Below are 57165 nucleotides of genomic sequence, written 5' to 3' on the forward strand. Positions count from 1 at the left end.
CCTGGGAGTCCAGGCCAAGTCCCGCGAGGTGCGCGGCGTCCACCGGGTCGTCATCCGCGACGGCGAGAGCATCAGCGCGATGCTCACCCTGATGGGCGCGACCGCGACCGTCGCGAGCTGGGAGGAGCTGCGCCAGCGCCGCGAGGTGCGGGCGACCGCGAACCGCCTCGTCAACTTCGACGACGCGAACCTCCGCCGCTCCGCCCAGGCCGCCGTCGCGGCGTGCGCCCGCGTCGAGCGCGCGATGGAGATCCTGGGCGACGACATCCCCGAGCACCTCCGCTACGCCGGGCGCCTGCGCCTCGCGCACCGCGACGCGAGCCTCGACGAGCTCGGCCACCACGCCGATCCGCCGATGACGAAGGACGCCGTCGCCGGCCGCATCCGCCGCCTCCTCGCGATGGCCGACAAGCGCGCGTCCGACCTCGACATCCCGGGCACCGACGCGAACCTCCCGGCAGAGCTGCAGGACCTCTAGGCCCGGCCGCACGGCGCGCCTCGCCCGGCGAACGCTGAGTGTCTCCTGGTCGAACAACGCAAGCCCTCCGAACGCGGAGGGGCCCCCTCGCTAGACTGATCGGGTCGCTCAGGACACTCCCGGCCCTCCTCCTCCGCCTTGCGGAGGACGCCGAGACGCCGGCGGGTCGCACGGGAGCGACGACCACGAACAGGAGATCGCACATGGCTGACTACACGCTCGCCGAACTGCCCTACGACTACTCGGCCCTCGAGCCGAACATCAGTGGGCGGATCATGGAGCTCCACCACGACAAGCACCACGCGACGTACGTGGCCGGGGCGAACACCGCCCTCGCCTCGCTGCAGGAGGCTCGCGACAGCGAGAACCTCGCGAACGTGAACAAGCTCCAGAAGGACCTCGCCTTCAACCTCGCCGGTCACGTGAACCACACCGTGTTCTGGAACAACCTCTCGCCGGACGGCGGCGACAAGCCCGTCGGCGAGCTCGCCGCGGCCATCGACGACAACTTCGGGTCGTTCGACAAGTTCCGCGCCCACTTCACCGCCTCGGCCCTCGGCATCCAGGGCTCCGGCTGGTCGATCCTCGCCTGGGACTCGCTCGGCGAGAAGCTCATCATCGAGCAGCTCTACGACCACCAGGGCAACCTCGCCGCGGCGACCGTCCCGGTCCTCCTCCTCGACATGTGGGAGCACGCCTTCTACCTCGACTACGTCAACGTGAAGGCCGACTACGTCAAGGCGTTCTGGAACATCGTGAACTGGGCCGACGTGTCCGCGCGCTTCGAGAAGGCCCGCGAGAAGACTTCGGGCCTGCTGCTACTGTCGTAGCGATCTCGGCGTCCCGGGCCCCGCGTCCGGGACGCCCTGTCGTCGGCTTCCACCCCTCCACTGCACCGTCGAGGTGCCTTTCCTCACCAGGAGATATCTGTGTCCGTCAAGATCGGCATCAACGGCTTCGGCCGTATCGGCCGTAACTTCTTCCGTGCAGCCCTCGCCAAGGGCAGCGACCTCGAGATCGTCGCGGTCAACGACCTCACCGACAACAAGGCCCTCGCGCACCTCCTGAAGTACGACTCCATCACGGGCCGCCTCGACGCGACCGTCGAGCTCGACGGCGACCGCATCGTCGTCAACGGCAAGCCGATCATCGTCCTCGAGGAGCGCGACCCCGCGAACCTCCCCTGGGGCGAGCTGGGAGTCGACGTCGTCATCGAGTCGACCGGCCGCTTCACCAAGTCGGAGGACGCGCGCAAGCACATCACCGCGGGTGCCAAGAAGGTCATCGTCTCCGCTCCCGCCACCGGCAGCGACGTCGCGACCCTGGTCCTCGGCGTGAACGAGAACACCTACGACCCCGCGACGCACGACATCATCTCGAACGCGTCCTGCACCACGAACTGCCTCGCGCCGCTCGCCAAGGTGCTGCTCGACAACTTCGGCATCGAGCGCGGCCTGATGACCACGGTCCACGCGTACACCGCCGACCAGAACCTCCAGGACGGCCCGCACAGCGACCTGCGTCGCGCCCGCGCCGCCGCCGTCAACATCATCCCGACCTCGACCGGTGCCGCCAAGGCGCTCGGCCTGGTCATCCCGGAGCTCGTCGGCAAGCTCGACGGCTACGCCCTCCGCGTCCCGGTCCCGACCGGCTCGATCACCGACCTCACCGTCGAGCTGACCAAGCCCGCCACCGTCGAGGAGATCAACGCGGCGTACAAGGCCGCCTCCGAGGGAGACCTCAAGGGCATCCTCAAGTACACCGAGGACCCGATCGTCTCGAGCGACATCGTGACCGACCCGCACTCGTCGATCTTCGACGCGGGCCTCACGAAGGTCATCGGCAGCCAGGTCAAGGTCGCCTCCTGGTACGACAACGAGTGGGGCTACTCCAACCGCCTCGTCGACGTCACCGAGTTCGTCGCCGGCAAGCTCTAAGGGCTGCGCGCAGTGACGCTCCGCACTCTGGACTCACTGGGCTCCCTCGCAGGCAAGCGCGTCGTCGTCCGCTGCGATCTGAACGTCCCCCTGAAGGACGGAACGATCTCGGACGACGGCCGCGTGCGCGCGTCGGTGCCCACGCTCCAGCGTCTGGTCTCCGAGGGCGCCCGAGTCGTGGTCGTGAGCCACCTCGGGCGCCCCGAGGGGAAGCCCGAGGCGAAGTACAGCCTCGCTCCCGTCGCCGCCCGCCTCGGCGAGCTGCTCGACGCTCCGGTGGCCTTCGCTGAGGACACCGTCGGGGAGGCGGCCTCGGCCGCCGTCGACGCCCTCGAGGACGGCCACGTCGTCGTCCTCGAGAACCTCCGGTTCAACGCCGGCGAGACGAGCAAGGACGAGGTCGAGCGCCGCGCCTTCGCCGAGAAGCTGGCCGCGTACGGGGACGCCTTCGTCTCCGACGGGTTCGGCGTCGTGCACCGCAAACAGGCGAGCGTCTACGAGCTCGCCGAGCTTCTCCCCAGCGCCGCCGGCACGCTGATCGCGGCCGAGCTCGAGGTGCTGGAGCGGCTCACCGAGAAGCCCGAGCGCCCCTACGCGGTCGTCCTCGGCGGCTCGAAGGTCTCGGACAAGCTCGGCGTGATCGAGCACCTGCTGCCGAAGGTCGACTCGATCCTCATCGGTGGCGGAATGCTCTTCACCTTCCTCAAGGCCCAGGGCCACGAGGTCGGCGCCAGCCTGCTGGAGGCGGACCAGGTCGACACCGTGCTCGGCTACCTCGCGAAGGCGAAGGAGCTGGGCGTGGAGATCGTCCTGCCGACGGACGTCGTCGTGGCGTCGGAGTTCGGCCCCGACGCCGAGCACCAGGTCGCCTCGGCCGACGCGATCGAGGGCACGCCCTTCGGTGAGAAGGGCCTCGGCCTGGACATCGGACCGGACACCGCCGCGCACTTCGCCGAGATCATCGCGGCGTCCGAGACGGTGTTCTGGAACGGCCCCATGGGCGTCTTCGAGCTCGAGCCGTTCGCGGCGGGCACCAAGACCGTCGCGCAGGCGCTCACCGAGGTCGACGGTCTCAGCGTCGTCGGCGGAGGCGACTCCGCCGCGGCCGTCCGCGCCCTCGGGTTCCGCGACGACCAGTTCGGCCACATCTCGACGGGAGGCGGAGCGAGCCTCGAATTCCTCGAGGGCAAGCGCCTCCCCGGACTGGAGGTCCTCGGATGGTAGACACCGCCGCCCGCACCCCGCTCATCGCCGGCAACTGGAAGATGAACCTGGATCACCTCCAGGCCATCGCCTTCGTGCAGAAGCTGGCATGGAGCCTCAAGGACGCCGATCACGACTTCGACGGTGTCGAGGTCGCGGTGTTCCCGCCCTTCACGGACCTCCGGCCCGTTCAGATCCTCGTCGACTCGGACAAGCTGCCGCTCAAGTACGGCGCGCAGGACGTCTCGAAGTTCGACAGCGGCGCCTACACCGGCGAGATCTCGGGCCAGTTCCTGAAGCAGCTCGACTGCGACTACGTGATCGTCGGCCACTCGGAGCGTCGCACGCTCCACGGCGAGACGGACGCGGACATCGCCGCCAAGTCGGCTGCGGCCGTCAATCACGGCGTCGCTCCGATCATCTGCGTCGGCGAGACCGCGGAGGACCTCGAGAAGCACGGCCCGTCGGCCGTGCCGGTCGCCCAGCTGAAGGAGGCCCTCACCGGCCTCCCCGCGGACGCCGACCTCGTCGTCGCCTACGAGCCGGTCTGGGCCATCGGCTCCGGACAGGCCGCGACGCCCGAGCAGGCCCAGCAGGTCTGCAAGGCGCTCCGTGGAGTCGTCGCCGACGTCCTCGGCGCCGACACCGCCGCGAAGACCCGGATCCTCTACGGCGGCTCCGTGAAGTCCGGCAACATCGCCGGCTTCATGCGCGAGCCCGACGTCGACGGAGCACTCGTCGGAGGCGCCAGCCTCCAGGTCGACGAGTTCGCGGCGATCGCGCGATTCCGGAACCACGTCGGGGTCTGAGTTGCTGCGACGAGAGGGCGGGCCCATCGGGCCCGCCCTCTCGTCGTCCACGCCGCTCCCCGCGCGGCGTGGCGCGGTCGGCTCCGCGACGGGGCGCGGTTCCGGGAGCGGGATGCGTTCGGCTACGTCGATCCGCTGGGACGCGGATCGCCGGTTCGCCTCGCTGTCGTCCACGCCGCTCCCTGCGCGGCGTGGCGCGGTCGGCTTCGCGACGGGGCGCGGTTCCGAGAGCGGGATGCGTCCGCCTACGTCGATCCGCTGGGACGCGGATCGCCGGTTCGCCTCGCTGTCGTCCACGCCGCTCCCTGCGCGGCGTGGCGCGGTCGGCTTCGCGACGGGGCGCGGTTCCGGGAGCGGGATGCGTCCGGCTACGTCGATCCGCTGGAACGCGGATCACCGGTTCGCCTCGGAGGATCCCACACCGGCTTCGCGCGTTGGCCGGTCCGGTGCCGTCGGCTCCTCGCGGGGTGCCCTCCGAGAGCGTGTCGCGTTCGGCTCGATCGATCCGAAAGTACGTGGATCACAGGCTCGCGGTCAAGCGACTGGAGAGGTTGTCGAGGGCACCGCGACGAGGCCACCCGCTCCGCCCATCGACGGACACTCGTATACATCGCCCCGAACACGGGACGACGCATTCCTCGCGGATTCGCAGGCGCCGTTATACTCGTCGGGGCGCGCAACGCGCCAGAACTTCGAAAGGTACCGCGTGGACATCCTCCAGGTCGTGCTCCAGGTCATCCTGGGCATCACGAGCCTCCTGCTCACCATGCTGATCCTGCTCCACAAGGGGCGCGGCGGCGGACTGTCCGACATGTTCGGGGGCGGAGTCACCTCCAACCTCGGCGCGTCGGGCGTCGCCGAGCGCAACCTGAACCGCATCACCGTGATCCTGGGCGTCGTCTGGCTGGCCTGCATCGTGGTGCTCGGACTCATCACCAAGTTCACCACCGGAGCATAGGGGTACTCGCAATGGCATCAGGCGGCAGTGCAATCCGCGGTTCGCGCGTCGGCGCAGGACCCATGGGCGAGCAGGACCGGGGCTTCCACGCGGAGCGCGTCGCGGTCTCCTACTGGGACGCTCTCGGCAACGAGACGGTGCGCCACTTCTCGGCGGCCCTCCCCGAGGACGAGATCCCCGAGGTGATCGACTCCCCGCAGTCCGGTCTCCCCGCGGGCCGCGACCGGGCGAACCCGCCCCAGGTCGCGAAGACCGAGCCCTACAAGACGCACCTCGCCTACGTGAAGGAGCGCCGCACCGAGGCCGAGGCGGCTCAGCTCCTCGAGGAGGCGCTGCAGCAGCTGCGCGCCCGACGAGGCACCGCGACCCCGTCCTGATCCTCACCGCACGACGAACGACGGAAGGCCCGCCCCCTCGGGGGACGGGCCTTCCGTCGTTTCCGGACCGGGCTCAGTAGCTCGGAGCGATGAGCGACTCGGGGACCTCGGCCGCCGCCTCCTGGTCGACGAAGAACACCGTGCGCTTGCGACCGAACGCGCCCGACGCGGGCACCTCGTTCGTGCTGGCACCCGCGAGCGCGAGGCCCAGGGCCGAGGCCTTGTCAGCGCCGGCGAGCACCATCCAGATGCGGTCCGACTGGTTGATCAGCGGCAGCGTGAGGGTGAGGCGCTCCGGCGGCGGCTTCGGCGAGTTGCGGACGGCGAGGACGCCGGGAGTCGTGGAGCGGATCGCGGAGCGCTCGGGGAACAGCGACGCGATGTGCCCGTCCGGCCCGACACCGAGGAAGGTGATGTCGAAGCGCGGGTAGTCGCGCCCCTCGGAGGCGTGCTCGCGCAGCTCCGCGTCGTAGGCAGCGGCGGCACCGTCGAGGTCCAGACCCTCGTCCGAGGCGGGGTAGGAGTGCACGTTCGCCGCCGGCACGTCGAGGACGCTGAAGAGGTCCCCCGCCTGGACGTCGTTGCGGTCCTCGTGGCCGCGGGGCACCCAGCGCTCGTCACCCCACCAGAAGTGCACGCGCGACCAGTCCACGTTGCCGGCGGCGGAGGAGGAGCCGATCTCCTTGAGTGTGGCGGCTCCCATCGTTCCTCCGGTGAGCACGACGTTCGCCGAACCCAGGTCGTCGAGGACGTCGATCGTCTTGGTGAGGAACCGGGCGGCGACCGAGCCGGCGAGGGTCTGCTTGTCGCGGTGGACCAGCACGCGGCGTTCGGTGGTCATCTCAGGGGACTCCTTCGGGTTCGGGTGCCGATCGGCGGGGTTCGGCTCCGTGTCGGGAAGCTCTGAGGCGTGGGCGCCCTGGACGGGCGCCCACGCCTCAGGAGGCGCTGCGGGCCTCGGCCTTCTCAGTGAGCATGTCGACCCCGCGCGAGATCACTTCACCGTACAGGTCATCCGGGTCGAGCCGGCGCAGCTCCTCCGCCAGGCAGTCCCGGAGGCTGCGGCGGGGGAGCGAGATGTCGTGGACCGGCTGATCGGGCTGCGTGAGCGTCGCGACGTTGGGCACCGAGCGCTCGAGCTCGATCACTCCGGAGTCGCGGATGAGCCGCACGCCGTGGATCCCGCTGGACCCGGTGGCGCTGATCGTGAGCTCGTGGTCGACGGGGATGTCGAGCTCGAGCTGCAGCCAGGCGGCGAGCAGGATCGTCGAGGGGGAGTCGGGCGCGCCCGAGACCTCGACGGCCGTGATCGGCTCGTAGGGCGGCTGGTCGAGCACTGCTGCGAGCTGCGCGCGCCAGAGGGTGAGGCGGGTCCAGGCGAAGTCGGTGTCGCCGGGGGCGTAGGTGGAGGCGAGGTGGTGCAGCGCCTCCGCCGGGTTCGACTGGGCCGACGCGTCGGTGATCCGCCGGGTGGCGATCCGGCCGATCGGGGACGCCGAGGCGTTGTCCGGAGCGCTGTTCGGCCACCAGGCCACGACGGGGGCGTCGGGGAGGAGCAGGCCCGTGACCAGGCTCTCCTCGTCCTCGGCCGCGTCCCCGTAGGGACGGAGCACGACGACCTCGCTCGCGCCGGCGTCGCCTCCGACCCGGATCTGCGCGTCGACGCGCGCCGTCGCGTCGACCGGGACCGTGGTGGTGCCGTCGTCCTTCGAGACCACGATGACGCGCATCGGGTGCTCGCGGGACGCGTCGTTCGCGGCTTCGATGGCCTCCTCCTCGTGACCCCGGGAGGTCGCGATGATGAGGGTGAGGACGCGGCCGAGGGCGACGGCGCCGCCCTCCTCGCGGATCTTGACGAGGGTCTTCGAGACCTCGCTCGTCGTGGTGTCGGGCAGATCGACGATCATGGACGCCTCCAGGTGCGGCCGTCGCGGGCGAGGAGCTCGTCGGCGGAATCGGGGCCCCAGGTTCCGGGGCGGTACTGCTCGGGCTGGCCCTGCGTGGCCCAGAACTCCTCGATCGGGTCGAGGATCTTCCAGGACAGCTCGACCTCCTCGTGCCGAGGGAAGAGCGGCGGCTCGCCCAGGAGGACGTCGAGGATGAGGCGCTCGTAGGCCTCGGGGCTCGCCTCGGTGAACGCGTGGCCGTAGCCGAAGTCCATCGTCACGTCGCGCACCTGCATGCCGGCGCCGGGCACCTTCGAGCCGAATCGCATGGTGACGCCCTCGTCGGGCTGGACGCGGATGACGAGCGCGTTCTGGCCGAGCGACGTGGTCTGGCTCTCGGCGAAGAGCTGCTTCGGTGCCCGCTTGAACACGACCGCGATCTCGGTGACGCGGCGGCCGAGGCGCTTGCCGGCCCGCAGGTAGAACGGCACGCCGGCCCAGCGTCGGGTGCCGATGTCCAGGCGCATGGCGGCGTAGGTCTCGGTGGTCGAGGTGGGGCTCATGCCGTCCTCCTCGAGGAAGCCGAGCACCTTCTCGCCGCCCTGCCAGCCGCCGGCGTACTGCCCGCGGGCGGTCGCGGTGGAGAGGTCGGCGGGGAGGCGGACGGCCGCGAGGACCTTCTCCTTCTCCGCACGGAGGTCGGCCGCGTCGAACGAGATCGGCTCCTCCATGGCGGTCAGGGCGAGCAGCTGCAGCAGGTGGTTCTGGATGACGTCGCGCGCCGCTCCGATGCCGTCGTAGTAGCCCGCGCGCCCGCCCACGCCGATGTCCTCGGCCATGGTGATCTGCACGTGGTCGACGTAGTTCGAGTTCCAGAGCGGCTCGTACATCATGTTGGCGAAGCGGAGGGCCAGGATGTTCTGGACCGTCTCCTTGCCGAGGTAGTGGTCGATCCGGAAGACGGAGTCGGGCGGGAAGACCGACTCGACGACGTCGTTCAGCTCGCGAGCCGTCTTCAGGTCGCTGCCGAACGGCTTCTCGATGACGACGCGGCGCCACTGGCCGTCCTTCTGCTCGGCGAGGCCGGAGCTGCGCAGCTGCTCGGTGACCTGCGGGAAGGACTTCGGGGGGATCGAGAGGTAGAAGGCGAAGTTGCCGTTCGTGCCGCGCTCGCGGTCGAGGTCGTCGACGGTCGTCTTCAGGCGGGCGAACGCCTCGGGGTCGTCGAACTCGCCCTGCACGAACCGGATGCCCTGCGCGAGCTGCGCCCAGACCTCCTCGTGGAACTCGGTGCGGGCGTGCTTCTTCACGGAGTCGTGGACGACCTGCTCGAAGTCCTGGTCGTCCCAGTCGCGCCGGGCGAATCCGACGAGGGCGAAGCCGGGAGGCAGGAGGCCGCGGTTGGCGAGATCGTAGACCGCGGGCATGAGCTTCTTGCGGGAGAGGTCGCCGGTCACGCCGAAGATGACGAGGCCGCTGGGCCCGGCGATCCGGTTCAACCGGCGGTCGAAGCTCAACCTCAACGGGTTGAACTCGGGGGTGATGTCCACAGACATGTGCAGTGTCCTTCTGTGTGCCGGTGGGACCGGCGCACTGCTATCGGTGAGGGAGGGGGAGGAGCGGGCGGACCCGGCTGCTGCCCCGGGAAGTGGTCGCGGGACGACCGCGGGCACGCCGCCACGCGCTCGAGAGCGCAGCGGCGGCGTGCCCGTCGGATCAGGTGTTGAGGGCCTCGAAGAGCGCCTCGAGGTCGGCCTCGGGGTCGGTCAGCGTGAGGGTCAGCACCGGCCGGCCGTGCTCGGCGAGCACGCTCGCGTCACCGGCGGCCTGGGCCAGGATGAGCTGGCCGAAGGTGAACGGGCTGTCCGGGATCTCGAGGTCCACGTCGGAGCGCTCGGTGATCTGGAGGAACACGCCGGTCGGCGCCCCGCCCTTGTGGTACTGCCCGGTCGAGTGCAGGAAGCGCGGGCCCCACCCGAAGGTGACGGGGCGCTGGGCCTGCGCGGCGAGGAGGTCGCGCACGCCCTCGAGCTGCGGGAGCGCGAGGCGGTCGACGTACGCCTGGATCGAGACGTAGCCGCCGTCGCCCAGCTGGGCGAGGAGGCGGTCGACAGCGGCGGCGACGGTCGAGACGCCCTCGGTGACACTGCTGCTGCCGGTGACCTCGATGCCCGCGTCGGTGAACGCGGGCGCCTCGGGCTCGGGGCGCTTCTCGAGCAGGGCCCGGGTCGCGACCTTCGCCGACTCGACGTCGGGCTGGTCGAACGGGTTGATGCCCAGGAGGCGACCCGCGACGGCGACGGCGTACTCCCACGTCAGCATCTGAGCGCCGAGCGAGCCGGAGAGGAGGATCTCGCCCTCGTGACGGTCGCGCGGGAACAGGTGCAGCGCCGTGGCGTCCTCGACCAGGCGGACGACCTGCACGTCGGGCAGGTCCTCCGAGAGCTCGGGGGCCAGCGTGCCGAGGACGACGGGGAGGATGCCCGTGCCGTCCTTGCCGGTGGACTCGGCGATGAGCTGCTCCGCCCAGTCGGCGAAGCCGACGATGTCGGTCCCGTCGGCGACGATCGCGAGCTTGTCGCGGCGCGGGCTGGTCGCGGCGATCGCCGCTCCGAGGATCAGGCCCGGGTTCTCGGGGGAGTCCACGGCGAGCCCGAGGGAGGCCTCGGCCGCCTCGTCGAGGAGTGCCTCGATGTCGGCGCCGGCGAGCCCGGACGGCACGAGGCCGAACGCGGAGAGCGCCGAGAAGCGCCCGCCGATGTTCGGGTCGGCGTTGAACACGCGGTAGCCGGCCTCGCGGGAGGAGGTGTCGAGGGGCGAGCCCGGGTCGGTCACGATGACGATGCGGTCGAGCGGATCGATGCCCGCCTCCGTGAACGCCTTCTCGTAGGCCTTCTTCTGGCTCGCGGTCTCGACGGTCGAGCCGGACTTCGAGGAGATGACGACCGCGGTCGACGCGAGCCGGTCGTTCAGGGCGGCGAGCACCTGGCCGGGCGCCGTCGAGTCGAGCACGGTGAGCTCGACGCCGGCGGTGCGGGTGATGACCTCGGGCGCGAGGGAGGAGCCGCCCATGCCGCCGAGGACGATGTGGTCGACGCCCTTGGCCTGGAACTCCTCGCGCAGGGCGAGGATCTGGGGGATCAGGGGGCGGGAGACGGTGGTCGACTCGGTCCACCCGAGGCGCTTGGCCGCCTCCTCCTCCGCCGCGGCACCCCACAGGGTGGGGACCTGGGCGGTGATGCCGGACGCGACCTCGTCGGCGACGAGCTCCGGGACGACGCGGTCGACGGCCTTCTCGGCGTCTCCGCTGACGTGGATCTGGATGGCCATGATCAGGCCTGCGCCTTCGCGCCCTCGAGCGCCGCGGTGACGGTGTCGAGCAGCTCGTTCCAGGAGACGATGAACTTCTCCACGCCCTCCTTCTCGAGCAGCTCGGTGACGTCGGCGTACGAGACGCCCTGCGCCGCGACGGCGTCGAGGACGGCGTTCGCGTCGGCGTACGAGCCGGTGACGGTGTCGCCGGTGATGACACCGTGGTCGAAGGTCGCCTCGAGGGTCTTCTCGGGCATCGTGTTGACCACGCCGGCCGCGACGAGCTCGGTCACGTAGAGGGTGTCGGGGAGGTCGGTCGACTTGACGCCGGTCGAGGCCCAGAGGGGGCGCTGGCGGTTGGCGCCGGACTCCTGGAGCAGCAGCGCGCGCTCGGTGGCGAACGCCTCGACGAAGACCTCGTAGGCCAGCTGCGCGTTGGCGACGCCGGACTTGCTCTTGAGGGCGCGGGCCTCGTCGGTGCCGACGGCCTCGAGGCGCTTGTCGATCTCGGTGTCGACGCGCGAGACGAAGAACGAGGCGACGGAGTGGATGGTCGACAGGTCGATGCCGGCGTCCTTGGCCTTCTCGAGGCCGGCCAGGTACGCGTTGATGACGGCGCGGTAGCGGGCGAGCGAGAAGATCAGGGTGACGTTCACCGAGATGCCGGAGCCGATGACCTCCGTGATGGCCTCGAGGCCCTCGACGGTCGCGGGGATCTTGATCATCGCGTTGGGGCGGTCGACCTTGGCCCAGAGGGCCTTGGCCTGCTCGATGGTGCCCTGGGCGTCGTGCGCCAGGCCGGGCTCGACCTCGATCGACACGCGGCCGTCGTAGCCGTTGGTCGCGTCGTAGATCGGGCGGAAGATGTCGGACGCCGCGGCGACGTCGTCGGTGGTGATCTCGAAGACGGCGTCGGTCACCGAGGTGCCGGCGGAGGCGAGCTCGCGCACCTGGGCGTCGTAGGACTCGCCGTTGGTCAGGGCCGCGGCGAAGATCGTGGGGTTCGTGGTGACTCCGACGACGTTCTTCTCCTCGATGAGCTTCTGCAGCCCTCCGGTGGAGATGCGCGAGCGGGAGAGGTCGTCGAGCCAGATGCTGACGCCGGCGGCGGAGAGCTCTGCGGTGGGGGTGTTCTCGGTCATGTCTCTTCTTCTTCTGCGTAGGTGGTGCGTGGTGTGAGGGGGAGCCGCTGCTCCGACGGCGAAGGCCGCGTCCGTGGTGGACGCGGCCTTCGGGTCAGGAGGCTGCGAGCGACTCCTTGGCGGCGGACAGTGCCGCCTCGGTGGTGATCCCGAACTCGCGGAACAGGGTCTTGTAGTCGGCCGAGGCGCCGAAGTGCTCGATCGAGACGGAGCGGCCGGCGTCGCCGACGTACTTCTGCCAGCCCAGGCTCAGGCCGGCCTCGATCGAGACGCGCGCCTTCACCGAGGAGGGCAGGACCTTCTCGCGGTACTCGGCGTCCTGCTCCTCGAACCACTCGAGGGACGGAGCCGAGACGACGCGGGCGTTGACGCCCTCGCTCCTCAGGGCCTCGCGCGCCTCGACGGCGATCTGGACCTCGGAGCCGGTCGCGATGAAGATCACGTCCGGGGTGCCGCCCGGCGCCTCGGCCAGGATGTAGGCACCACGGGCGACGTTCGCGGCGGAGGCGAAGGTCTCGCCCTCCGCGTCGCCCTCGCCGCGCTCGAACACCGGGATGTTCTGACGGGTGAGCGCGAGGCCGGCGGGGCCCTCGCGGCGCTCGAGGATGGTCTTCCAGGCGTAGGCGACCTCGTTCGCGTCGCCGGGGCGGACGACGTCCAGGCCCGGGATCGCGCGGAGGGTCGACAGCTGCTCGACCGGCTGGTGCGTCGGGCCGTCCTCGCCGAGCGCCACGGAGTCGTGGGTCCAGACGTAGATGGCCGGCGCCTTCATGAGCGCGGCGAGACGGACCGCCGGGCGCATGTAGTCGGAGAAGATCAGGAAGGTGCCGCCGAAGGGGCGGGTGTTGCCGTGCAGGACGATCCCGTTGAGGATCGCGCCCATGGCGTGCTCGCGGATGCCGAAGTGCAGCACGCGGCCGCCCTTCTTCCCGGTCCACTCGTGGGTCGAGAACTCCGTCGGGACGAAGGAGCCGGCTCCCTCGATCGTCGTGTTGTTCGACTCGGCGAGGTCGGCGGAGCCGCCCCACAGCTCGGGGATCACGCCGGCGAGGGCGTTGATGACCTTGCCGGACGCGGCGCGGGTCGAGACCTCCTTGCCGGGCTCGAAGACGGGGAGCGCCTCCTGGACGCCCTCGGGCAGCTCGCCCGAGAGGACCCGGTCGAGCAGCTCCTTCTTCTCGGGGTTCGCGGACGCCCAGGCGGCGAGCTGCTCGTCCCACTCGGCGTGCTGGGCCTGACCGCGCTCGACGGCCTTGCGGGTGTGCTCGATGACCTCGTCGGCGACGTCGAAGGTCTTCTCTGGGTCGAAGCCGAGCACCTCCTTGAGTCCGCGGAGCTCGTCGGCGCCCAGGGCGGAGCCGTGGATCTTGCCGGTGTTCTGCTTCTTCGGCGACGGCCAGCCGATGATGGTGCGCAGGATGATGAGCGACGGCTTGTCGGTCTCGCCCTTCGCGGCCTCGATCGCGGCGTGCAGCTCGGCGACGTCCTCGTGGTACTCGCCGGTCTTCTTCCAGTCGACGACCTGGACCTGCCAGTCGTAGGCCTCGTAGCGCGCCTTGACGTCCTCGGTGAAGGCGATGTTGGTGTCGTCCTCGATCGAGATCTGGTTGGAGTCGTAGATGACGACCAGGTTGCCGAGCTTCTGGTGGCCGGCCAGCGAGGAGGCCTCGCTGGTGACGCCCTCCTGCAGGTCGCCGTCGCCGGCGATCACATAGACGAAGTGGTCGAACGGGGAGGTGCCCGCGGCGGCCTCCGGGTCGAACAGGTCGCGCTCGAAGCGCGAGGCGTAGGCGAAGCCCACGGCGGAGGCGAGGCCCTGGCCGAGCGGTCCGGTGGTGATCTCGACGCCGTCGGTGTGGCCGTACTCCGGGTGGCCCGGGGTCTTCGAGCCCCAGGTGCGCAGCGCCTTGAGGTCGTCGAGCTCGAGTCCGTAGCCGCCCAGGTAGAACTGGACGTACTGCGTCAGCGAGGAGTGGCCGACCGACAGGATGAACCGGTCGCGGCCGATCCAGGTCGCGTCGGACGGATCGCGGCGCATGACCTTCTGGAACAGGAGGTAGGCGGCGGGCGCGAGGCTCATGGCGGTTCCGGGATGGCCGTTGCCGACCTTCTCGACCGCATCCGCGGCGAGAACCCTCGCCGTGTCGACTGCCTTCTCGTCAATGGATTCCCATTGCAGTTCTGACACTTGGTACTGACCCTTCTCGAGACGTGGGGCAGACGGGGACCGTCCGCCCTCTCGCATGGTGGAGCACGCCGCATGACGACTTCGACACGATGCTCCGGCGACGGCCCTCTCGGCCACGTGCCGACGATCGTCGGGCGGGCTCGGGTGCGTGCCGGGCGCTCTGGCGAGCAGTCCCGAGTATACGGAGGGGGGTGCGCCGCCGACCGGGGGTTGCGTGGTCGCATATGTCTGCGTCCGATTGGACAAGCGTGCACGCCGGGCCCGGCTCCCGGACGGGCGCATTACACTCGTTCGGGATCATCGAATCGTTAGAGGAGCAATGGACGCAGTCGTGGAGACCACCGCCGTCGAGCGGGACGGGGCGTCGCCGACGACCCTCTCGCGCAAGGTGAAGGCCTTCGTCGCTCTGACGAAGCCGCGCGTGATCGAGCTGCTCCTCGTGGTGACCGCTCCGACGATGATCCTGGCGCAGGGCGGGATCCCGAACCTGCTGCTGGTCCTCGACGTCCTGATCGGCGGCGCCCTGAGCGCCGGGTCGGCGGGCGCGTTCAACTGCTACTTCGACCGCGACATCGACCGGATCATGAACCGGACGAAGAACCGGCCGCTCGTGACCGGGGAGATCTCGGACCGGTCCGCGCTCGTCTTCGCGACCACGATCGGCGTCCTGTCGATCGTCTGGCTCGGCCTCACGGCCAACTGGCTCTCTGCGGGCCTCTCGCTCGCCGCGATCCTGATCTACGTCGTGTTCTACACGCTCTTCCTCAAGCGCCGGACGCCGCAGAACATCGTGTGGGGCGGCATCGCGGGCTGCATGCCGGTGCTGATCGGCTGGGCGGCGGTCACCGGCTCGCTCGACTGGGCCCCCGTCATCCTCTTCTCCGTCATCTTCCTCTGGACGCCGCCGCACTACTGGCCGCTGTCGATGAAGTACCGGGACGACTACCAGGCCGCCGGCGTGCCGATGCTGGCCGTCGTGCGCGGACGCACGATCGTCGGGCTCCAGGTCATCCTCTACGCCTGGGCCACCGTCGCCTGCTCGCTCCTGCTGATCCCCGTCGCCGGCATGGGGGTGCTCTACACGGTGGTCGCGCTCGGCAGCGGAGTCTGGTTCATCGCCGAGACGCACCGCCTCTACAGCCTCGCGATCCGTCACGAGCACGTCTCGCCGATGCGGGTGTTCCACGGGTCCATCGGATACCTCACCCTGCTCTTCCTCGCCGTCGGCATCGACCCGCTGCTCCCCTTCTGATGGTGACGCCGTTCTCCTTGCTCGCCGAGCGGGTGACCCTGGGTCCGCGCGCATTGCGCTGGGGGACCACCGCGGCGCTCGTCGCGAGCATCCTGATCATCTTCTTCGGGGGCGTCGTCCGGCTGACCGGCTCTGGCCTCGGCTGCCCCACCTGGCCGGCGTGCGAGCCGGGCTCGCTCACCTCGACCCCCGAGCTCGGGATCCACGGCTTCATCGAGTTCACGAACCGCGCGTTCACCGGCGTCCTCGTGGTCGCGGTGGGCTGGGCGATCACGGCCGCGCGCCTGCAGAAGCCGCGCGACCGCACCATGACCCGGCTCGCCTGGTCGCAGTTCTGGCTCGTCGTCGCGAACGCCCTCGCGGGCGGCGCGACCGTCCACTCGGGCCTCAACCCGTACATCGTGGCCGGGCACTTCGCTCTCGCCATCGCCCTCCTCACCACCACCGCACTGACGTGGCACCGCGCCCACCGCTCGCAGTCCGTGGCCTTCGAGCCCGACCGCCCGACGCGGGCGCTCAGCATCGGGCTCGTCGGCCTGACGCTCCTCGTGATCCTCGTGGGGACCCTCGTGACGGGAACCGGCCCGCACGCCGGCGACTCCGCGGAGGTGCCCCGCATGCAGTTCCACTGGGAGAGCGTGACCGTCGTCCACGGCGTGCTCGGCACGGCGGTGCTCGTCGCGGGTGCCGCGCTGCTCCTGCGCCTGTCGCGGGCGGCGGGCTCGGAGCTCGCCCGGCGGCGCGTGATCGCCTTCCTCGTGGTCGTCGTGCTGCAGGCGCTGGTCGGGGTCGCGCAGTCGCTCACCGCGCTGCCCGAGACGCTCGTCGCGGTGCACCTCCTCGGCTCGGCGCTCATCTGGGTCGGCGCGGTCCGCGTGCTGCTCGACGTGAACCCGAGGCTGTTCACCGTGCGCGCCCAGCGCCGGGACGCCGCCCAGGAGCTCCAGCCCGCCGCCTGACCGCGGGCTCCGGCTCGGCGGAGAGCAGGTGCCGCCGGAGGCGCAGGAGCACGCGGGGGAGCGCCCGCAGCGGGAGGTCGGCCGCGATCGCGCGGGCGAGAGGGCCGAACGCCCGTGCGGGTCCGGTCGGCAGGCCGGCGCCCACCAGTGCGGTCACGAGTCGTGCGGGGATCGGGGTCGATGCGTCGTTCGTCATGGCGGAACCGAATCACGGACCACCGACACCGGTATGGCCATGCGCGTCTGGAGGCACGTCACCGGTGCCCGGCCGACACCCAGGTGCGGAGGTTCCGCTGAACGGCGGACGCCGGTAGAATGAGAAGCTGGTCACGGTTCGACGCACCCTGCGCACGTGATCCGCACACGGCCCGATGGAGCGCCGACGCACACCTCCGGAATCCAGGGACGCACATCATCCGCTCCGCGCATCAGATCGATCGCGCGACCGGCCGGAGAGCACCCGCGGGCCACCCCCGGGGGAATGACTCCGGGACCCGACCGGTTAGCAGTGGGTAGGAAACGAGGTACACATGTCAGACATCCTGATCGACCGCCCCGAGCTCGAGAGCCTGGGCGTCTACGAGTTCGGCTGGTCCGACTCGGACTCCGCCGGAGCCTCCGCGCGACGCGGCATCTCGCCCGAGGTCGTCTCCGACATCTCCGCGCTCAAGAACGAGCCCGCCTGGATGCGCGACCGCCGCATGAAGGCCCTGAAGCTCTTCGAGCGCAAGCCCATGCCGACGTGGGGCGCCGACCTGTCGGACATCGACTTCGACAACATCAAGTACTTCGTCCGCTCCACCGAGAAGCAGGCGCAGACCTGGGACGACCTCCCGGACGACATCAAGAACACGTACGAGAAGCTCGGCATCCCGGAGGCGGAGCGCCAGCGCCTCGTCGGCGGCGTCGCGGCCCAGTACGAGTCCGAGGTCGTCTACCACCAGATCCGCGAGGACCTGGAGGAGCAGGGCGTCATCTTCATGGACACCGACACGGCGCTGCGCGAGCACCCCGAGATCTTCGAGGAGTACTTCGGCACCGTCATCCCCGCGGGCGACAACAAGTTCGCGGCGCTGAACACCGCGGTCTGGTCCGGCGGCTCCTTCGTGTACGTCCCCAAGGGCGTCCACGTCGACATCCCGCTGCAGGCCTACTTCCGGATCAACACCGAGAACATGGGCCAGTTCGAGCGGACCCTGATCATCGCGGACGAGGACAGCTACGTCCACTACATCGAGGGCTGCACGGCTCCGATCTACAAGTCGGACTCGCTGCACTCGGCCGTGGTCGAGATCATCGTGAAGAAGAACGCCCGCGTGCGCTACACGACGATCCAGAACTGGTCGAACAACGTCTACAACCTCGTCACCAAGCGCGCGATCGCGCACGAGGGCGCGACGATGGAGTGGATCGACGGCAACATCGGCTCGAAGGTCACGATGAAGTACCCGTCGATCTTCCTGGTCGGCGAGCACGCCAAGGGCGAGACCCTCTCCGTCGCGTTCGCGGGCCCCGGCCAGCACCAGGACGCCGGCGCGAAGATGGTCCACATGGCGCCGTACACGCAGTCGTCGATCGTCTCGAAGTCGATCGCCCGCGGCGGCGGTCGCGCCGGATACCGCGGCGAGGTCCGGGTGGACGCGAACGCCCACCACTCGGCGAACACCGTGCGCTGCGACGCCCTCCTGGTCGACACCATCTCGCGCTCCGACACCTACCCGGCGATCGACATCCGCGTCGACGACGTGCAGCTCGGCCACGAGGCGACGGTGTCGAAGGTCAGCGAGGAGCAGCTCTTCTACCTGATGTCGCGCGGCCTGCCGGAGGACGAGGCCATGGCCATGATCGTCCGCGGCTTCATCGAGCCGATCGCGCGCGAGCTGCCCATGGAGTACGCCCTCGAGCTGAACAAGCTCATCGAGATGGGGATGGAGGGCAGCGTCGGTTGACGCCCGCCTCCCCCCTCGAAGGGGCGCCCGGACGGGGCGCCCCGCACCCATCGAAAGGAACCACCGCCAGATGACGGTCCCCACGAGCGCCGCGACCCCCGAGATCGACGGCGCGGCCGCCGCTGAGCGCCTGGGCATCAGCGCCCACTCCGACGGGGCGTTCACGCCCGTGCAGACGCGCTCCGAGCGTTTCGCGTCGGTCGACGTCGAGGCCTTCGAGGCCGTCACCGGCCGCGAGATCGCCTGGAAGCTGACGCCCGTCGCCCGCCTCGGCGATCTCATCGACGGCGTGCTCGACGGCTCGCCCGCCCCCCTCGAGCACACGCCGGTGGACGGTGTCGACGTCTCGTGGGTCGGCCGCGACGACCAGCGGATCGGCACTGCCGGCCTCCCCGAGGACCGCGCCGCCGCGAACGCCTGGTCGAGCTTCGAGAAGGCTCTCGCCGTCCGCGTGACGGGAGAGGACGAGAAGGTCGCCACCCTCGTCCGCTCGGGCCTCGGCTCCGCACCCCGCGCCGCGCACACGATCATCGAGGCGGCGCCCTACGCCCGCGCCGTCGTCGTCCTGCAGAACGAGGGGGAGGCCTCCCTCGCGGAGAACGTGGAGATCCTCGTCGGCGAGGGCGCGCAGCTCACCGTCGTCACCGTGCAGGAGTGGGCGGACGACGCCCGGCACCTGGCCAACCACTTCGTGCGGGTCGGACGCGACGCGAAGGTGAAGCACATCGTGGTCACCCTCGGCGGCTCCATCGTCCGGGTGAACCCCTCGGCGCACCTCGTCGAGCGCGGAGCGGACGGCGAGCTCTTCGGCCTGTACTTCGCCGACGGCGGCCAGCACCTCGAGCAGCAGGTGTACGTCGACCACGACGCCCCCGACACCCGCAGCCGCGTGACCTACAAGGGCGCGCTGCAGGGCGAGGGCGCGCGCACCGTCTGGATCGGCGACGTCCTGATCCGCAACAGCGCCACCGGCACCGACAGCTACGAGCAGAACCGCAACCTCGTCCTCTCGGACGGCACGCGCGCCGACTCCATCCCGAACCTCGAGATCGAGACCGGTGACATCGCCGGAGCGGGGCACGCCTCGGCGACCGGCCGCTTCGACGACGAGCAGCTCTTCTACCTGCAGTCCCGCGGGATCCGCGAGGACGAGGCGCGACGCCTGGTCGTGCGCGGGTTCCTCAGCGAGATCGTGCAGCAGATCAAGGTCGCCGAGCTCGAGGACCGCCTGCAGCTCGCGATCGAGGCGGAGCTCGCCGGCAGCGCCGGCCAGACCGGCTCCTCCCGCGGAGCGGCGGTCCCCGCATGAGCAACGCCGCGATGATCTGCTCGGTCTCCGAGCTGATCCCCAACCAGGCCATGCGGGTCGAGGTCGACGGAGTCGCGATCGCGGTCGTGCAGGACTCCGCCGGCGAGATCCACGCCATCGGCGACACCTGCACCCACGGCGAGATCTCGCTCTCCGAGGGCTTCGTCGAGGGCGACAGCCTCGAGTGCTGGGCGCACGGCTCCCAGTTCTCCCTCCGCACCGGCACCCCGCTGAACCTCCCGGCCTACGAGCCGGTCCCCGTCTTCGTCGTCGAGATCATCGACGGCGACGTCTACATCGACCCGACCGTCACGAAGGAAGTCTGAATGTCCGTTCTCCAGATCAGCGATCTCCACGTCAGTGTCGAGACCGAGCAGGGGACCAAGCAGATCCTCCGCGGTGTCGATCTCACCATCAACCAGGGTGAGATCCACGCGATCATGGGCCCCAACGGGTCCGGCAAGTCCACCCTCGCGTACACGATCGCGGGACACCCCAAGTACCACGTCGACGGGGGCTCGATCACCCTCGACGGCGTCGAGGTCCTCGACATGTCCGTCGACGAGCGCGCCCGCGCGGGACTCTTCCTCGCCATGCAGTACCCGGTCGAGATCCCCGGTGTGACCAACACCAATTTCCTGCGCACCGCCAAGACCGCGATCGCCGGGGAGGCGCCCGCGATCCGCACGTGGACGAAGGACGTCAAGTCGGCGATGGCGAACCTCCGCATGGACTCGTCCTTCGCGGCGCGCAACGTCAACGAGGGCTTCTCGGGCGGCGAGAAGAAGCGCAACGAGATCCTCCAGCTCGAGCTCCTCGCCCCGCAGTTCGCCGTCCTCGACGAGACCGACTCCGGCCTCGACGTCGACGCGCTCAAGATCGTGTCGGAGGGCGTCAACCGCGCCCACCAGAGCACCGGTCTCGGCGTGCTGCTGATCACGCACTACACGCGGATCCTCCGCTACATCCAGCCCGACTTCGTCCACGTCTTCGTCGCCGGCCGCGTCGCCGAGCAGGGCGGCAAGGAGCTCGCCACCCGGCTCGAGGACGAGGGCTACGACCGCTTCCTGACCTCGGCGACGGTCTGATCATGGCGGTCACCACTCTCGAGCCGAAGCTCTTCGACCAGGTCGAGGAGGCCCTCAAGGACGTCATGGACCCCGAGCTCGGGGTCAACGTGGTCGACCTGGGACTCATCTACGACCTGGGCTGGGACGACGAGAACGACGCCCTCGTCATCCACATGACCCTCACCTCGGCGGGCTGCCCGCTGACCGACGTGCTCGAGGAGCAGACCGCCGAGTCGCTCGACGGCATCGTCGAGGCGTTCCGGATCAACTGGGTCTGGATGCCGCCGTGGGGTCCCGACCGGATCACCGAGGACGGGCGCGACATGATGCGCGCACTGGGCTTCTCGATCTAGCCGCTGCACACCGACGCCGAAGGGCCGGGAGGAGTCGTCCTCTCGGCCCTTCGGCGTCTCTGTCGTCTCCAGCCGGTCGCAGTCCGTCGCGGAGTCGGAACGGCCGGACGGGTCGACTCCGGCGTCGAGGGCCGTCGTCGCTCCCGCCGGTCGAGTCGGTGGAGGTGCCCACCGAGGTCGAGCAGGAGGACCGGGCGGCTCGACCTCTGCTGAACGCTGAAGGGCCGGGAGGAATCGTCCTCCCGGCCCTTCGGCGTCCGTGCGACCGCTCAGCGCGAGCGGCGCGAGAGCATCGCCCAGGTGGTGGGGAGCAGCGCGGCGGCGACCAGCGCCTTGAGCGCGTCGCCGACCAGGAAGGGCACGAGTCCCGCGGAGAGGACGGAGCCGAGGTCGGCGGGCAGCCCCAGCGAGGCGAGGGCGGCGGCCAGCCAGGGAAGGCCGACGAGGTAGATGGTGGCGGTGCCGGCGAGGAAGGTCACCAGCGTGCCGAGGACGCGACGGTCCCACTGCCGCTGGGCGAGCCACCCGGTGACGATCGACGCGAGGACGAAGCCGACGATGTAGCCGCCGGTGGGACCCGCGAGGACCGCCCAGCCGTGCGAGCCCTCGGTGAAGACCGGGGCGCCGAGAGCGCCGACGAGCGCGTACACGAGCATGGACAGCGCGCCGCGGAGTGCGCCGAGCGTCGTGCCGACCAGAAGGACCGCGAAGGTCTGGCCCGTGAAGGGGACCGGCCACATCGGGATGAACAGCTGCGCCATCGCCGCGGTGAGACCCGCACCCGCGAGCACCAGCAGGGCGTCGGTCGCGACGGAGCGGGTGACGAGCCGGTCGGCGAGGACCGGGCGCGGGAGGGCGGAAGAGGAAGGGGACATGGGTGATCTCCGAGAGTCCTGGTCGCCCGAGAGCGAGGAGCGAGCGCGTCCGCGGTGAGCGGACGTGGATCCGCCCCGCGGCTCAGGAAATATACTAGGGGGCTGCCGCATCGCGGCCCCTTGCCCCACTCCTCCCGAACCGAACGCCATTTCTTGGCGGGAACGGACAGCACTGTGCTCAGCGTGCACGACCTCGAACTCCGAGTCGGCGCCCGACTCCTGATGGAGAACGTCTCCTTCCGGGTGGGCGATGGCGACAAGGTCGGCCTCGTCGGCCGCAACGGGGCGGGGAAGACGACGCTGACCAAGGTCCTCGCGGGCGACCTCATCGCCTCGAAGGGCACGGTCGACCGCGGCGGCGAGATCGGCTACCTCCCCCAGGACCCGCGCTCCGGCGACCCGGAGGAGCTGGCGCGCACCCGCATCCTCGACGCCCGCGGGCTGGGGCAGCTGGTGCTCGGCATGCAGGAGGCGACGGTCGCGATGTCGAGCAGCGACACCTCCGTGAGCGAGGCCGGGATGAAGAAGTACGGCAACCTCACGGACCGCTTCCTCTCCCTCGGCGGATACGCGGCTGAGGCGGAGGCCGCGTCGATCGCGAGCAACCTCAACCTCCCCGACCGGATCCTCGACCAGCCGCTCAAGACGCTCTCCGGTGGCCAGCGGCGCCGCATCGAGCTCGCGCGCATCCTCTTCTCCGACGCGAGCACGCTGATCCTCGACGAGCCGACGAACCACCTCGACGCCGACTCCGTCGTCTGGCTCCGCGAGTTCCTCAAGAACTACCGCGGCGGCTTCATCGTGATCAGCCACGACATCGAGCTGGTCGGCGAGACCGTGAACCGCGTCTTCTACCTCGACGCCAACCGCCAGGTCATCGACGTCTACAACATGAACTGGAAGAACTACCAGCGCCAGCGCGCCGCCGACGAGGAGCGCCGCAAGAAGGAGCGGGTCAACGTCGAGAAGAAGGCCGGCGCCCTCCAGCTGCAGGCCGCGAAGTTCGGCGCGAAGGCCTCGAAGGCCGCAGCGGCGCACCAGATGGTCGCGCGTGCCGAGCGCATGCTCAGCGGGCTCGAGGAGGTCCGCGCGGTCGACCGCGTCGCGAAGCTCCGGTTCCCGACCCCGTCCGCCTGCGGTCGCACCCCTCTGCAGGCTCAGAACCTGTCGAAGAGCTACGGCTCGCTCGAGATCTTCACCGCCGTCGACCTCGCGATCGACCGCGGCTCCAAGGTCGTCATCCTGGGGCTCAACGGAGCGGGCAAGACGACGCTCCTGCGCATCCTGGGCGGCGTGGACCAGCCCGACACCGGAGTGATCGAGGCCGGGCACGGCCTCCGGATCGGCTACTACGCGCAGGAGCACGAGACGATCGACGTCAAGCGCTCGGTGCTCGAGAACATGGTCTCCTCCAGCCCGAACCTCACCGAGACCGAGGCGCGCCGGGTCCTGGGCTCGTTCCTGTTCACCGGGGACGACTCGCACAAGCCGGCCGGGGTCCTCTCCGGCGGAGAGAAGACCCGTCTCGCCCTGGCGATGATCGTGGTCTCGGGCGCGAACGTGCTCCTGCTCGACGAGCCCACCAACAACCTCGACCCCGCGAGCCGCGAGGAGATCCTCGACGCGCTCGCGCACTACGAGGGCGCGGTCGTCCTGGTCAGCCACGACGAGGGAGCCGTCGAGGCGCTGAACCCCGAGCGCGTCCTGATCATGCCGGAGGGCACCGAGGACCACTGGGCGGCCGACTACCTCGACCTGATCACGCTCGCCTAGCGGGCGTCGAGCAGCTCGTCCTCGACCTCGGAGTCGCTGCGGCCGCGGCGTCGGCGGCGCTCCTCGCGCCGCTCCTCGGCCGCGACGACCTCGGGGTCGTCGGCGTTGCGGATGCGGTACTCGTGGCGGATCGCCCAGCCGAGCCCGCCGAAGCCCATGACGGCGAACAACACCCACTGGACGGCGTAGCTGATGTGCAGGCCCTCGTCGGCGACCGGCTTGATCGCGGCCAGCGGGGGAGCGTCGACCGGCGCCGGCGCCTCGGCGACCAGCAGGCCGTACGCCGAGGTCCGCAGGGGCTCGTCCAGCTGCGTCGACAGGTCATCGAGCTGGATCGTGGCGATCTGGCCGGCCGGTGCGGAGCGTCCGTCGATCCGTCCCTCCGCGGGCTTCAGGCGGGCGACGACGGTCACCTCCCCCTCGGGCGGCGCGGGGATCGCGTCGGGGGAGTCCTGGGTCGAGCCGACGGGGACCCAGCCGCGGTCGACGACGAACACGCTGCCGTCGTCGAGCCGCAGCGGCGTCAGGATCTCGAAGCCGGGGTTGCCGTTGTAGGGCCGGTTGCGGACGAGGGTCTGCCCCTGCGTCTCGTAGACGCCGGTGACCTCGACCGGGCGGTACTCGAGCGCGTCGTCCCACGTGGAGTCGGCGGGGAGCAGCCCGTCGAGCGCCACCGGGTCGGCGGTCCAGTTCGCGGTGACCAGCCGATTGGTCGAGGCGGCCTGGTCGAGCCGCGCGACCTGCCAGCGCGAGAGCAGCACGCAGGCGACGGCGAAGACGATCGCGAGAGCGAGATAGCCGAACCAGCGTCGCGAGAAGACGAAGCGCCAGGAGGGACGGGGCGCGTCGCCGCTCATCGTTCCGCTCCGCGGTCGACCGTGTAGAGCGGCTTCACCTCGAGCGGGAAGTCGCGGGCGAGGAGGAACTCGCGCAGGAACTCCAGGTGCTCGCCGCAGGCCAGCCAGGTCTTCCGACGGTCCTCCGCGTGGATCCTCGGGTTCCGCCACTCGATCGCGAACGTCGCCGTCCGCGGGCAGCCCGCTCGGGAGCAGGCGTGCGCGTCGGGGACCCGGCCGAGCGGGATCACGGCCGGTCTCCCCGCGGGTCGCCGCCCTCGGGGCCGGTCGGCGCCTCGGAGTCGGGGGCGGGGGCGGGGGGCGGTGGGACCGGCCGGGAGAGGACGATCGCACCCGGCCGCTCGACGTTGCCGCGCTCGCCCGCACTGCCGACGTTGGCCAGCACGACGGCGAAGTAGGGCAGGACCACGGCGCCGATGGCGAAGAACAGCAGCCACCAGCCGTGGGCGAAGAGCAGGCAGATGACGCAGAGCATCCTGATGCCCATGGCGATCGAGTACTTGATCGCGCGGGAGCGCCGCTCGGCGCTCGGCGACGGCGGTAGGGAGGTGAGTGTCTCGCGTGGTTTCACAGCCATGCAAGCCTACGTCGCGGCGGGCGGGTGCAGGCCGGGAGGGCCTCATCCCGGAATCTGTTGCGCGACGCGCCTCTAGGATGTACGGGTCGCCCGGCGCCGCACGAGCGCCGGCAGGAGGGACACCATGACCACGCCGCGCACCGTCCTCGTCACCGGGGGCAACCGGGGGATCGGCTTCGCCATCGCCCAGGAGTTCGTGGCCGCCGGTCACCGGGTCGCCGTGACCGCGCGCTCGGGCTCCGGCCCGGAGGGCTCCCTCACCGTCGTCGCGGACGTGACCGACGCCGCCTCCGTCGACGCCGCATTCACGCAGGTCGAGGCGGAGCTGGGCCCGGTCGAGATCCTGGTGGCGAACGCGGGCATCACCCGCGACACCCTGCTGCTGCGCATGACGGAGGAGGACTTCACGTCCGTCGTCGACACGAACCTCACCGGGGCGTTCCGCGTCGTCAAGCGCGCATCGAAGGGGATGCTCAAGCAGCGCTTCGGCCGCGTCGTCCTCATCTCCAGCGTGGTCGGCCTCTACGGGTCGCCGGGCCAGATCAACTACTCCTCGTCGAAGGCCGCCCTCGTGGGCTTCGCCCGCTCGCTGACCCGCGAGCTCGGCGCCCGCAACATCACCGCCAACGTCGTCGCTCCCGGCTTCATCGAGACCGACATGACCGCGGAGCTCTCGCCGGAGCAGCAGGCGGAGTACCGGAAGAGCATCCCGCTCGCCCGTTACGGCACCGCTGCCGAGGTCGCGAAGGTCACGCGCTGGCTGGCCGGCGACGAGGCGGCGTACATCTCGGGTGCCGTGATCCCGGTCGACGGCGGCCTCGGGATGGGCCACTGACCGATAAGCCCTGGGCTTATATCCGGCGGATATAAGCTCTAGGCTTATGCGATGACCTCCTCCGATGTCGTCGCCGTGCTCCTGGACCTGGTGACCTCCCGCTCCCTCGTCGACCGGGCGGGCGCCCAGCGCGAGATCGAGCGGGGCTTCGCCGAGGTGGAGGCCGCGGTCCCGGCGATCCAGCCCCTGCACCCGACGGTCGGCGACGAGTTCCAGGCGATCTACCCCTCCGTCCACGCCGCGCTCCGGGCGACGCTGCAGGCGCGCCTCTCGCTCCCGGCCGGCGTCGACTGCCGCGCCGGCATCGGCCTGGGCGAGGTGCGGGTGGTCGGGTCGGGGATCGCCGGGGACCTCGAGGACGGGTCCGGTTGGTGGCACGCGCGCGAGGCCATCGATCGCGCCCACGCGCTCGAGGACGGTGCCGTGCCCACGGCCCGCGGATGGTTCGTCGCCGGGGACGCCGACGGAGACCCCGGCGAGGCGGCGGTCAACGCCTACCTCCTCTCCCGCGACGCCCTGGTCGGAGCGCTCAGCGCGCGCGATCGCCGGCTCGTGCTGGGGAGCCTGCGCGGAGCGTCGCAGAAGGAGCTGGGCGAGCAGGAGTCGATCTCGCAGCCCGCCGTCTCGCAGGCGCTGCGGCGCGCGGGAGCGGGCGCCCTCCTCGCCGGCGCGCGCCTGCTGGAGGAGACGTGCTGACGGCGCTGCTGCTCGCCGTGATCGGCCTCGGCGACCTCGCGCGCACGCACCTCCGCCGCCGTGCGGCCCTCCTCGCGATCCCCGTGCTCGCCGCCGCAGCCGTGACCGCAGCGCTCCTCGTCGGAGCCCCGCCGCTCGGTGCGGCGATCGTCGTCGTCCTGGCCGGAGCCTGGCTGCTGACGACCACGACCGTCGAGAACGCGCGGCCGCCCGGGGGTCTGCGTCCGGCCGTCGCCCTCGTCGCGGCGGTCCTGGTGCTGACCGCTGTCGACCGCGCCGCCGGCGTCCCGACGGGGCCGCTCGCGCCGACAACCGTCGCGAACACGCTCCCTCCGATCGAGCAGCTCGCTCTGGCGGTCGGAGCCGGGCTCTTCCTGCTGGAGAGCGGCAACGTGATCGTGCGGGCGGCGCTGTTCCGCGAGCTCCCGCAGGCCGAGCCCGCGCCGCGTCCGCGCTGGAGCGAGCGGTTCGCGCGTCGGGAGCCGGCCGACGCCCGCCTGCCGGACCTCCAGGGCGGGCGCACGATCGGACCGCTGGAGCGGCTGCTGATCGCCGGCCTCACGCTCGCCGGAGCGATCGGCCTCGCCGGTGCCGTGCTCGCGGCCAAGGGGATCGTGCGCTTCCCCGAGATCTCCCGCGACGGCGGCAGCGGCGAGAAGGCAGAGTACTTCCTGGTGGGCTCGCTCGTCAGCTGGGCGCTGGCGCTCGGCTGCGCCGGACTCGTCGCGATCGCGGGCCGCTGACGCCCCTGAGGGCGGGGGAGGCGGGCCTCAGCCGCGGAGGCCGAGGACAGGCAGCAGCTGCGACAGGTCGAGGCCGCCGACGACGAGGTCGGCGCGCTCGCGCACCAGGGGCTTGGCGTTGAAGGCGACCGCGAGGGAGGCGACCGCCATCATCTCCAGGTCGTTCGCACCGTCGCCGACGGCGATCGTGCGCTGCGGCGGGACGCCCGAGACCGCCGCCCACTCGCGGAGCGCCTCCGCCTTGGCCGCGGCGTCGATGACCGCCCCGTCGACCGCTCCGGTCAGCAGGCCGTCCCCGCAGCAGAGGCGGTTGGCCCGGACGAAGTCGAGGCCGAGCGCACCGGCGACCGGGTCGAGGACCTCGTGGAACCCGCCGGACACCACACCGATGCGGCCGCCGGCGGCGTGGACGCCGGCCACGAGCTCGGCGGCGCCGGGCGTGACGCGGACGCCCGAGCTCACACCGGGGAGCACCGACTCCGGGACCCCGGCGAGAGTGGCGACCCGCTCGCGGAGGCTCTCGCCGAAGTCGAGCTCGCCGCGCATCGCCCGCTCCGTGACGGCGGCGACGCGCTCCTCGGAGCCGGCGTGCACCGCGAGGAGCTCGATCACCTCGTCCTGGAGGAGGGTGGAGTCCGCGTCGAGGACGACGAGGAAGCGGGCAGGCGTCACAGGACGCTCACTCATGGGCCGGTCCGATCGGTCGGGTGGGCGCGCCGGGGCGCAGAGCTCGACCCGCGGGGGTGCTACGGGTGGACGACGACGCCCTTGCCGACGACGGTGATGCCCGACTCGGTGACGGTGAACCCGCGCTCGCGATCGCGGTCGTGGTCCACGCCGACTCGAGCACCGGGCTCGACGACGACGTCCTTGTCGAGGATAGCGCGGACGACCAGCGCGTCCGGGCCGATGCGGACCTTGTCGAAGACCACCGAGTCGGTGACCGTCGCGTTCGACTCGATGACCGTCCAGGGCCCGACGACGCTGCGCTCGATGTGCGCGCCCGAGATCACGGTGCCGAGCGAGACGACCGAGTCGACCGTCGATCCCATGTTGCCCTTGCCGTCGCGGACGATCTTGGCGGGAGGGGAGTTCAGCTGCGACGAGAAGATCGGCCACTGCTGGTTGTAGAGGTTGAAGACCGGCAGCGCCGAGATGAGGTCCTGGTGGGCCTCGAAGAAGGAGTCGATGGTGCCGACGTCCCGCCAGTAGTAGCGGTCGCGGTCGGTCGAGCCGGGGACGTCGTTGAGCTTGAGGTCGTAGACGCCGGCCTCGCCGCGCGCGACGAAGTCGGGGATGATGTCGCCGCCCATGTCGTGGTCCGACGTGGAGGACTCGCCGTCGCGGATGACCGCGTCGATCAGGGCGTCCGCGTCGAAGACGTAGTTGCCCATCGAGGCGAGGACCTCGTGCGGGGAGTCGGCCAGGCCGACGGCGTCCTTGGGCTTCTCGAGGAACTCGGAGATCATCGTCGGGACGATGCCGTCGCCCGCCTCGTCACCGGCGAGCTGGATGACGCCGAACTGGTCCGCGAGCTCGATCGGCTGGCGGATGGCCGCGACGGTCGCCTTCGCACCGGACGTGATGTGCGCGTCGATCATCTGCGAGAAGTCCATGCGGTAGACGTGGTCGGCGCCGACCACGACGACGATGTCGGGCTTCTCGTCGCGGATCAGGTTGAGGCTCTGCAGGATCGCGTCGGCCGAGCCGCTGAACCAGCGCTTGCCCAGGCGCTGCTGCGCGGGGACCGAGGCGACGTAGGAGTTCAGGAGCCCGGAGAGGCGCCAGGTCTGCGAGACGTGGCGGTCGAGCGAGTGCGACTTGTACTGCGTCAGCACGACGATCTGAGTGAGACCGGAGTTGATCAGGTTGGACAGCGCGAAGTCGATCAGCCGGTACTGCCCGCCGAACGGCACCGCGGGCTTGGCCCGGTCCGCCGTGAGGGGCATGAGGCGCTTTCCCTCGCCGCCGGCGAGGACGATGCCGAAGATCTTCTTTGACTGCATGGCACCACAGTAGGGGCTCGGGCTTCCCCGTGGACCCCGGCTGTCGCCGGGGGAGCGCCCTGTACTACGGTTCGGGGGTGCGAGTCGATCTGCTGACCAAGGAATACCCGCCCGAGGTGTACGGGGGAGCCGGTGTCCACGTGGCCGAGCTCACCAAGGCGCTGCGCAGCGACCTGGAGGTCGTGGTGCGCTGCTTCGGCGCGCCGCGCGAGGAGGAGGGCACGTTCGCGTACTCCGTCCCCGCGGAGCTCGCCGAGGCGAACGGCGCGCTGCAGACCCTCGGGGTCGACCTGCAGATCGCGCAGGACGCGGCGGGGGCCGACCTGGTCCACTCCCACACCTGGTATGCCAACGCCGCGGGGCGTCTCGCCCAGCTCCTGCACGGCATCCCGCACGTGGTCTCGGCGCACAGCCTCGAGCCGCTGCGTCCGTGGAAGGCCGAGCAGCTCGGCGGCGGCTACCGCGTCTCGAGCTGGATCGAGCGGGAGGCGTACGAGAACGCCGACGCCGTGATCGCGGTGTCCGGCGGCATGCGCGAGGACATCCTCCGCTCCTACCCGGCCCTGGACCCGGCGAAGGTCCACGTGGTCTACAACGGCATCGACCTCGACGCCTGGCACCCGGTCGAGGACGAGGCCGTCCTCGCCGAGCTGGGCATCGACCCCTCGCGCCCCTCCGTGGTCTTCGTCGGCCGCATCACCCGGCAGAAGGGCCTGCCCTACCTGCTCCGCGCCGCCGCGACCCTGCCTCCCGAGGTGCAGCTCGTGCTCTGCGCGGGCGCCCCCGACACCCCCGAGATCATGGCCGAGGTCACCTCCCTCGTCCGCAGCCTCCAGGAGGAGCGCACCGGCGTCGTCTGGATCGACCGGCACCTGCCGCGCCACCAGCTCTCCGCGGTCCTGACGAACGCGACCACGTTCGTCTGCCCCTCGATCTACGAGCCCCTCGGCATCGTCAACCTCGAGGCGATGGCCTGCGGTGCGGCGGTCGTCGGGACGGCGACCGGCGGCATCCCGGAGGTCGTCGACGACGGCGTGACCGGCCGTCTCGTCCCGATCGAGCAGGTCACCGACGGCACCGGCACCCCCGTGGACCCGGAGCGCTACGTCGCCGACCTGGCCGCCGCCCTCGCCGAGGTCGTCGCCGACCCGGAGACGGCGAAGCGGATGGGCGCCGCGGGCCGCGAGCGCGCGCAGAGCCACTTCAGCTGGACGCAGATCGCGCGGGACACCCGGGCGATCTACGACTCGCTCGTCTGAGCCTCCCGGCCGCCTCCTTTAGAATGGCTCCCATGCCCAGCGTTGTCTCGTTCGTCGATGTGTCCTTCGTCCGGAACGGCAAGCGGATCCTCGACCACGTGTCGTGGGACGTGGCCGAGGACGAGCGCTGGGTGATCCTCGGCCCCAACGGGGCGGGCAAGACCTCGATCCTGCAGATCGCCGCCGCGCAGAACTACCCCTCGACCGGTGCCGCGCACCTGCTCGAGGAGACCCTCGGCCGCGTCGACGTGTTCGAGCTGCGCCCGCGCATCGGCTACGCCTCGACCGCGATGGCCCGCCGCCTCCCGGCCGGCGAGACCGTGCTCGACGTCGTGATGACCGCCGCCTACGCCGTCACCGGCCGATGGAACGAGGGCTACGACGCGATCGACGAGCGCCGAGCCCGCCGCGTGCTGTCCGAGTGGAAGCTCGAGCACCTCGCCGAGCGCACCTTCGGGACGCTCTCGGACGGCGAGCAGAAGCGCGTCCAGATCGCCCGCGCGATCATGACCGACCCCGAGCTGCTCCTGCTCGACGAGCCGGCCGCGAGCCTCGACCTCGGCGCCCGCGAGGAGCTCGTCCAGCTGCTGGGCGGCTTCGCGAAGGACCCGGCGTCGCCCGCGATCGTGATGGTGACCCACCACGTCGAGGAGATCCCCGACGGCTTCACCCACGCCCTGCTCCTCCGCGACGGAGCGGTGGTGGCGGCGGGCCCGCTGGCCGAGTCCCTGACCGAGGCGACGCTCGCCGAGACCTTCGGGCTCGACATCGCTCTCACCCGCGAGAACGGGCGCTTCTCGGCCCGCGCCCGCGGCTGACTCCGGCTCCGGGGTCCGGGCGCGGCGCGACTTCTGCGCGCGCTGCCGGTCTGGTATTCTCGGTAGCTGGTTCGGGCCCGTTCGCGGTGCGCCCGCCCTCATCCACCCGTTCCCGTCGACGACAGGTGCGGTTCAGGACCATCGACGACAGGACACGACCATGAAGACCGACATCCACCCCGAGTACTCCGCGATCGTCTTCCGCGACCTCGCGTCCGGTGAGACCTTCCTCACCCGCTCGACCGCGAAGAGCAGCAAGACGATCGAGCTCGACGGCGTGACCTACCCCGTCATCGACGTCGAGATCTCCTCCGCCTCGCACCCGTTCTACACGGGCAAGCAGCGCATCATGGACTCGGCCGGCCGCGTCGAGAAGTTCAACAGCCGCTACAAGAACTTCGGCAAGTAGCACTCCTCGAAGGGCCCTCGACCTCACGGTCGGGGGCCCTTCGTCGTTCCCGCGGGGCGGTCCTCAGTAGCGGTAGAAGCCCTCTCCGGTGGCCGTTCCGAGGCGGCCGCGATCGAGGTACTCCGTCTTCAGGTGGGCGGCGAAGGCCTGGGAGGCCTCGTCCGGGGCCGCGGCGGCGATGTTGTAGGCGGTCCGCAGACCGACGACGTCGAAGATCTGGAAGGGTCCGAGCGGGGCGCCGGTGCCGATCCTCCAGGTCTTGTCGATGGTCTCGTGGTCGGCGTAACCGCCCATGAGCAGCCCCGACGCGGCGTTGAGGAGCGGCACCAGCAGCGAGTTCAGGACGTAGCCTGCCTTCTCCTTCTGCAGCCTGATGGGCTCGAGGCCGCTGGAGACGGCGAACTCCACGACGGCGTCGACCACGGCGGGGTCCGTGTCCGCCGTTCCCATGATCTCGGCCGTGTTCTGCGCCCAGACGTGGTTGGCGTAGTGCAGCGCGAGGAACCGGTCGGGCCGGCCCGTCGAGGCCTTCAGGTCGCTGGGGAGCAGCGTGGACGAGTTGGTCGCGAAGACCGTGCGCTCGGGAGCGAGCGCACCCAGGCGGCCGTACAGCTCCTGCTTCAGGCCCAGGTCCTCGGGGACGGCCTCGATCACGAGGTCGGCGTCCGCGACAGCCTCCGCGAGGTCGGAGGTGAGGCGGAGCGAGTCGAGCGCCTCCTGCGGTCCGCCGGCGACGCCGCCGGGCACCGACTCGTAGACGCCCGCGAGACCGCGGAGCCGCTCGCGCGCCGACTCGAGGACGTCGTCGGAGAGGTCGTAGACGGTGACGGCGAAGCCGTGGAAGGCCGACTGGAAGGCGATCTGGGAGCCGAGCACTCCGCTGCCGAGGACGGTGACCGTGCGGATCGTGGGCATGACTTCTCCTTGCGAGAGGGGGGAGGGGGAACACGTGCTCATCCGATCCCACAGCGCCGCGGTCCGCGGAGCGAGGGCTTGCACCGACGGGCGGGCCGTGGCCGTCGGGGAGCCGGCGCGGTAGCGTCCCGGCATGGTGTCCTTCGCCGGCAAGCCGATCCTGCCATTCACGACTCCCGAGGAGTGGGACGCCTACCTCCGCGGCGAGCCCGACCCGGACGGAGTCCGGCTGAAGCTGCGGAAGAAGGCCGCCGTCGATCCGGGGATCACCTACGCCGAGGCGCTCGACATCGCGCTCTGCCACGGCTGGATCGACGGTCAGGCGGGAGCCTTCGACGAGCAGTTCAAGCTCCAGGCCTTCACCCCGCGGCGTCGCGCTAGCCCGTGGTCCAAGGTCAATCGCGATCACGTCGCACGGCTGCTGGCGGAGGGCCGGATGCTGCCGGGCGGGCTGGCCGAGGTCGAGCGGGCACGCGCCGACGGGCGGTGGGACGCGGCCTACCGGCAGCGCGATGCGGAGGTGCCGGACGACTTCCAGCGGGCGCTCGACGCGGATCCGCAGGCCCTGGCCTTCTTCGCGACCGTCGGCGGGCAGAAGCGCTTCGCGTTCCTCTTCCGCCTCTCGCAGCTGAAGCGGGCGGCGACGCGGGAGCGGCGGATCGCGGAGTACGTGGCGCTCCTGCGCGAGGGGCGCACGCTGACCTGAGGGGTCAGTGGCGGACCGGCCAGCCCCCGTCGGCGACGAAGGACTCGTCGCGGACGCGGCGCATGTACTCCTGGAAGGACTCGGCCTGGGTGCGGCACCAGTCGACCTGGAGCGCGTGCAGGGCCTCCGCGCCGACTCCGAGCTCGTCGGCGAAGGCGCGGCCCAGCGCCTGGGCGACCCGACCCGCCGCGATCGCGTCCGCGCCCGCGTCGTGCGCCTCGGTGAGGGCGACGCCGTAGTGCTCGGCGGCGAGGGTCAGGGTGCGCTTGCCCTTGCGGTAGCGGTCCACCGCCTTGTCGATCACGAGCGGATCGACGACGGGGCTCGGGTCGAGCAGCACGGGCACGCCCCAGCGGCGCGCCTCGTGGGCGAGGAGCGAGAGGTCGTAGGGGGCGTTGTAGACGACGACCGGGATGCCGCGGGCGAGGAGCGAGTGCAGCGCCTCGGAGATCTCGGCCACGACCTCGCCGGCGGGGCGGCCGTGCGCGCGGGCGTGCTCGGTGCTGATCCCGTGGACGGCGGAGGCGCCGGCCGGGATCTCGACCCCCGGATCGGCGAGCCAGGTCGTGCCCTCGATCGGCTCGCCCGCCGCGTCGATCACGCCGACGTGCGCGGTGACGATGCGGCTCGTGCGGACGTCGATGCCGGTGGTCTCGAGGTCGAACACGGCCAGCAGATCGAACCACCGCGCCCCTTCGGAGGGGACGAGCTCCTGCTCGGCGTCGTCGAACAGCATCGGCTCGGTCTGCGTCTCGGTCGTTCCGGTGGTGCTCACGCCGACAGCCTAAAGGGGGCCTCCGACATCGGCCGGAGGCCCCTCGGCGTGCTGCCGGGTCAGCGGGCCTCGTGCGCCTTGGCGACGTGGAGCCAGAAGAAGCCCTGCGTGCCGAGTGTCATCGTCAGCGTGCCGTCGTCCGAGAATCCGGGGAAGCGGCCGCCGCCGAACAGGTCGCTGAGCGTCGATCCGGGGTTCTCCGGGTCCGTGATCGTGACCGAGACCGGGTTGTGGTTGAAGCTGAAGACGCAGAGCACCTCCTCGGGCTGGTCGCCCATCTCGGAGCCCGAGCCGGCGTAGTCCCGCACGAAGGCGAGCACCGACTCGTGGTCCGTCTCGAGGACGCGCATCGACCCCAGGCCGAACGCCGGGTGGCCGCGGCGCACGTGCAGGACGTTCCGCATCCAGTGCAGCAGGGAGCGGGACTGCGCCAGCTGCGCCTCCACGTTGACCTGGTTGTAGTGGTAGACGAGCGACTGGACGATCGGCTGCACGAGCTTGCCGGGGTCGGCGGCCGAGAAGCCGGCGTTGCGGTCGGGCGTCCACTGCATCGGCGTGCGCGACGCATCGCGGTCGTTGAGCCAGATGTTGTCGCCCATGCCGATCTCGTCGCCGTAGTACAGGAACGGGCTGCCGGCGAGGGAGAAGAGCAGGGCGTTAATCAGCTCGAGCTCGGCGCGCGAGTTGTCCAGCAGCGGCGCGAGCCTGCGGCGGATGCCGATGTTGGAGCGCATCCGCGGGTCGTAGGCGTACCAGCCGTACATGGCCTGGCGGTACTCCTCGGACACCATCTCGAGCGTGAGCTCGTCGTGGTTGCGGAGGAACACGCCCCAGGCGGCGCCGCTGGGGATGTCGAACGTCTCGGAGAGCACCTTCTTCAACTCGTTCGCCGTCTGCGCGCGGAGGGAGTAGAAGATGCGCGGCATGACCGGGAAGTCGAACGCCATGTGGCACTCGGGCTCCTCCTCCGTGCCGAAGAACGCGGCGACCTCTCGCGGCCACTGGTTCGCCTCGGCGATAAGGATGCGGCCGGGGTAGTCGCGGTCGACCATGGTGCGGAGGTTCTTGATGAACTCGTGGGTGGGCGGCTCGCCCTCTCCGTTGCCCTCGTCGGACTCGTAGAGGTAGGGGATCGCGTCGAGCCGGATGCCGTCGACGCCGAGGTCGAGCCAGAACTTGACCACGTCGTGGATCGCCTCGTGCACGGCGGGGTTCTCGAAGTTGAGGTCCGGCTGGTGCGAGAAGAAGCGGTGGAAGTAGAACTGGCGGCGCTCGGCGTCGAAGGCCCAGTTCGAGTCCTCGGTGTCGACGAAGATGATGCGGATGTCCGGCCACTTGTCGTCGGTGTCGTTCCAGACGTAGAAGTCGCCGTAGGGGCCCTCGGGGTCGGACCGGGACTGCTGGAACCATTCGTGCTGGTCGCTGGTGTGGTTGAGCGGGAAGTCCATCACGATGCGCATGTTGCGCTCGTGGGCCTTCCGGACGAGGTCGCGGAAGTCCTCCATCGTGCCGAACTCGGGGAGGATCGCCTTGAAGTCGGAGACGTCGTAGCCGCCGTCGCGCAGAGGCGACATGTAGAACGGCGGGAGCCAGAGGGCGTCGATCCCGAGCCACTGCAGGTAGTCGAGCTTGGAGGCGAGCCCGTTGATGTCGCCGGCGCCGTCACCGTTGGAGTCGTAGTACGACCGGATCATCACCTCGTAGAACACCGCCCGGCGGTACCACTGGGGGTCGAGGGCGAGTCCGGGGAGTTGGATCGGCGACGTGAAGCTCACGGTGCTCCTTCTGCTGCTGCCTGAGCGGATGACCGTCTCGCGAGACGGGTGGGCGGTGCGCCGTGTTGCGAGCGCGTGATCATGCTCCCGGCTCGGATCGAGGCCACGCAAGGCGTTGCGGCCAGATCTTCGACGGGCTTTCCCTACGATAAGGAACGCGATGACCACTCCCTCCCCCTACGCCTCCGATCTCGGCCGTGTCTCCGTCCGCGAGGCCGCGGTGGACGTCGCCGGATCCCGCACCGCCTACTGGACCTACGGCGCTCCGGACGCCTCGAGCGTCCTCGTGCTGGTGCACGGGTTCCGCGGCGAGCACCACGGCCTCGAGCCCGTCGTCGCCCGTCTGCTCGCCGGGGGAGCGGACGTGCGGGTCGTCGCTCCCGACCTGCCCGGCTTCGGCGCCTCGACCCCGATGACGCGCCTGCCGCACGACGTGGACGGCTACGCCTCCTGGCTCGGCTCCTTCCTCGACGCGCTGGGGCTCCGCGGCGAGGCGGCCGTCCTCGGCCACTCCTTCGGCTCGATCGTCGCGGCCGCGGCCGTCGCCGACGGGCTCCCCGCTCCGCTCCTGGTGCTGGTCAACCCGATCGGCGCGCCCGCCCTGCAGGGTCCCCGCGGAGTCCTGACCAGGCTCGCCGTCCTCTACTACCGGCTCGGCGCGCTCCTGCCGAAGCCCCTCGGACGCCGCCTGCTCAGCGACCCGCTGATCGTGCGGGTGATGAGCCTGGCGATGGTGAAGACGAAGGAGCCGGCGCTGCGACGCTTCGTGCACGACCAGCACGACCGGTACTTCAGCGCCTTCGCCTCCCGCGACACGGTCCTCGAGGCGTTCCGCGCCTCCGTCTCGCACGACGTCGGCGAGTACGCCTCCCGGATCGGCGTGCCGACCCAGCTGATCGCCGCGGCGCAGGACGACATCACTCCGCTCCCGGCGCAGTACCGCCTGCTCGAGAGGCTGCCGCACGCCCGCCTGCACGTCATCGACGGAGTCGGCCACCTGATCCACTACGAGACGCCGGACGAGGCCGCCGCCGTGCTGCGGACGGCCCTCGAGGAGGGGATCGACCGATGAGGATCGTCGTCGACTGCCGGTACACCCGGCTCGAGCGGCACGACGGGATCAGCCGCTACACCGCGGAGCTCGTCCGCGAGCTCGCGAAGCTGCACGACGTGACCATGCTGATCAGCGACCGCCGCCAGCTCGCGATGCTCCCGTCGCTCCCGTGGGAGCGCGTGACCGGGCCGACCAGCCCGTTCGAGCCGTTCGTCGCGCTGCTGGTGAACCGGCTGCGGCCCGACGTGGTCTTCTCGCCGATGCAGACCATGGGCTCGCTCGGCCGCCGCTACCGGCTCGTCCTGACCGTGCACGACCTCATCTACTACCGCCACCGCACCCCGCCGCGCGACCTGGCCGCTCCCGTGCGCGCGCTCTGGCGGCTCTACCACCTCGCCTGGTGGCCGCAGCGGAGGCTCCTCCAGCGCGCCGACGCGGTGGTCACCGTCTCGGAGACGACCCGCGACCTGATCCGCTCCCACCGCCTCACCACCCGGCCGGTGGTCGTCGTCCCGAACGCGGCGACCGAGCCCGACGAGGCGAGCGCCGCTCTGGCGGGATCGCTGCCCGACCGGTCGGCCGCGCGCTCGCTCGTCTACATGGGCTCGTTCATGCCCTACAAGAACGTCGAGACGCTCGCTCGCGCGATGCGGCTGCTGCCCGACTACGAGCTGCACCTGATGAGCCGGGCGAGCGACGAGACCGTCGAGACGCTCCGGGCCCTGGCGCCGACCGCGAAGCTGGTGTTCCACCAGGGGGCGCCGGACGCGGAGTACCGTGCGGTGCTCGCGCGGGCGACCGCTCTCGTGACGGCGAGCAGGGACGAGGGCTTCGGGATCCCGCTGGTCGAGGCGATGGCGCTCGGGACGCCGGTCGTGGTGAGTGACATCCCGATCTTCCGCGAGATCGCCCAGGACGCCGCCGTGTACGTCGACCCGTCGAGCGCGAAGGGCATCGCGGACGGTGTGCGGTCGCTCGAGGACGGCGCCGTGTGGCGGACGCACTCGGCCCGGGCGAGGGAGCGGGCCGCGGCCTTCTCCTGGCGCGACTCCGCCCGGGTGCTCTTCGGGCTCCTGCAGGACCTCGGCCGGCGCTGACGCGGTCCGGCGATCGGACCGCCTCCGGGAGGCGGGCCGTCAGGCTCCCGGGGCCGGGCTGAGCACGTCGTCGAGGTCGACGTCCGCCACGACCACGTCGCCGGAGTCGTCGACGCCGACGATGCGCAGTGCCCCGTCGACGATCGCGAAGTCGTGCCGGGAGCCGTTGCCGACCGAGACGCCGTGCACGGGGAGGTCCTCGCTGCTGAGCGCGCGGATCAGGCTGCCGATGACCGCACCGTGCGTGGCGACGACGACGGACGCGTCGGGGAAGCGCTCGGCCACCTCGAGCAGCGCGGCGGTCGCCCGCTCGACGACCTCGGCGCGGGTCTCGCAGCCGGGGATCGGCGCGCGCTCGATGCCTCCGGGAAAGCGCTCGGCGAGCTCGGGACCGGTCATCCCCTCCGCCTCGCCGTAGGCGCGCTCGGCCAGGCCCGGCACCGCCAGCGGCTCGTCGAGTCCGAGACCGCGCGCGATGATCGCTCCGGTGTCGAAGGCGCGCTGCAGCGGACTGGCGACCACCGCGTCGAAGCGCCGGTCGGCGAGCAGCCGCGCCGCCGCCCGCGCCTGGGCGCGCCCGGTCGCGTTGAGCGGGATGTCGCTCCTGCCCTGGATGCGCCGGGCGGCGTTCCAGTCGGTCTGGCCGTGGCGGACGAGGGTGAGCTGGGTCACAGGGGCCTCTCGGGAGGTCGGGTGTGGAGCGGGCGGGAGCTCAGAGGGCGGCGGTGCGACGCGCGGGCAGGCGCTCGGCGAGCTCGCGGAGCACCTCGCTGGTGCCGCCGTCGATCTTGATGCTCGCGCGCGAGTCGCCCTTGGTGGTGCCGCGGTTGACGATCACGATCGGCATCCGGGCGCGACGGGCGATCTCGAGGAAGCGGATGCCGGAGTTGACCACGAGCGACGAGCCGGCCACGAGCAGGGCGTCGGCGCCCGCGACGATGGCGCGCGCCTCCTCGAACCGCTCGGTCGGGATGAACTCGCCGAAGAAGACGATGTCCGGCTTCAGGATCCCGCCGCAGACCGTGCACTCGGGGACGGTCATCGCCGAGACGTCGTGGACCTCGGCGTCGCCGTCGGGGTTGAGGGAGGAGACGTCGGGGTCGTCGAGCCAGGGGTTGAGCGCCTCGATCCGCTCGGCCACCGCGTCGCGGGCGAAGTACTGGCCGCAGGTCATGCAGCGCACACGGTCCGCCGAGCCGTGCAGATCCACGACGCGGCGCGAGCCGGCCCGGACGTGCAGGCCGTCGACGTTCTGGGTGACGACGCCCGTGAGCAGGCCGCGCTCCTCGAGCCGGGCCAGGGCCCGGTGGCCGTCGTTGGGGAGCGTGCTGGTGAAGCGGCGCCAGCCGAGCTGGCTGCCGGCCCAGTACCGGCGGCGGTAGTCGGGATCGGCGACGAACTGGGAGTAGGTCATCGGGCTGCGCACCGGTGCCCCGGCTCCGCGGTAGTCGGGGATGCCCGAGTCGGTGCTCATGCCCGCGCCGGTGACGACGGCGATGCGGCGCCCGCTGAGGAGTTCGACGGCCTGCTCGACCGCGAGCGCCTCGGGGCCCTCGGCGACCGGTGTCGGACTCGACTCCATCCGCGCCTCCTTCGAGGGCCGTTCGAGCGGCCCCCGGCGAGTTTAGTCCGCGCCGTGCCCTAGATTGCCGGGATGCCGATCGTGCACATCACCGACCTCGACCACCCGCTCCTCGCCGACTACCACCGCCTCACCGACGTGGCGCTGCGGCGGGTGCTGGAGCCGGAGGGCGGTCTGTACATCGCCGAGTCCGCCAAGGTGATCGAGCGGGCGCTCGACGCCGGGCACCGTCCCCGCTCGGTCCTGGTGCAGGAGAAGCGGCTGCCGGACGCGGCCGGGGTGCTCGAGCGTCATCCCGAGGTGCCGGTCTTCGTGGCGCCGGATCCGCTGATCGAGGAGCTGACCGGGTTCCACCTCCACCGCGGAGCGCTCGCCTCGATGCACCGTCCGCCGCTGCGGCCGATGGCCGAGCTGCTGGAGGGCGCGCGCCTCGTCGTGATCCTGGAGGACCTGGTCGACCACACCAACGTCGGCGCCGTCTTCCGCGCCGCGGCCGGCATGGGCGCGGACGCGGTCCTCGTGACGCCGCGCTGCGCGGACCCCCTGTACCGGCGCAGCGTCCGGGTGAGCATGGGCACGGTCCTGCAGGTGCCGTGGACGCGCACCCCCGAGTGGGCACCGGCTCGCCGCGCTCTGGAGGAGGCCGGGTTCTCGGCCGCCGCGCTGGCGCTCGCTCCGGACGCGGTGCCGCTCGACGAGTACGCGGCGGCTCGCCCCGAGCGCGTCGCGATCGTCCTGGGCGCCGAGGGGGACGGGCTCAGCCGCGCGGCGCTGGACGCCTCGGACACCGTCGTCACCATCCCGATGCTGCACGGCGTCGACTCGCTCAACGTGGCCTCGGCGAGCGCCGTCGCACTGTGGGCGCTGACCCGCGGGCGCTGACCGCCGGGCTCCGGCGCTCGGCGGCCCGGCGGTGACCCGCCGCTGACGCTCGCGACGCGGGATCGGGGTCGGTGCCGCGCGTCACCCGCCGCGTCCGACGACGGGGCGGCGTCCGGGACGGGTGAGAGGCCCGCCCGTACGATGACGGGGTGACCTCCCCGACCCGATCCGACGACGCCCTCGACCTGTTCGGGGAGCCCGCCGCGCCGGAGCCGCGACCGCGTCGACGGCGCGGGGCGGTCGTCGCCGGTCTCGTCGCTGCGACCGTGCTGGTCGGTGGAGGCGGTGCCTACGCGACCAACGCGGCGACCGCGGAGCTGCCGACGGCGAGCGCCGTCGCGGTGGACCCCGTCTCGAGCACCGTCGACGCGCCCGCTCTGGCCTGGCCGGCCTACGGCTCCGGCGCCGTGGCGGCCGTGGGCATCGACGGGACGGAGGAGGACGGGCTGCTCGCCAGCTACGGCTCCACCGGAACCGTGCCGACGGGGAGCATCGCCAAGGTCGTCACCGCTCTCGTCGTCCTCGCGGCGAAGCCGATCGCAGCGGGGACGGACGGGGAGACCATCACCTTCACGAGCGCGGACGTGCAGTACTACAACGACACTCTGGCCGAGAACGGCTCGAACGCTCCGGTCACCGCGGGTCTGCAGCTGACCGAGCGGGAGGCGCTGACCGCCATGATGCTCCCGTCCGCGAACAATTACGCGAAGTCGCTCGCGATCTGGGCGTACGGCTCGGAGGACGCCTTCCTCGCCGCGGCGCGCGGCTGGCTCGACGGGCAGGGGCTCGAGCGGACCTCCCTCGCCGACACCAGCGGGCTCTCGCCGGCGACGGTCAGCACGACGGCCGAGATGGTGCGCCTGGGCGAGCTGCTGATCGCGGACCCGGTGCTCGCTCCGATCGTCGCGACGCCGACCGCGGTCATCCCGGGGGTCGGCGAGGTCGACAACACCAACTCGCTCCTCGGCCGCTCGGGAGTGGACGGTATCAAGACGGGGACGACCGACGAGGCGGGCTCGTGCCTGCTGTTCTCGCTCGACTCGACCGTCGAGGGCCGGCCGGTCACCCTCGTCGGCGTGGTGGTGGGCGCGCGCACGCACCCGCAGCTCGCCGCGGACGTGCTGACCCTCGTCCCGACCGTCGAGGCGGGCTTCCGGACCGTCCCGCTGACCGTCGAGGGCCAGGACTACGGCACCCTCACGAGCGCCTGGGGGGAGACGGCGACGGCCGAGACCGCGGAGGCGCGGTCCGTGCTGGTGTGGGGTGCGGTCTCGACGACGACCACGGTCGCCCTCGATCCGCTCGAGACCGTCGCCGACGGCGAGCGCGTGGGGACCGCGACCGTCGACGTCAACGGCACCCCGTACGAGCTTCCCCTCGTCGCCGACGGGTCGATCGAGGACCCGGGCTTCGCCTGGCGCCTCGGCCACCCGGCCGAGCTGTTCGGCTGAGCGCGGGGCGAGCCGCCGCCTCCCGGGAGCGGATCAGGCCAGGGGATCCGCGGCCCGGTCGTCGATGATCCGCACGCCCGCGGTCGCGATGTCCTCGGCGACCTCCTCCGGCGTCGCGTTGCCCGGCACGACCGAGCCCGGCTCCGAGGCCGCGGGATCGATGCTCCAGCGCTCGGCGGAGGGCCGCTTGGCGGTGATGAAGTCGCCGGAGGACTGGTGGCGGACTCGGCGCAGCACCCAGGGCACGAGGTACTCCCGCGCCCACTGGATGTCCTCCGTGCGGGCGGCACGCCACGTGCGGGCGTGCAGCGGCTCCGGGGCGAGGGGGCGCAGGTCGTTCTCGACGTTCAGCGACTCGAGGACCATGCGCGCGACCTCGTGGTGGCCGTGCGGGTTGAGGTGCAGGCGGTCCGGCGCCCACATCCGCACGTCCTGGATCTCCTGGAGGGACCACTGGTCGGCGACGATGCAGTCGTACCGCTTGGCCAGCGCCCGCAGGTTCTCGTTGTAGATCGCGACCTTCCCGCGGATCCGCCCGAACACGGGGGAGAAGCCCACGTCCACTCCGGTGAAGAGGACGACGGTCGCCCCGTCGGAGCGGAGCCGGGCGAGGCCCGACTCGAAGCGGGACGCGATGTCGTCGGGGTCGGTCCCCGGGCGGATGACGTCGTTCCCGCCCGCGGAGATGGTGATGAGGTCGGGGCGCAGCTCCAGGGCGGGCTCGACCTGCTCGTCGACGATCTGCTGCAGGAGGCGGCCGCGGACCGCCAGGTTGGCGTAGGCGAAGTCCTCGTTCTGGCTGCCCAGGACCTCCGCCACGCGGTCCGCCCAGCCGCGGTGCCCGCCGGGGCTGCCGGGCTCGGGATCGCCGATCCCCTCGGTGAAGGAGTCGCCCAGGGCGACGTAGCGGGACCACGGATGACGCTGCTCGACCATCCCTCCATCATGCTCCGCACCCGGCCGCCGGTGGCACGGCGCGACACGCCGTGCGCCTCCCGGCGTGCCGCGGAGACCGAGCCGCTGTCGGAGGCGTCGGCTAGATTCGGTCCACGTGAACAGTCCCTCGAGCTTCGGTCATCAGGTCGGCACCTCCGCCGCTGAGCACCTGTCCCCGTCGTTCCCGGGCAGGGCACCGTGGGGTACCGCGAACAAGCTCCGCGCCTGGCAGGCGGAGGCGCTCGAGGCCTACTTCCAGCACGAGCCGCGCGACTTCCTGGCCGCCGCGACCCCGGGCGCGGGCAAGACCACCTTCGCGCTGCGGCTGGCCGCCGAGCTGCTGCACAACCGCACGGTCGACCGGATCACCGTGGTCGCTCCGACGGAGCACCTCAAGCGCCAGTGGGCCGAGGCCGCGCACCGCGTCGGCATCCGCCTGGACCCGACCTTCACCAACCGCATGGGCCGTCACGCCCGCCACTACCACGGCGTCGCCGTCACCTACGCGCAGGTCGCCGTCCGCGCCGAGCTCCACCGCGAGCTCACCCTGTCCGGGCGCACCCTCGTCATCCTCGACGAGGTGCACCACGCCGGCGACGCGCTCAGCTGGGGCGACGCGGTGCGCGAGGCCTTCGAGCCCGCCGTCCGCCGGCTCTCGCTGACCGGGACGCCGTTCCGCTCGGACACGGCAGCGATCCCGTTCGTCAGCTACCTGCCGGACGAGGAGGGCATCCGCACCTCGCTCACCGACTACGCCTACGGCTACGGCCGCGCGCTCGCGGACGGCGTCGTCCGGCCGGTGCTGTTCATGGTCTACGCCGGGCAGATGCGCTGGAAGTCGAAGGCCGGCGACGAGATGGAGGCGCGGCTCGGCGAGGGCAACACCAAGGACATCACCTCGCAGGCCTGGCGGACCGCGCTGGACCCGAAGGGCGACTGGATCCCCTCGGTCCTCCGCGCCGCGAACACCCGCCTCACCGAGGTGCGGCGCGCCGTGCCCGACGCCGGCGGCCTGGTCATCGCGACCGACCACTACACCGCGCGCGCCTACGCCGCGATGCTCCGCGAGATCAGCGGCGAGACCGTCACCGTCGTGCTCTCCGACGAGAAGGAGGCGAGCGACCGGATCGAGGAGTTCGCGAAGGACACCGGTCGCTGGATGGTCGCGGTCCGCATGGTCTCCGAGGGCGTCGACGTGCCGAGGCTCGCCGTCGGCGTCTACGCGACATCGGCGTCGACTCCGCTGTTCTTCGCCCAGGCGATCGGCCGCTTCGTGCGCGCGCGGCGCCGCGGCGAGACCGCCTCGGTGTTCCTCCCGAACGTGCCCGGCCTGCTCGCGCTGGCGGGCTCGATGGAGCTGCAGCGCGATCACGCCCTCGACCGCAGGACCTCCGACGACGAGGAGTACCCCGAGGCCGATCTGATGGCCGACGCCGAGCGCAGCGAGAAGGCGTCCTCGGATCTCCTGGAGGAGGGCCGCTTCGAGTCGATCGGCTCGGCCGCCACCTTCGACCGCGTCGTCTACGAGGGCGCCGAGTTCGGGATGGAGGTCGAGGTCGAGAGCGAGGAGGAGCTCGACTTCATCGGCCTGCCGGGGCTCCTCGAGCCCGACCAGGTGCGGGAGCTCCTCCAGCACCGGCAGCAGCGGCAGGCCAAGCGCGCCGGCAGCCGCGCGGGGGCGGCGGCCCCGGCCGAGCCGGCGAGCGAGATCCCGGCGCCGCTCTACCGCACGCTCAAGGAGCAGCGCAGCTTGCTCAACTCCCTGGTCGGCCTGTGGGCGCGGGGGACGGGCGAGTCGCACGGCCAGGTGCACACCGAGCTGCGCCGGCTCTGCGGCGGACCCGCGGTGGCGCAGGCGAGCGTGACCCAGCTGCAGGCGCGGATCGACCTCCTGCGGCGCAGGCTCGGCTCGCACTAATCGCGGTGCGGCGCCCCGGTGAGTGGCGCCGCGCTCTCGACGACGGAGCCGATCGCTGCTCCTGTCCAGCGCGGCCGGCCCCTCCGCGTGCACCGGACAGTCCCTTCGGCGCGTTCTAGCCGATGCACCCGGCGCGGCGCCAGCCCTCCCCGGCGGACCGGACGCGACCGTACTGTTCGAGCGTGACCCACCGGAACGACCTGCCCGCTCATGCGCCTGCAGGACGAACCGGACGGCGGTTCCGGCCGCCGGTCGTGACCACCGGAGGAGGACCGCGCGATGAGCGCTGACCGTCAGGGGAATGCTCGAGACACGCTCGCTAAGCTGAGCAGTCGGTCCGTCGCGGAAGTGACGGACCATCACCCCCGACGTCGGGCATCCGCAGACCGCACATCGGCGTCTCCCGGACTGCCCGAGAACAATCCCCTGAGGAGTCTCGTGGAGACCTGGCCCGGAACCGCCTACCCGTTGGGCGCGACGTTCGACGGAAGCGGCACGAACTTCGCCCTGTTCAGCGAGATCGCCGAGCGCGTCGAGCTGTGCCTCTTCGAGGAGGACGGCACCGAGACGCGCGTCGAGATCCAGGAGTCGGACGCCTACGTCTGGCACTGCTACCTCCCGCAGGTCCAGCCGGGCCAGCGCTACGGCTTCCGCATCCACGGACCGTACGACCCCGATGCCGGCCACCGCTGCAACCCGAACAAGCTGCTGCTGGACCCCTACGCGAAGGCGATCTCGGGGGAGATCGACTGGGACCAGTCCCTCTTCTCGTACACCTTCGGCGACCCGGACTCGACGAACGACGAGGACTCGGCGCCGCACATGATGATGGGCGTCGTCATCAACCCCTTCTTCGACTGGGCCGGTGACCGCCGCCCGCGCACCTCCTACGACAGCACCGTGATCTACGAGGCGCACGTGAAGGGGCTCACCAAGACGCACCCCGACGTGCCGGAGGAGCTCCGCGGCACCTACGCCGGAGTCGCCCACCCCGCGGTGATCGACCACCTCAAGCACCTGGGCGTCTCGGCGATCGAGCTCATGCCCGTGCACCAGTTCGTGAACGACTCCACGCTGATGGACAAGGGCCTCTCGAACTACTGGGGCTACAACACGATCGGCTTCTTCGCACCGCAGAACACCTACTCCTCCACGGGCGACCAGGGCCAGCAGGTCCAGGAGTTCAAGAGCATGGTGAAGGCGCTCCACGCGGCCGGCATCGAGGTCATCCTCGACGTGGTCTACAACCACACGGCGGAGGGCAACCACCTCGGCCCCACCCTGTCGTTCCGCGGCATCGACAACGAGGCGTACTACCGCCTCGTCGACGACGACAAGCGCTACTACATGGACTACACCGGCACCGGGAACACCCTGAACGTGCGACACCCGCACTCGCTCCAGCTGATCATGGACTCGCTGCGCTACTGGGTGACGGAGATGCGCGTCGACGGCTTCCGCTTCGACCTCGCCTCGGCGCTGGCACGCGAGTTCTACGACGTCGACCGGCTCTCCACCTTCTTCGAGCTCGTCCAGCAGGACCCGGTGGTCTCGCAGGTGAAGCTGATCGCCGAGCCGTGGGACGTCGGGCCCGGCGGCTACCAGGTGGGAAACTTCCCGCCCCAGTGGACGGAGTGGAACGGCAAGTACCGCGACACGGTCCGCGACTTCTGGCGCGGCGAGCCGTCGACGCTGGGGGAGTTCGCCTCGCGCCTCACCGGCTCGGCCGACCTCTACGCGCACTCGGGCCGCTACCCGGTCGCCTCGATCAACTTCGTCACGGCGCACGACGGCTTCACCCTCCGGGACCTGGTCTCGTACAACGAGAAGCACAACGACGCCAACGGCGAGGACGGCAACGACGGGGAGTCGCACAACCGCTCCTGGAACCACGGCGTGGAGGGGCCCACGGACGACCCGCGGGTGCTCGCGCTCCGGGCACGCCAGCAGCGGAACTTCCTCGCGACGATGCTGATCTCCCAGGGCGTCCCGATGATCCTCCACGGCGACGAGCTGGGCCGGACCCAGAACGGCAACAACAACACCTACGCCCAGGACAGCGAGCTGACCTGGATCGACTGGGCGCACGCCGACCGGCCGCTGCTCGAGTTCACCGCGGCGCTCATCCGCCTGCGCGCCGAGCACCCGACCTTCCGACGCATGCGCTTCTTCGACGGCCGCCCCGTGCTGCGCGGCGACGGCGAGCCCCTGCCCGACATCGTCTGGTTCACCGCTGCCGGCACCGAGATGTCCCCGTCCGACTGGGACTCCGGTCTCGGCCGATCGGTGGGCATCTACCTCAACGGCAACGGGATCCGCGAGCGCGACCAGCGCGGGCGCCCCGTCACCGACGACAGCTTCCTCCTGTACTTCAACGCCGACGACGTCGACGTCGAGTTCGCGATCCCGAGCGACGAGTACGCGCTCGAGTGGAGCGTCCTCGTCGACACCGCCGGCGCCGAGGCGGACTCGATCCCGCGTCCGGCGGGGGCGATGCTCACCGTCCAGGCGAAGTCTCTCGTCATCCTCCAGGAGCACAGCACCCCCGAGCCCGAGGTCGACCACTCGGTCGCCGCCTCGCTCGCGTCCCTGGCCGCCACCTCGGCCATCCCGATCGTCTCCTCGACGGGACCCACCAGCCCCCACGCCGAGTCGACCGACTCCGCGACCGCACCCTCGACAGGAGCCTGACGTGCGTCTGCCCGCCTCCACCTACCGCCTCCAGATCCGGTCGGCGTTCGACCTCGACGACGCCGCCCGCGTCGCCGACTACGTGCGCGCGCTCGGAGCGGACTGGCTGTACTTCTCGCCGCTGCTGAAGGCCGAGCCCGGCTCGGACCACGGCTACGACGTGGTGGACCACACCGAGGTCGATCCCGATCGCGGTGGCGCGGCCGGCCTGGCGAACGCCTCGGCCGCGGCGCGGGCGGAGGGCCTCGGCGTCCTCATCGACATCGTCCCCAACCACATGGGCGTCGCGACCCCGAGCGAGAACTCGTGGTGGTGGGACCTGCTGAGGAACGGGAAGTCCTCCCGCTACGCCACCGCCTTCGACATCGACTGGGAGGCGGGGGGCGGGAAGCTGCGCGTGCCGATCCTCGGCGACGGTGCGAGCGAGGGAGACAGCGACAGCGAGCTCGACGCGCTCGAGGTCGTCGGCGACGAGCTGCACTACTACGAGAACCGCCTGCCGATCGCGCCCGGCACCGCCGAGCCCGGCGACTCCGGCCGCACGGTGCACGAGCGCCAGAGCTACGAGCTCGTGAACTGGCGCCGCGCCGACGCCGAGCTGAACTACCGCCGCTTCTTCGCGGTGAACACCCTCGCCGCCATCACGGTCGAGCGGCCCGAGGTGTTCGACGCCTCGCACGCCGAGATCGTCCGCTGGTTCACCGAGGGGCTCGCAGACGGCCTGCGCGTCGACCACCCGGACGGCCTGGCCGACCCGGGCGGATACCTCGACGACCTGGCCCGCGCGATCGGCGGTGCCCCGGTCTGGGTCGAGAAGATCCTCGAGGGCGACGAGGAGCTCCCGCCGCACTGGGCGACCGTCGGCACCACGGGCTACGACGCCCTGGCCGACGTCGACCGCATCCTGGTCGACCCCGACGCCCGCCCCGTGCTGGAGGGCCTTGACGCCGAGCTCACGGGAAAGGGCGCCCCGCTGCAGTGGGCCGACCTCATCCACGACACCAAGCGCGGCATCGCCGACGGCATCCTCCGCTCCGAGGTCCTGCGGCTGGCCCGCCTGATCCCCGGCATCGAGGGAGCGGACGACGCGCTGGCGGAGCTCCTGGCGACCTACCCGGTCTACCGCAGCTACCTCCCCTACGGAGCGGAGCACCTCGAGCACGCCCGCGTCGACGCCGTGCGCCGCCGTCCCGAGATCCGCGCGACCATCGACGAGGTCGCCGCGGCGCTCGGCGAGACCGGCACGCCGGTGTCCGTGCGCTTCCAGCAGACCTCCGGCATGGTGATGGCGAAGGGCGTCGAGGACACGGCGTTCTACCGCTTCAGCCGCCTCACCTCGCTGAACGAGGTCGGAGCGGACCCGGACGAGTTCGCGATCGACCTGGTCGAGTTCCACCGCCGCCAGGCCGTGCGCCAGGCCTCGTTCCCCGCCTCGCTCACCACGCTCTCGACCCACGATACGAAGCGCGGCGAGGACACCCGTGCCCGCATCACCGCACTGGCCGAGGACCCGGAGGCGTGGGCGGCGACGCTCCGCGAGCTCCACGACCTCGTCGGCTTCGGCGACGGCCCGATCGAGCACCTGCTCTGGGAGGCCGTCGTGGGGACCTGGCCCGCGAGCCGCGAGCGCCTGCACGCCTACGCCGAGAAGGCGTCGCGCGAGGCCGACGACTCGACGCACTGGACCGCTCCTGACGAGCAGTTCGAGAAGCGGATGCACGCGGCGATCGACGCGGCGTTCGACGAGCCCGCCGTCCGCCGGCTGGTCGAGCAGACCGTCGAGCGGGTGTCGGTTGCCGGCTGGTCGAACGGCCTCGCCGCGAAGCTCGTGCAGATCACCGCCCCGGGCATCCCGGACGTCTACCAGGGCAGCGAGCTCTGGGAGACCTCCCTCGTCGACCCGGACAACCGCCGCGAGGTCGACTTCGGGCAGCGTCGAGCGCTGCTGGAGCGGATCGACGGCGGCTGGAAGCCCGCGATCGACGCCGAGGGAGCCGCGAAGCTCCTCGTCACCTCGCGCGCCCTCCGGCTCCGCCGCGACCGCCTCGAGCTGTTCACCCGCTACGCCGCCGTCCCTGCGATCGGGCCCGCCGCCGAGCACGCGATCGCTTTCGACCGCGGCGGCGCGCTGACCGTCGCGACCCGGCTCCCCGAGGGCCTCGCCGCTTCGGGCGGGTGGAACGGCACGGTCGTGGTCCTGCCCGGGCACCCGATGGAGGACGTCCTCACCGGCCGCACCTTCGCGGGAGGAGTGACTCCGGTCGCCGAGATCCTCGCCGACTACCCCGTGGCACTGCTCGCCCCGGTCTCCTGACCGGTTCCGCCACCGCACCGCAGACCGATACGACCCCTCCTGGAGACAGCAGTGATCAGCACGACTCCCTACCGCTACGCACTCCCGACGACCGGGCCCGAGCGGTTCGACGTCTGGGCCCCCGAGGCCTCGACGGTCGAGCTCCTTCTCGGTGACGACTCGTCGCTGACGATGACCCGCCACGGAGACGACGGATGGTGGCGGGCGCCCGCGTCGGCCCCGGCCACCGGCGAGGTCGACTACGGGTACCGGGTGGACGGCAGCGGTCCGCTGCCGGACCCCCGCTCGCGCCGCCAGCCGAAGGGCGTGCACGAGCTCTCGCGCACGTTCGACCCCTCGGCGCACGAGTGGGGCGACTCCGCCTGGACCGGGCGCGAGCTCGCCGGCGCCGTCATCTACGAGCTGCACCTCGGCACGTTCACACCCGAGGGCACCCTGGACGCGGCGGCGGAGCGCTTCGAGCACCTGCGCTCGATCGGCGTGGACTTCATCGAGCTGCTGCCGGTCAACGCGGTGAACGGAACGCACAACTGGGGCTACGACGGCGTCCTCTGGTACGCCGTGCACGAGCCGTACGGCGGACCCGAGGCGTACCAGCGCTTCGTGGACGCCGCCCACCGCGCCGGCCTCGGCGTGGTCCAGGACGTCGTCTACAACCACCTCGGCCCGAGCGGCAACTACCTGCCGGAGTTCGGCCCGTACCTCAAGAACGAGAAGGCCAACACCTGGGGCAGCTCGATCAACCTGGACGGCGAGGGTTCGGACACCGTTCGCGGGTACATCATCGACAACGCTCTGATGTGGCTGCGCGACTACCACGTCGACGCCCTGCGCCTGGACGCGGTGCACGCCCTCTCGGACGAGCGGGCCGTGCACGTGCTCGAGGAGATGGCGAGCGAGGTGGCCGTGCTGTCGGCCCACGTCGGGCGCCCTCTGACGCTGATCGCCGAGTCCGACCTCAACGACCCGACGCTGATCACTCCGCGGGAGGCGCACGGCTACGGGCTCGACGCGCAGTGGAGCGACGACTTCCACCACGCGGTCCACGTCGCGCTGACCGGGGAGACCACGGGCTACTACGAGGACTTCGCGCCGCTCGGCGCCCTCGCGAAGGTGCTGACCCGGGGCTTCTTCCACGACGGCACCCTCTCGACGTTCCGCGGCCGTCACCACGGCCGTCCGGTGGACACCGAGCACATGCCGACCTGGCGCCTGGTGGTCTGCAGCCAGAACCACGACCAGATCGGCAACCGGGCGGTCGGCGACCGTCTGACGGCGTCCCTCGACGAGGGCCGTCTCGCGATCGCCGCTGCTCTGACGCTGCTGGGCCCTTTCACTCCCATGCTGTTCATGGGCGAGGAGTGGGCGGCGTCGACCCCGTGGCAGTTCTTCACCTCGCACCCGGAGAAGGATCTGGGCGAGGCGACGGCGAAGGGCCGCATCGAGGAGTTCGCGAAGATGGGCTGGGACCCGGAGGTCGTGCCCGACCCGCAGGACCCGGAGACGTTCCTGCGCTCGCGGCTCGACTGGTCCGAGGTCGGGGAGGGGCGTCACGCCCGCACCCTCGAGGTGTACCGCGAGTTGGCGGCGATCCGCCGCCGCTACCCCGAGCTGACGGACCCGCGCTTCGGGTCGCTCTGCGTGGAGTTCGACGAGGAGGCCCGCTGGCTGACTCTCGGCCGCGGTCGGGTGACCGTCGCGATCAACGTCGGCGAGTCCGCCGCCCGCATCGCCCTGCCGGAGGTGGCGGAGACGCTGCTCGGCGTCGGGGAGTACGCGGTGCAGCCCGGGGACACCGAGGTGGATCTCGGCGGTTCCTCGCTGCTGGTGACGCTGAGCTCCTGAGCGCCTGAGGTCCGTGGCGGCCGGCTGTTCAGGTGGCCGGCCGCCGCTGTCCTGAACGGCCGCCTCGGGCCCGAGCGCTCAGAGCGCGACCGCGGCGTACTCCGTCGCGGTCACGACCCGCACTCCCTCGTCGTGGACGAGCAGGAGCGCGCGGAGGGGGATGGCCCGCTTGTGGCACGCCGCCGCCAGGTGACGGGCGAGGACCCGGTCGGTCTCGCCGAGGAAGGCGCGCCCGGGACGTTCCAGGGCGAAGGCGAGCGAGCCCACGTCCTGGTGCGCCACGGCCTTGGCGAGGGTGGCGACGATCCGCTCGGTCTTCTCCTCGTCGGGGTGCACGGGGAGTCCGTCCACCGGGTAGAGGATCGGCAGCTGCACGCCGTCGCGGTCGAGGAAGATCGGCCACAGGGCCCGGCGGTAGGCCGGTCCGATCAGCGAGGAGACGCGCTCGCGCAGCTCGCGGTCGTTCAGGAGCGGCGCATCGAGGTGCGGAGCGGGAGCGGCGTGGTCGAGAGTGGTCATGGTGTCGCTTTCTCGTGGGGCGAGCGGGCGGTGCCGCTGAGGGGTCATCGGAAGTTGCGGGAGGTGGTGCGAGCGCCGACCGTGAGGGTCTCGAACCTGTCGGCGAGGAGGTTCGTCACCCCCTCGTCGGAGCGCTCGAGGATCCCCCTGACCAGCAGGGCGGGTGCCTCGCGGGCCACGCGGCGGTAGCGGTTCCATACTCCGACGGAGCAGATCACGTTGAGGATCCCGTGCTCGTCCTCGAGGTTGAGGAAGGTCACTCCACCGGCTGTGGAGGGACGTTGGCGGTGGATCACGACCCCGCCGACCTCGATCCGGGTCCCCGAGGGGATGGCGGGGAGATCGGCCGAGGAGCGGGCGCCGCGGCGAGCGAGCCCCTCGCGGAGGTGGCGCAGCGGATGGTCGTCGGGCGAGATGCCGGTGGCCCAGAAGTCGAAGACCACGCGCTCCTGAGGGGAGAGCATCGGCAGGAGCGGGGGCTGCACGACGACCGTGGAGCCGGCGAGGAACTCCTCGCGGTCGCCTGCGGCGGTGCCGGCCTCCCAGAGCGCCTGCCGACGCTGCAGACCGAGCGAGTCGAAGGCGCCCGCGGCGCCGAGGGCCTCCAGCTGAGCCGCGGTCGTGCCGACCCGACGCGAGAGGTCGGCCATGCTCGCGTAGGGTCCGCCGCGTTCGCGCTCGGCGACGATGTGCTCGGCGAGCGCGGTGCCGATGCCCTTCACCCCTGCCAGCCCGAGCCGGATCACGAAGCCGCTGTCGCGCCTGTGGTCGTCCGTGTGGAAGTGCTCGGTGCGGTCGAACAGTCCCGTGGGCGGCTGATCGGCGCGGAGGCAGTCGTCGCTCCCGTAGGCGGCGCCGCCCCTCCGGCGTGCGGGGGCGTCCTCCTTCGCCTCGAGCCCGGGAGGCGCCAGGGAGCGGTTGACGTCGGGCGAGACGACCTCCACTCCGTGACGCCGGGCATCGGCGACCAGGGTGTGCGGGGCGTAGAAGCCCATGGGCTGCGCCCTCAGCAGCGCGGCGGTGAACGCGGCGGGGTAGTGCAGGCGGAGCCAGGCGCTCGCGTAGACCAGCAGGGCGAAGCTGATCGCATGGCTCTCGGCGAAGCCGAAGTTCGCGAAGGCCTGGATCCGGAGGTAGATGTCGTCCGCGACCTCGCCCGTGATGCCGTTGCGGGCCATCCCCTGGTAGAGCCGCTCGCGGAGGGTCTCGATCTTCTCGGTCCCGCGCTTGGACCCCATCGCCCGGCGCAGCAGGTCGGCGTCCTCCGCGTTGCAGTCGCCGACGGCCACGGCCACCTGCATGAGCTGCTCCTGGAAGAGCGGCACGCCGAGGGTGCGCTTGAGCGGCGTCACGAGGAGGGGGTGCTGGTACGTCACCGGCTCCTCGCCGAGCTTGCGGCGGATGTAGGGGTGGACCGCACCGCCCTGGATGGGGCCGGGGCGGATGAGCGCGACCTCGATCACCAGATCGTAGAAGCGGCGCGGCTGCAGCCGGGGGAGGGTGCCCATCTGCGCCCGGCTCTCGACCTGGAACACCCCGATCGAATCGGCGCGGCAGAGCTGGTCGTAGACGCCCTTCTCCTCCCGGGGGAGGGTGGAGAGGTCCCACTTCTCGCCGACGTGCTCGGCGACGAGGTCGAACGTGTACTGCAGGGCGGCGAGCATCCCGAGCCCGAGGAGGTCGAACTTGACCAGGCCCATCCAGGCGCAGTCGTCCTTGTCCCACTGCAGGACGGTGCGGTCCTCCATCCGGGCGGGCTCGATCGGGCAGACCTCGCCCACGGGCCGGTCGGTCAGCACCATGCCGCCGGAGTGGATGCCCAGGTGCCGGGGCGTGCCCAGCACCCGGGTGGTCAGGGCGACCACGTCCTCGGGGATGTCGTGGTCGGTGCTCTCGGTGACGGACCCCCACCGCTCGACCTGCTTCGACCAGCCGTCCTGCTGCCCGGCGCTGTATCCGAGGGCCTTGGCCATGTCGCGCACGGCGAACTTGGGCCGGTAGGTGATGACGTTGGCGACCTGGGCCGCGTTCAGACGTCCGTACTTCCGGTAGACGTACTGGATCACCTCCTCGCGCCGCTCCGAGTCGAAGTCGACGTCGATGTCGGGCTCCTCGTCGCGGATGCTGGAGAGGAACCGCTCGAACGGCAGGTCGTAGAAGATCGAGTCGACCGCCGTGATGCCCAGGACGTAGCAGACCGCCGAGTTGGCGGCCGAGCCGCGTCCCTGGCAGAGGATGCCGTTCCGCTTGGCGTAGTGGACGATGTCGTGGACGATCAGGAAGTAGCCCGGGAAGTCCTTCTGCTCGATCACCGCGAGCTCCTTCTCGAGGCGCGCGAGGACGTCGGCGTCGGCGCGGGGGTACTTGGCCGGCACGGCCTCGCGCACGAGCTCGCGCAGCCAGCTCATCGAGGTGTGCCCCTCGGGGACCTCCTGGCGCGGCAGCCGGGGCCGGACTCGGCCGAGCTCGAAGGCGATCTCGTCGGCGACGCGCACCGTGTTCTCCACGGAGCCGGGGTAGCGGCCGAAGCGCTCGGCCATCTCGGCGCCGGAGCGCAGGTGGGCGCCGCCCGCTGCGGGGAGCCAGCCGTCCATCTCGTCGAGGCTCCGGCGTGCTCTGACCGCGGCGAGGGCCGTCTGGAGGGGGCGCTCCTCCGGCCGGGCGTAGTGCACGTTCCCGGTGGCGACCGTCCGCAGCCGGAGCTTCTCGGCGATCGTCGCCAGCTGGTCGTTGGCGCGCGAGGCGAGGGGATCCCCGTGGTCGTACAGCTCCACGAGGACGTTGGCGGGACCGAAGAGCCGGACGAGCTCGCGGACCTCCTGCTCGGCCGCGGCCACTCCTGCGGCGGCGAGCGCGTGACGGACCGCTCCCTTGCGGCAGCCCGTCAGCACGATCCAGTGGCCGTCGGCGGCGCGCGCGAGCTCCTCGAGGTCGTAGCTCGGCTTGCCCTTCTCGGCTCCGGCGAGCTGGGCGGTGGTGATCGCACGGGCGAGGCGGTGGTAGCCCTCCTCGCGGCGCGCGAGGACGAGCAGGTGGGTCCCCTCCGGATCGGCGACCCCGTTCTGAGGCGAGGTGAGCCCGATCGAGAGCTCGGCTCCGAAGGCCGTGCGGACGGCGTGCCCCTGCGCGGCCTCGGCCATCCTCACGATGCCGTAGAGGCCGTCGTGGTCGGTGAGCGCGAGAGTGTCGATGCCGAGCCGGACCGCCTCCTCGACCAGCTGCTCCGGCTTGCTCGCCCCGTCGAGGAAGCTGAAGTGGGAGTGGGCGTGCAGCTCGGCGTAGGGCACCGGATGAGCCGGCGGCCGGACGTCGTCCCCGGCCACGTAGGCGGGGCGCTTGTGCGACCAGGCCGGACTGTCGCCGCCGTCGCCCCGGATGACCGTGCCGTCGGCGCGCTTGCCGCTGGAGAGGCGGCGCTCGAACTCCGACCAGGGGATCGGCGGGTTGTTCCAGCCCATCGGGGCTCCTTCGGTGCTCGTTCGCGGTGGTGGAGGGATGCTCCGGTTCAGTCGTAGCGGGCCTCTGCTGCCCAGACCCCGTCGAGGCAGAGCAGCAGCCAGGCGACACCGGCGGCGTCGACCACCTGGAAGCGGTCGTAGCGGACGGCGGTGCTCGGATCCCACCAGCGCTCGTCGATCGGCCAGGGACCCGCCCATCCGGCGAGGGGCTCCAGGCGTGCCTGAGAGGTCCCGGGGGTGAAGTAGGCGGGCACGGAGCTGAGGGCGCCGCGCTCGTCGACCGCGACGGGTTCGCCCCTCGGTCCGCGGACCAGCACGGCCGCGGGCTCCGCGAAGACCGTCGGCGGGAGGGGCGGCGGCAGGGAGCCGGGCCAGGGCAGGGTCCTCGGCCGTGCGTCGCCCGGCTCCCGGTCGCCCCAGGGGATCAGGTGCTGGCGGTCGCGGAGGGATCGACCCCCTCCGATCGACGCGGTCATCACGGCCTCGTGCCCGAGCATGCTCTGCACGCGGCTCAGCCCGTGGTGGACGCGCTCCTCCGGAGCGGTGCCCCAGAGACCCTGCTCGTGGTTGCCGATCGCGTCGACCGCCTCGGGCTCGACGCACAGCCGCGAGATCGGCGCTCCGAGACCGGTGTCGATCTCCCCGCTGCCCTGCAGCTGCCAGCGGACCCGGTCGAGCACGTCGCCCGGGGTGAACCATCTCGGGTGCAGCCAGCTCCGGGAGGAGACCTCACCGCGCTCGCTGACGACCTCGATGCGGATGGCGGTCGCGACCAGCTGTGCGCGGGTGAGCCCGGCGACGAACTCCTCCGCGGGGACGCGGAAGGCGAAGGCGGCCTGGTCGATGCGGTCCAGAGGGGGCTCGAACTCCATCGCCCGGTCGAGGCGCTCCGGCGGGAGCCGGGGCACCACCGTCTCCGACTCCGCACCGGCGGCGAGGAGGTGCGCGTGGGCGCCGTCCGGTCCGAACCGGGCGGCGACGTCCTCGCGAGGGAGGGCGGCGAAGGCGCCGAGGGTGCGGACGCCGAGTCTGCGCAGGAGCGCCACCAGGTCGTCCCCCCGGCGGGGAGCACGTGCAGGGGCTGCGACGGACTCGGTCTCGAGGGCGTCGAGCGGGAGAGGAGCGAGGAAGCCTGCCGCTGCTCCTGGGGGCACGACGGCGACGGGGCGGCCGGAGTGCTTCGCGGCGAGCTCGGAGGCGAAGAGCCCGTCGGCGAT

At 71.4% G+C, this 57165-nt stretch carries 51 protein-coding genes (2 of these 51 running past the window's edge); 30 read left to right on the forward strand and 21 right to left on the reverse strand.

Going from position 1 to position 57165, the window contains the following annotated elements; translation table 11 throughout:
- The 7 genes from whiA to C5B92_RS02990 all read left to right on the forward strand — a co-directional run.
- Positions 1–478, forward strand: partial view of a DNA-binding protein WhiA gene (gene whiA / locus C5B92_RS02960; protein WP_104221905.1) — the 3' end only. 503 nt of this gene lie to the left of the window's left edge; 478 of the gene's 981 nt are visible here — the last part of the coding sequence; its start codon lies beyond the left edge, outside the window; it ends in the stop codon at positions 476–478.
- Between the two features lie 203 nt (positions 479–681).
- Entirely contained in the window at positions 682–1308 is a 627-nt protein-coding gene (locus C5B92_RS02965; protein WP_104221907.1) for a superoxide dismutase, read from the forward strand.
- Positions 1309–1407: 99 nt separating this feature from the next.
- A complete protein-coding gene (gap, locus tag C5B92_RS02970) occupies positions 1408–2415 on the forward strand; it encodes a type I glyceraldehyde-3-phosphate dehydrogenase (protein ID WP_104221909.1) in 1008 nt (335 codons plus the stop codon).
- Positions 2416–2427: 12 nt separating this feature from the next.
- The gene (locus C5B92_RS02975) at positions 2428–3639 is read left to right on the forward strand and encodes a phosphoglycerate kinase (protein ID WP_104274423.1); all 1212 of its coding nucleotides are present in this window, start codon (positions 2428–2430) and stop codon (positions 3637–3639) included.
- Entirely contained in the window at positions 3633–4427 is a 795-nt protein-coding gene (gene tpiA, locus C5B92_RS02980; protein ID WP_104221913.1) for a triose-phosphate isomerase, read from the forward strand. The genes C5B92_RS02975 and tpiA overlap by 7 nt, the downstream gene beginning before the upstream one ends.
- A 706-nt stretch (positions 4428–5133) precedes the next feature.
- Complete coding sequence (gene secG, locus C5B92_RS02985) at positions 5134–5385, forward strand: preprotein translocase subunit SecG (RefSeq protein ID WP_104221915.1); 252 nt, start codon at positions 5134–5136, stop codon at positions 5383–5385.
- Between the two features lie 11 nt (positions 5386–5396).
- Complete coding sequence (locus tag C5B92_RS02990; RefSeq protein WP_055791968.1) at positions 5397–5762, forward strand: RNA polymerase-binding protein RbpA; 366 nt, start codon at positions 5397–5399, stop codon at positions 5760–5762.
- Positions 5763–5835: 73 nt separating this feature from the next.
- Here the strand turns inward: C5B92_RS02990 and pgl are convergent, their stop codons facing one another.
- The 6 genes from pgl to tkt all read right to left on the reverse strand — a co-directional run bounded on the left by pgl (position 5836) and on the right by tkt (position 14290).
- Positions 5836–6603, reverse strand: a complete 768-nt coding sequence (gene pgl, locus C5B92_RS02995) for a 6-phosphogluconolactonase (protein ID WP_104221917.1) — start codon at positions 6601–6603, stop codon at positions 5836–5838.
- A gap of 97 nt (positions 6604–6700) precedes the next feature.
- Entirely contained in the window at positions 6701–7669 is a 969-nt protein-coding gene (locus C5B92_RS03000; RefSeq protein WP_104232638.1) for a glucose-6-phosphate dehydrogenase assembly protein OpcA, read from the reverse strand.
- Complete coding sequence (gene zwf, locus C5B92_RS03005; protein WP_104246802.1) at positions 7666–9204, reverse strand: glucose-6-phosphate dehydrogenase; 1539 nt, start codon at positions 9202–9204, stop codon at positions 7666–7668. The genes C5B92_RS03000 and zwf overlap by 4 nt, the downstream gene beginning before the upstream one ends.
- A 160-nt stretch (positions 9205–9364) precedes the next feature.
- Positions 9365–10978: a glucose-6-phosphate isomerase gene (locus C5B92_RS03010; protein WP_104221922.1), complete on the reverse strand. Its 1614-nt coding sequence runs from the start codon at positions 10976–10978 to the stop codon at positions 9365–9367.
- Positions 10979–10980: 2 nt separating this feature from the next.
- Positions 10981–12102, reverse strand: coding sequence for a transaldolase (tal, locus tag C5B92_RS03015; protein ID WP_104221924.1), 1122 nt, complete (start codon positions 12100–12102; stop codon positions 10981–10983).
- Between the two features lie 94 nt (positions 12103–12196).
- Entirely contained in the window at positions 12197–14290 is a 2094-nt protein-coding gene (gene tkt, locus C5B92_RS03020; RefSeq protein ID WP_104255364.1) for a transketolase, read from the reverse strand.
- Between the two features lie 319 nt (positions 14291–14609).
- Here tkt and C5B92_RS03025 point away from each other — a divergent pair, with 319 nt between their 5' ends.
- From C5B92_RS03025 to C5B92_RS03055, 7 genes are all read left to right on the forward strand, one after another.
- Positions 14610–15542 (forward strand): heme o synthase, encoded by a 933-nt coding sequence (locus C5B92_RS03025; protein ID WP_104255363.1) that lies wholly within the window; start codon positions 14610–14612, stop codon positions 15540–15542.
- Positions 15542–16501 carry a heme A synthase gene (locus C5B92_RS03030; RefSeq protein ID WP_104255362.1) on the forward strand — a complete coding sequence of 320 codons (960 nt, stop codon included), beginning with the start codon at positions 15542–15544 and terminating at the stop codon, positions 16499–16501. The genes C5B92_RS03025 and C5B92_RS03030 overlap by 1 nt, the downstream gene beginning before the upstream one ends.
- Positions 16502–17031: 530 nt before the next feature.
- Complete coding sequence (sufB, locus tag C5B92_RS03035; protein WP_104221933.1) at positions 17032–18450, forward strand: Fe-S cluster assembly protein SufB; 1419 nt, start codon at positions 17032–17034, stop codon at positions 18448–18450.
- Between the two features lie 70 nt (positions 18451–18520).
- Positions 18521–19759, forward strand: a complete 1239-nt coding sequence (gene sufD / locus C5B92_RS03040; protein WP_104255361.1) for a Fe-S cluster assembly protein SufD — start codon at positions 18521–18523, stop codon at positions 19757–19759.
- Complete coding sequence (locus tag C5B92_RS03045) at positions 19756–20085, forward strand: non-heme iron oxygenase ferredoxin subunit (protein ID WP_077222834.1); 330 nt, start codon at positions 19756–19758, stop codon at positions 20083–20085. Before sufD ends, C5B92_RS03045 begins: the two co-directional genes overlap by 4 nt.
- On the forward strand, positions 20086–20847 hold the full coding sequence (gene sufC / locus C5B92_RS03050) for a Fe-S cluster assembly ATPase SufC (RefSeq protein WP_104221937.1): 762 nt from the start codon (positions 20086–20088) through the stop codon (positions 20845–20847).
- A gap of 2 nt (positions 20848–20849) precedes the next feature.
- Positions 20850–21182 (forward strand): metal-sulfur cluster assembly factor, encoded by a 333-nt coding sequence (locus C5B92_RS03055; protein ID WP_104221939.1) that lies wholly within the window; start codon positions 20850–20852, stop codon positions 21180–21182.
- A gap of 269 nt (positions 21183–21451) precedes the next feature.
- Here C5B92_RS03055 and C5B92_RS03060 read toward each other — a convergent pair whose 3' ends face one another.
- Positions 21452–22057 (reverse strand): biotin transporter BioY, encoded by a 606-nt coding sequence (locus C5B92_RS03060; RefSeq protein ID WP_104232632.1) that lies wholly within the window; start codon positions 22055–22057, stop codon positions 21452–21454.
- Between the two features lie 174 nt (positions 22058–22231).
- Here C5B92_RS03060 and C5B92_RS03065 point away from each other — a divergent pair, with 174 nt between their 5' ends.
- A complete protein-coding gene (locus C5B92_RS03065; protein WP_104221943.1) occupies positions 22232–23830 on the forward strand; it encodes an ABC-F family ATP-binding cassette domain-containing protein in 1599 nt (532 codons plus the stop codon).
- Here the strand turns inward: C5B92_RS03065 and C5B92_RS03070 are convergent.
- From C5B92_RS03070 to C5B92_RS03080, 3 genes are read right to left on the reverse strand one after another with little or no spacing between them, the layout of a single operon-like run.
- Positions 23827–24687 (reverse strand): SURF1 family protein, encoded by an 861-nt coding sequence (locus C5B92_RS03070; RefSeq protein WP_104250363.1) that lies wholly within the window; start codon positions 24685–24687, stop codon positions 23827–23829. The two genes, C5B92_RS03065 and C5B92_RS03070, sit on opposite strands and share 4 nt — an antisense overlap.
- Positions 24684–24917 (reverse strand): hypothetical protein, encoded by a 234-nt coding sequence (locus tag C5B92_RS03075; RefSeq protein ID WP_104225286.1) that lies wholly within the window; start codon positions 24915–24917, stop codon positions 24684–24686. The genes C5B92_RS03070 and C5B92_RS03075 overlap by 4 nt, the downstream gene beginning before the upstream one ends.
- The gene (locus C5B92_RS03080; RefSeq protein WP_104350048.1) at positions 24914–25264 is read right to left on the reverse strand and encodes a DUF3099 domain-containing protein; all 351 of its coding nucleotides are present in this window, start codon (positions 25262–25264) and stop codon (positions 24914–24916) included. The genes C5B92_RS03075 and C5B92_RS03080 overlap by 4 nt, the downstream gene beginning before the upstream one ends.
- Before the next feature lie 124 nt (positions 25265–25388).
- Here C5B92_RS03080 and C5B92_RS03085 point away from each other — a divergent pair, with 124 nt between their 5' ends.
- The 3 genes from C5B92_RS03085 to C5B92_RS03095 are packed head-to-tail and all read left to right on the forward strand — an operon-like array spanning position 25389 to position 27538.
- Positions 25389–26099 carry a beta-ketoacyl-ACP reductase gene (locus C5B92_RS03085; protein WP_104232629.1) on the forward strand — a complete coding sequence of 237 codons (711 nt, stop codon included), beginning with the start codon at positions 25389–25391 and terminating at the stop codon, positions 26097–26099.
- A 51-nt stretch (positions 26100–26150) separates the two neighbouring features.
- Entirely contained in the window at positions 26151–26795 is a 645-nt protein-coding gene (locus tag C5B92_RS03090; RefSeq protein WP_104254985.1) for a SatD family protein, read from the forward strand.
- The gene (locus tag C5B92_RS03095) at positions 26789–27538 is read left to right on the forward strand and encodes a hypothetical protein (RefSeq protein ID WP_104254986.1); all 750 of its coding nucleotides are present in this window, start codon (positions 26789–26791) and stop codon (positions 27536–27538) included. Before C5B92_RS03090 ends, C5B92_RS03095 begins: the two co-directional genes overlap by 7 nt.
- Before the next feature lie 27 nt (positions 27539–27565).
- Here the strand turns inward: C5B92_RS03095 and serB are convergent, their stop codons facing one another.
- Both serB and C5B92_RS03105 read right to left on the reverse strand, forming a co-directional pair.
- Complete coding sequence (gene serB / locus C5B92_RS03100; RefSeq protein ID WP_104254987.1) at positions 27566–28225, reverse strand: phosphoserine phosphatase SerB; 660 nt, start codon at positions 28223–28225, stop codon at positions 27566–27568.
- A 59-nt stretch (positions 28226–28284) separates the two neighbouring features.
- Positions 28285–29544 (reverse strand): glucose-1-phosphate adenylyltransferase, encoded by a 1260-nt coding sequence (locus C5B92_RS03105; RefSeq protein ID WP_104221960.1) that lies wholly within the window; start codon positions 29542–29544, stop codon positions 28285–28287.
- Between the two features lie 77 nt (positions 29545–29621).
- Between C5B92_RS03105 and glgA the strand changes: the two genes are divergently transcribed.
- The 3 genes from glgA (at position 29622) to C5B92_RS03120 (ending at position 32030) form a co-directional block, all read left to right on the forward strand.
- Positions 29622–30803: a glycogen synthase gene (gene glgA / locus C5B92_RS03110; RefSeq protein ID WP_104225282.1), complete on the forward strand. Its 1182-nt coding sequence runs from the start codon at positions 29622–29624 to the stop codon at positions 30801–30803.
- Between the two features lie 32 nt (positions 30804–30835).
- On the forward strand, positions 30836–31621 hold the full coding sequence (locus tag C5B92_RS03115) for an ABC transporter ATP-binding protein (RefSeq protein WP_104232626.1): 786 nt from the start codon (positions 30836–30838) through the stop codon (positions 31619–31621).
- A 160-nt stretch (positions 31622–31781) separates the two neighbouring features.
- On the forward strand, positions 31782–32030 hold the full coding sequence (locus C5B92_RS03120; RefSeq protein WP_068253003.1) for a type B 50S ribosomal protein L31: 249 nt from the start codon (positions 31782–31784) through the stop codon (positions 32028–32030).
- 63 nt (positions 32031–32093) lie between these two features.
- Here C5B92_RS03120 and C5B92_RS03125 read toward each other — a convergent pair whose 3' ends face one another.
- Positions 32094–32945: a 3-hydroxyacyl-CoA dehydrogenase gene (locus tag C5B92_RS03125; protein ID WP_104308245.1), complete on the reverse strand. Its 852-nt coding sequence runs from the start codon at positions 32943–32945 to the stop codon at positions 32094–32096.
- 133 nt (positions 32946–33078) lie between these two features.
- Between C5B92_RS03125 and C5B92_RS03130 the strand changes: the two genes are divergently transcribed.
- Positions 33079–33651 (forward strand): YdeI family protein, encoded by a 573-nt coding sequence (locus C5B92_RS03130; protein ID WP_104350049.1) that lies wholly within the window; start codon positions 33079–33081, stop codon positions 33649–33651.
- A gap of 4 nt (positions 33652–33655) precedes the next feature.
- Here C5B92_RS03130 and C5B92_RS03135 read toward each other — a convergent pair whose 3' ends face one another.
- Both C5B92_RS03135 and treS read right to left on the reverse strand, forming a co-directional pair.
- Positions 33656–34387, reverse strand: a complete 732-nt coding sequence (locus C5B92_RS03135; protein ID WP_104350069.1) for a 3'-5' exonuclease — start codon at positions 34385–34387, stop codon at positions 33656–33658.
- Between the two features lie 98 nt (positions 34388–34485).
- Positions 34486–36201 (reverse strand): maltose alpha-D-glucosyltransferase, encoded by a 1716-nt coding sequence (treS, locus tag C5B92_RS03140; RefSeq protein ID WP_104221970.1) that lies wholly within the window; start codon positions 36199–36201, stop codon positions 34486–34488.
- A gap of 160 nt (positions 36202–36361) precedes the next feature.
- Between treS and C5B92_RS03145 the strand changes: the two genes are divergently transcribed.
- Both C5B92_RS03145 and C5B92_RS03150 read left to right on the forward strand, forming a co-directional pair.
- Positions 36362–37273, forward strand: a complete 912-nt coding sequence (locus C5B92_RS03145) for an alpha/beta fold hydrolase (RefSeq protein ID WP_104350050.1) — start codon at positions 36362–36364, stop codon at positions 37271–37273.
- Entirely contained in the window at positions 37270–38352 is a 1083-nt protein-coding gene (locus tag C5B92_RS03150; protein WP_104225279.1) for a glycosyltransferase family 1 protein, read from the forward strand. Before C5B92_RS03145 ends, C5B92_RS03150 begins: the two co-directional genes overlap by 4 nt.
- 39 nt (positions 38353–38391) lie before the next feature.
- On the opposite strand, the gene C5B92_RS03155 is transcribed toward C5B92_RS03150, so the two are convergent.
- Together C5B92_RS03155 and C5B92_RS03160 are read right to left on the reverse strand one after the other, a co-directional pair.
- Positions 38392–39024, reverse strand: a complete 633-nt coding sequence (locus C5B92_RS03155; protein WP_104232621.1) for a histidine phosphatase family protein — start codon at positions 39022–39024, stop codon at positions 38392–38394.
- Positions 39025–39064: 40 nt separating this feature from the next.
- Complete coding sequence (locus C5B92_RS03160) at positions 39065–39934, reverse strand: Sir2 family NAD-dependent protein deacetylase (RefSeq protein WP_104350051.1); 870 nt, start codon at positions 39932–39934, stop codon at positions 39065–39067.
- A 72-nt stretch (positions 39935–40006) separates the two neighbouring features.
- Here C5B92_RS03160 and C5B92_RS03165 point away from each other — a divergent pair, with 72 nt between their 5' ends.
- Positions 40007–40816 (forward strand): RNA methyltransferase, encoded by an 810-nt coding sequence (locus C5B92_RS03165; RefSeq protein ID WP_104350052.1) that lies wholly within the window; start codon positions 40007–40009, stop codon positions 40814–40816.
- A gap of 149 nt (positions 40817–40965) precedes the next feature.
- Positions 40966–42267, forward strand: a complete 1302-nt coding sequence (locus C5B92_RS03170; protein WP_104350053.1) for a D-alanyl-D-alanine carboxypeptidase family protein — start codon at positions 40966–40968, stop codon at positions 42265–42267.
- Between the two features lie 33 nt (positions 42268–42300).
- Here the strand turns inward: C5B92_RS03170 and C5B92_RS03175 are convergent, their stop codons facing one another.
- Complete coding sequence (locus C5B92_RS03175; RefSeq protein ID WP_104350054.1) at positions 42301–43203, reverse strand: SGNH/GDSL hydrolase family protein; 903 nt, start codon at positions 43201–43203, stop codon at positions 42301–42303.
- Positions 43204–43318: 115 nt separating this feature from the next.
- Between C5B92_RS03175 and C5B92_RS03180 the strand changes: the two genes are divergently transcribed.
- The 4 genes from C5B92_RS03180 (at position 43319) to treZ (ending at position 51971) form a co-directional block, all read left to right on the forward strand.
- On the forward strand, positions 43319–45121 hold the full coding sequence (locus C5B92_RS03180) for a DEAD/DEAH box helicase (RefSeq protein WP_104350055.1): 1803 nt from the start codon (positions 43319–43321) through the stop codon (positions 45119–45121).
- A gap of 438 nt (positions 45122–45559) precedes the next feature.
- Entirely contained in the window at positions 45560–47812 is a 2253-nt protein-coding gene (gene glgX, locus C5B92_RS03185; RefSeq protein ID WP_104237465.1) for a glycogen debranching protein GlgX, read from the forward strand.
- A gap of 1 nt (position 47813) precedes the next feature.
- Positions 47814–50126, forward strand: a complete 2313-nt coding sequence (gene treY, locus C5B92_RS03190; RefSeq protein ID WP_104350056.1) for a malto-oligosyltrehalose synthase — start codon at positions 47814–47816, stop codon at positions 50124–50126.
- Between the two features lie 51 nt (positions 50127–50177).
- Positions 50178–51971, forward strand: a complete 1794-nt coding sequence (gene treZ / locus C5B92_RS03195) for a malto-oligosyltrehalose trehalohydrolase (protein WP_258061242.1) — start codon at positions 50178–50180, stop codon at positions 51969–51971.
- A gap of 78 nt (positions 51972–52049) precedes the next feature.
- On the opposite strand, the gene C5B92_RS03200 is transcribed toward treZ, so the two are convergent.
- The 3 genes in view from C5B92_RS03200 to C5B92_RS03210 are tightly spaced (at most 47 nt apart) and all read right to left on the reverse strand, a layout consistent with a single transcriptional unit that may run on beyond the window.
- Positions 52050–52490 carry a hypothetical protein gene (locus C5B92_RS03200; RefSeq protein ID WP_104232613.1) on the reverse strand — a complete coding sequence of 147 codons (441 nt, stop codon included), beginning with the start codon at positions 52488–52490 and terminating at the stop codon, positions 52050–52052.
- A 44-nt stretch (positions 52491–52534) separates the two neighbouring features.
- Positions 52535–55948, reverse strand: coding sequence for an error-prone DNA polymerase (locus C5B92_RS03205; protein WP_104254995.1), 3414 nt, complete (start codon positions 55946–55948; stop codon positions 52535–52537).
- 47 nt (positions 55949–55995) lie between these two features.
- Positions 55996–57165, reverse strand: the 3' portion of a protein-coding gene (locus C5B92_RS03210) for a DNA polymerase Y family protein (protein WP_104254996.1). Its footprint extends 429 nt past the window's final position; only the last 1170 of its 1599 coding nucleotides appear in the window; its start codon lies beyond the right edge, outside the window; it ends in the stop codon at positions 55996–55998.

Source organism: Rathayibacter sp. AY1A4 (assembly GCF_002930955.1).
Classification (GTDB): domain Bacteria; phylum Actinomycetota; class Actinomycetes; order Actinomycetales; family Microbacteriaceae; genus Rathayibacter.

Coding starts and splice junctions, on each gene's coding strand:
- C5B92_RS03205 (WP_104254995.1), bottom strand. CDS start 55,948: ATGGGCTGGAACAACCCGCCGATCCCCTGGTCGGAGTTCGAGCGCCGC.
- C5B92_RS03200 (WP_104232613.1), bottom strand. CDS start 52,490: ATGACCACTCTCGACCACGCCGCTCCCGCTCCGCACCTCGATGCGCCG.
- C5B92_RS03010 (WP_104221922.1), bottom strand. CDS start 10,978: ATGGCCATCCAGATCCACGTCAGCGGAGACGCCGAGAAGGCCGTCGAC.
- C5B92_RS03090 (WP_104254985.1), top strand. CDS start 26,151: ATGACCTCCTCCGATGTCGTCGCCGTGCTCCTGGACCTGGTGACCTCC.
- tpiA (WP_104221913.1), top strand. CDS start 3,633: ATGGTAGACACCGCCGCCCGCACCCCGCTCATCGCCGGCAACTGGAAG.
- C5B92_RS03115 (WP_104232626.1), top strand. CDS start 30,836: ATGCCCAGCGTTGTCTCGTTCGTCGATGTGTCCTTCGTCCGGAACGGC.
- C5B92_RS03055 (WP_104221939.1), top strand. CDS start 20,850: ATGGCGGTCACCACTCTCGAGCCGAAGCTCTTCGACCAGGTCGAGGAG.
- serB (WP_104254987.1), bottom strand. CDS start 28,225: ATGAGTGAGCGTCCTGTGACGCCTGCCCGCTTCCTCGTCGTCCTCGAC.
- C5B92_RS03025 (WP_104255363.1), top strand. CDS start 14,610: ATGGACGCAGTCGTGGAGACCACCGCCGTCGAGCGGGACGGGGCGTCG.
- C5B92_RS03000 (WP_104232638.1), bottom strand. CDS start 7,669: ATGATCGTCGATCTGCCCGACACCACGACGAGCGAGGTCTCGAAGACC.
- zwf (WP_104246802.1), bottom strand. CDS start 9,204: ATGTCTGTGGACATCACCCCCGAGTTCAACCCGTTGAGGTTGAGCTTC.
- C5B92_RS03080 (WP_104350048.1), bottom strand. CDS start 25,264: ATGGCTGTGAAACCACGCGAGACACTCACCTCCCTACCGCCGTCGCCG.
- C5B92_RS03105 (WP_104221960.1), bottom strand. CDS start 29,544: ATGCAGTCAAAGAAGATCTTCGGCATCGTCCTCGCCGGCGGCGAGGGA.
- C5B92_RS03045 (WP_077222834.1), top strand. CDS start 19,756: ATGAGCAACGCCGCGATGATCTGCTCGGTCTCCGAGCTGATCCCCAAC.
- C5B92_RS03060 (WP_104232632.1), bottom strand. CDS start 22,057: ATGTCCCCTTCCTCTTCCGCCCTCCCGCGCCCGGTCCTCGCCGACCGG.
- C5B92_RS03145 (WP_104350050.1), top strand. CDS start 36,362: ATGACCACTCCCTCCCCCTACGCCTCCGATCTCGGCCGTGTCTCCGTC.
- C5B92_RS03130 (WP_104350049.1), top strand. CDS start 33,079: ATGGTGTCCTTCGCCGGCAAGCCGATCCTGCCATTCACGACTCCCGAG.
- sufB (WP_104221933.1), top strand. CDS start 17,032: ATGTCAGACATCCTGATCGACCGCCCCGAGCTCGAGAGCCTGGGCGTC.
- C5B92_RS03160 (WP_104350051.1), bottom strand. CDS start 39,934: ATGGAGTCGAGTCCGACACCGGTCGCCGAGGGCCCCGAGGCGCTCGCG.
- sufC (WP_104221937.1), top strand. CDS start 20,086: ATGTCCGTTCTCCAGATCAGCGATCTCCACGTCAGTGTCGAGACCGAG.
- tal (WP_104221924.1), bottom strand. CDS start 12,102: ATGACCGAGAACACCCCCACCGCAGAGCTCTCCGCCGCCGGCGTCAGC.
- C5B92_RS03150 (WP_104225279.1), top strand. CDS start 37,270: ATGAGGATCGTCGTCGACTGCCGGTACACCCGGCTCGAGCGGCACGAC.
- C5B92_RS03030 (WP_104255362.1), top strand. CDS start 15,542: ATGGTGACGCCGTTCTCCTTGCTCGCCGAGCGGGTGACCCTGGGTCCG.
- C5B92_RS03070 (WP_104250363.1), bottom strand. CDS start 24,687: ATGAGCGGCGACGCGCCCCGTCCCTCCTGGCGCTTCGTCTTCTCGCGA.
- C5B92_RS03125 (WP_104308245.1), bottom strand. CDS start 32,945: ATGCCCACGATCCGCACGGTCACCGTCCTCGGCAGCGGAGTGCTCGGC.
- C5B92_RS03165 (WP_104350052.1), top strand. CDS start 40,007: ATGCCGATCGTGCACATCACCGACCTCGACCACCCGCTCCTCGCCGAC.
- C5B92_RS03175 (WP_104350054.1), bottom strand. CDS start 43,203: ATGGTCGAGCAGCGTCATCCGTGGTCCCGCTACGTCGCCCTGGGCGAC.
- C5B92_RS03120 (WP_068253003.1), top strand. CDS start 31,782: ATGAAGACCGACATCCACCCCGAGTACTCCGCGATCGTCTTCCGCGAC.
- C5B92_RS03135 (WP_104350069.1), bottom strand. CDS start 34,387: ATGCTGTTCGACGACGCCGAGCAGGAGCTCGTCCCCTCCGAAGGGGCG.
- pgl (WP_104221917.1), bottom strand. CDS start 6,603: ATGACCACCGAACGCCGCGTGCTGGTCCACCGCGACAAGCAGACCCTC.
- C5B92_RS03085 (WP_104232629.1), top strand. CDS start 25,389: ATGACCACGCCGCGCACCGTCCTCGTCACCGGGGGCAACCGGGGGATC.
- sufD (WP_104255361.1), top strand. CDS start 18,521: ATGACGGTCCCCACGAGCGCCGCGACCCCCGAGATCGACGGCGCGGCC.
- C5B92_RS02965 (WP_104221907.1), top strand. CDS start 682: ATGGCTGACTACACGCTCGCCGAACTGCCCTACGACTACTCGGCCCTC.
- C5B92_RS02990 (WP_055791968.1), top strand. CDS start 5,397: ATGGCATCAGGCGGCAGTGCAATCCGCGGTTCGCGCGTCGGCGCAGGA.